A 48,093-nucleotide genomic window follows, 5' to 3' on the forward strand; every position below is an offset into this window, starting at 1 on the left:
TTCGCTCTTATGAAGTACATCTTAAGCCCCCTCCTCGCTTGCGGGGAGGGGGTTGGGGGTGGGGTTATTGTACCTCATAACATCGGGAAGTGCTGTAAATACTTGTTCCCTGTCTCTGACAGGGAATACAGTTAATGAGGCTCTGCCTCATATTAATGTTAGCATAAGGCAGATCCCTTTGATTGCATTCCCAGGTAGAACCTGGGAACGAGGAAAGATTGCAAGATGTTGTGACTTTGAATGCAGGTAAGGAAAAGACGGAAGTTTCTTAATTGCTTTTTTGATGGTGCGTTAGCGACAACGTAACGCACCATCAAACTGTATTCTCAGTTAGAAAATTGGAACTACGAAACTAGAAGCTAGTCTCTTCCCATGTTTGGATCAGAAAAATAGGCATACTTCCAGCTAAATTAACGGCTAGTTCAGCATGACGAGGAGCAGGTTTAGCATCATTCATACTCCTACCGTGAGCATCACTCAACCTATTTCTGAGTGTTCCTAACCCTTCTACAATTGTCTGACATCCTCCAAAAATTCGCTTTAATGTTTCTTCTGTATGTTGACTTGGAGCAAGAGTAAGTTCATTAGCAGTTAGACGATAGAGACTGGGTAAATCTGCGCCAGACTCGTATCTCACTCCATTCTTTTCTAGGATATATTTACAGACGCTTTCTAGCAAAGTTCTTGCCATAGTGATTGCACCATCTATATCCGTTGATTTTCGTTCTAATGCTTTCTGCCATGCTTCTTGAATATGTTCTGAGTCAACCATCGTTAATCTTTCTAATATACCGCTATTTGTGGATGCAATTACTTCAGTTTCTAGTAAGGTTAGAAGAGGATTAAATTCTCTCTGAAGATACATTCTTCGTTCTTGATAAGCTCCTGAATAACTTTTACCAAGATTGGAAGCAACAAAATCCCAAAACTCTTTTAAATCTCTACATTTTTTTACGCATTCAGGCATTTGATTATTGATACGTGGAATTTGCAACAAGTTTAACCGTAATTTTTTATATTCCTCATTGTCTCCTTCATCAAAATTGCCAGTAGCACGAGATACAAGAATTTGTTTGAATCGTTCGACTTGGTTGAAAAGTTCATTTACCGAGTTAGGCATTGTGGCTCTTTTTTAACTAATGTTTGTAGTAAATAAATAATAGTGTTAAGGTGCGTCAGATATCAAAAATCTATTTAGGGCTGGCAGGGAAGATTTGGAGAAATCTGTAAATGATATATAAGTATCATGGCAAAGACTATACTTCCCAATCTTCAAGTTGTAAATTTTCAACCCTTTGAAATTCTCTAGTGTTATGAGTTACTAAAATAAGATTATTAGCTAATGCAATGGCAGCAATTTGAAAATCATAAGCACCGATAGGAGTACCTAACTTTGATAATTGAGAACGAATTTCACCATAAATTCTAGCTGCTTTTCCATCAAAAGGTAAACTGATATATTGAGAGAAAAATAACTCATATAAAGCTAAATTTTGCTCCTTTTTTACGCTACGACAAGCCCCATAGTATAATTCTCCCTTGACAACATCACACAAACAAATATTTTCACGATGAGTAATTTTAAATTTATTAATTACATTTTCACTACGTCCTGTTAAATATTGAATGCAGGTGTTAGTATCTAATAAGTAAATCATCATTCAATATCCCAAATTCTTTGATCGCAATCAACTAAATTTTCTCTAACTAAAACCTCACCTTCCCACTTTCCAGCAGTTTTATCAAAAAAATCCGCAGGATATCCTAATTCTTGTGGTGTTGGTATGTTCTCTTCAAAAGCATCAGTAATAATAATAATTAATTCTTGATTAGCTAATTGTTGGGGAAGTTGTAACAATAATTTACCTTGTGCATCAACTTTTGATTTAAGTTTTATTTGCATATAATTAACTCCTTAGTATCTTGGATTATTATACTACTAATTGTTTGAAAAGTATTTTTTAATTATTCATGGCTTTTAATACTCTTTCAATTTGCTTGGGTACGTCAATTTGTTTGGGAGTCCAATATTCAATATATCCTGTTTTAACAGATGTTACTTTTGTTCTAAATCAATAATCAAAACTTTTCCTAAATTCGGTTTTCATTGTTCTTGGTTTAAAATTGCAAAAATTGTTTCTCTATCTGTTAATTCTGTTTGATACTCAACTATACCGGGAATAATTTGAGAAAAACTTCCACTGGGGAAAAATTCAATACCTTGTTCTAAAAAATATTGTCCTAACAGCAATCCCATTAAAGATGCAATTGCTTCATGGGTTTACTGATAGTCACGATTTCTAAAACTCCCTCACAATAAAATAAACGCACTCCTGGTACATTTGCAAAGGCTTTTTGAATTGCTTGAAAACTTTCCCAAGTTATTCCAGGACGGTAGAAATGTTGTTCTTCTTCTACTAAATTGAGAGAATTTTCTAAAGTTTGAGTCATGATATCTCTCACTTTCCTTAGTTATGAGGTTGATGTTATTAACAGATTATTAAAAGAGGTAAATTTTTCAGGTGCGTCAGAGATCAAAAGGCGATTTATGGCTGGCTGAGTTATCGAATCTGACGCGCCCTACTTTTGGTGTTGGTAATTTCACCGTTTAGCTAATTCTGGTGTTTTTCCCTTTAATCCTATCATCAATTTGAGAGCAAATATTCTGATCATCGGGACTTTTTGCATCATCCATAATCCCATTCTTCTTAATATGACTAATGGTAGGAAATTATTAGAAAAAACTCGATCTAATAAATCGGTGAAACCCAATATTGCGAGGTTTTCTTTTTTTCTCCAGCGTTCATATTGCTTGAGTATGGAAATATTACCAATATCTTGACGATTTTGCTGTGCTGTTTGGATGATTTCGGCTAATGCTGCTGCGTCACGAATACCTAAATTTAAACCTTGTCCTCCCACAGGATGACAATTATGGGCGGCATCGCCAATTAATGCTAATCTAGGGAGAACATAGCGATCGCTCTGCATTAATTGTACTTGAAAAATAAATCTGTCCCCCAATAATTCTAATTTACCCATTTGCTCACCATAGCGTTTAGTCAGTTCCGCTAAAAATTCCTGATCATTTAAAGCGCATAAGGCTTTTGCTTCTGCATGGGGCGCTGTCCAAACAATGCGACAACGGTTTTCTGGTAAGGGTAAAATTGCAAAGGGTCCACTAGACCAAAATTTCTCGTAAGCAGTGTTATTGTGGGGTTTTTCGGGCTTGACAAAAGCTACAATACATGATTGCCAATATTTCCAACCTTTAGTTTTAATTCCCGCAGCTTCACGAATGGGAGATCTTGCACCATCAGCAGCCACTAATAATTTACTACGAATCGTTTTGGTGGTCTCGTTAATTTTGATGTTAATCTTAATTGTATCTAACTGATTTTCTGTACTTACGACTTCTGCTGGACAAAGATAAGTTACATTTGCACAATTTCCCACAAATTCCTGTAATGGTGCTAATAGTGCGTAATGTTCTGCTACATAACCTAACTCTGGTGTACCTAAGTCCGTAGTTTGGAAGTTAACTACATGAGGATAATCAGCATCAGAAAGACGAACTTGGTTATATTTAGCGATATTGGGGAGAATTTTATCCCATAAACCAATGCCTTGGAAAATTTTTGCTGACAACATATGTACAGCATAGGCCTGTCCTTTCGCTACAGCGGCTGATGTCATTCTAGCTTCAATCAGCAGGATATTTAAACCAGAATCTTTTAAAGCGGAAGCCAGGGTTAAACCAACAATTCCGCCACCGACTATGACTAAATCATAATCATATCCCCAATGGTTTTCTGTGGGGGAGTGGGGAGAGGAAAGGGTAGGAGTCAGAAGGGTGGGAGACATTGTGAAGATAAATTACAATAGTTTTAATTATTATTGTGACGCGATTACGATTGATAATCAAGGCAACGGCACAAAATACGGTACAAAATACTAGGTCATACTTAAAACCATCAAATTATCAGCAATTTCCAAATTACTGGTAACGCTTTGCACGTCATCTAGTCCTTCTAAGGTATCAATTAATTTAAAAAGCGATCGCGCTTGTTCAATATTTGTTACTTCAACTTTATTACCAGGAATCTGGCGTATTTCTACATCAACTACTTTAAACCCTTTTGCTTTCAAGACTTGGCTGAGTTTCTCTAAATTTGTTACTTGAGTAAATACCTCAGATGTTTGGTCTGCAATCATTTCATAAGACTCAGCATTTCCCTCTAAGGAAGCTTCTAAAAGCTGTTCTTCATTAATTACATTCTCAAGCACACAAACACCCTTTTGGGAAAACATCCAACTGACACAACCGGTTTCTCCCAAATTTCCGCCATTTTTACTAAAGGACACCCGTAAATCAGCAGCAGTACGGTTGCGGTTATCTGTGAGGGCTTCAATCAAAATTGCGACACCACCTGGACCATAACCTTCATAACGAATTTCTTCTAAACGGTCGTGATAGCGAGGATCTCCGTAGGAATCACCAGCAAAAGTACCTGCACCTTTAGCGATCGCCCTATCAATGTTATCATTAGGAATACCCGCCGCCTTGGCTTTATCAATAGCGGTCCGTAGTTGAAAATTCCCCGCTGGGTCTGGTACACCATTTCTAGCTGCGACAATTATCGCGCGAGATAGCTGGGTAAAGATATGTCCCCTTTTTGCGTCTACTACTGCTTTTTGACGTTTAATATTAGCCCATTTACTATGTCCTGCCATAATTCCCAAAATTATGAGTACGCTATTTAAAAATAGGATGAAATTATATAATTATTGCTGAAATTGACTTAATAACCAAGCACAAACTTGACTATGATCCATTTGTCGAGTTTTTCTTAATGCTTCATTAAGTAAAGAAATCTGTAATCCTGGTAATACTTGAGATTCATTAATTCTTCTACTTTCGCCATTTTCGATGATAAAAGGGATAATCTGGAGATTTTGGACATCAAGTACCCAATATTCGGGTATACCCATATTTTCATACATGAGACGTTTTTCCCCTTGATCATCAGCTAAGGAACTATTAGCAACTTCAATGACTAAATCTGGTACAGGATAAACATCTAAGTTGATAATAGCAGTTCCATAGGGAATAGCATTTGCTTTTTCAGCAATATAATAAGAAACATCTGGTTGTACTTCTTGAAATCCTATTTTTCTGTATGTACAATTATCTTTGCTATTAAATTTAATTCCCTTAATTGTTGCAAATAGGTTAACAGCAAAAATAATTATACTATGGTAACAAGCATGATCATTTCCAATTGGTGATATTTCTATCCTCATTTTCCCATGATGATAATAACTTTTGGCTTTTTTATCAGCAAAATTTTCAATTACTTGAATATATTCATCCCAAGTTGCTGTTATCCAATTGTTAGTTAGTAATTGCGTTGGTATTTCAGTGATGATCATTTTTTGCTACTCCTGAATATTTCACTGATATTACATCATCATAGAAGTTGTAGATGCAGATTTTACTGTTATTGCTATTTATAACCTAGATGCAGACAAAGCAGCACCAATTAACCCGACTTGTTGGTTGAGTATTATAAATACGGGTATTTCACTCAAAATAGACCCCATTCTTCCTTTGTGGGTGAAATTGTTCAAGAAACTGCCATCCTGTATTAAAGGTAGGATTTTAGGGGCGATACCACCAGCAATGTATAATCCTCCATAAGGTAGTAGTTTCAGGGCTAGATTTCCCGCTTCAGCGCCGTAAGCCTCTATAAATAATTGCATAGTTTGTTCCGAAAGGCGATCGCTTTTTTCTAAAGCAGCATTCCCAATTAACGCACCAGGGTCAACAGTTTTTTCTGACTTTCCTGCTTCTTGTTCCCAAATTCTGACTGCGTTCCCAATTGTTGGAGACTCAGTAGCTATTTTTCTATCTCGTAAAAATTGATAAATAGAAATAATTCCCAAACCAGAAACAACCCTTTCTACCGACACTCGTTGAATATCATATTTAGTCAAAATATATTTCAACAATTCAAATTCTAACTGATTGCGGGGGGCGAAATCTGCGTGTCCACCTTCGGAAGGAAAGACTTGATAGCTATTTCCCTGTTTAATCAAAAATCCCTGTCCTAACCCCGTTCCTGCACCGATTATAGCCATTGGTGCTGCTGATTGGTATTTACCAACTTGTAAAGTTAGTAAATCCTGTTTAGTTAAACCAAAAATACCATAACCAACAGCCGCAAAATCATTAATTAGAGAAATTCTTTCAATACCCAGTTCTTTGCTTAAACGTTCTGTATCCAGAAACCATGATAAATTAGTCAACTGAGCAGTATTTTCTACCACAGGTCCAGCGATGGCAAAACAGGCTTTGTCTGGTGTGCTAGAGTTAGCTGTAGTTAAAAACTTTTGGACTATGGGGACTAAATCAGGAAAATCCCCACTGGGAAAACTCTCCTCATACAGAGTTTTTAGCCCTACCGCATCTGAGGATTGTACCAGACGCAAAATAGTTTTTGTTCCACCGATGTCTCCTGCCAGTAGCAAACTCATAAAAATTATCAGCTAATAAATTACCTGTGCTTAATTGTCCCTTGGGATTTGAGAAAAATCCCCTTATGATCAAAATATTCACACAAATCGCACCAATTCCTCAGTTTTAGTTAAATGGGAAGTATCCCCCTTTAGTTCTAGCAACCATTGGGAATCTTGACGCACCACCTTTACCAAGGAACAGAGAGAAGCCTTAACTTCAGTTTTAGCGATATCTCCCACTAACCCCATTGCTGCCCCCAATACAGAAGCACCATGGGCTACTAATAGAATATCATGGGGAAAAAATTCAGTAGATAGACATCTGGCAGTTTGGGCTGAACGTTCTCGCACCTTTTCATGGGTTTCGGGGTATTGTGCAGCTATGCGTGATGTATAACTGGGGTCAATTCTGGGAAATAATTTGACTAAGGTTGGAGTTGAGAGTTTTTCCGGTTCTTCGGTCATCCATGCTGGATTTAGCCATTCACTCAAACCTATTTCTAGTTTAATCGCCAAATCCAAAACTTCAGCGATCGCATGAGCAGTTTGTATGGTTCGCAAAAACGGAGAAGCGAAAATGTGAGCGATTTTTTTCCCTTTCAGTCGTTTTGCTAATTGCTGTGCTTGTATCATACCATCATCGGATAAAGGCGGATCATACCGTCTTTCGGCGGTTAAAAACCAATCTGGATTTACGAAATCAAGACGGTTAGCGTGTCTTGCTATCCAAACTATTTGACTCATGGGAGAAAATGATCTTAAGGAGTATGAATTTTCTGGCTGCGGTTATGATGATACAACAGTTTGCAGTCCCTTAACCAATCTTTCCACACCTGATTTTGCTGTATCTGCTGATAATGCACCATAAGCAACCCGCAAATAACAACCCTGTTCTATACCAAAAGTAGTTCCGGGAATCACGGCTATTTTATATTCTTGAATCAGTCTTTTCACCAATTCCAAATCATTCATTTTGGTATGCACTTTCAAGAAAAAGTAAAATGCGCCATTGGCTGGTGTAATTGTACATAAACTAGTTAAATTATGAAGTTCATTAATTACTATTTCTCTCACTTGGGCAATGGCGTTAATATTATCTTTTAAATAATTATCTTTAGCTTGTAACGCGCCTAATGCTGCATATTGAGAAACCACTGGTGGACAAATTAAAATAGTATCCTGAACCTTTTTTACAGCCATTAATAAATGTTGGGGAATAACCATATAACCAATTCTCCAACTAGCAAAACCATAAGCTTTTGATAAACTAAAAAGAGAAATTGTATATTGATTACTGTTTAAAAATGCCCCAGGAGAAAAATGTTTTACACCATTGTATGTAAAATATTCATAAGCCTCATCACTAATATGATAAATTCCTTTTTCTCGACAAATTTGATTAACTTGAAGTAAAGCCGTTTCTGAATAAACTACACCCGTTGGATTATTAGGAGAAACCGTCACCACAGCACGGGTTTTCTCTGTAATTGCAGCGGCTATAGCTGGGGGAATTAGGCGATAATCTGTATCAGTTGGGACTAATATCGGATGACAACCTGCCATTTTAATCGCCATTTCATGATTAAAATAGTAAGGAGTATTTAAAATAATTTCATCACCAGGAGAAGTAATTGCTAAAATAGCATTTATAAAACCCATATTACTACCGGCAGTCACCACAATAGCATTTTTTTCATTAATATCAATACCATTAAATATTGATAATTTTGCTGCTAACGCTGTTAATAATTCAGGAATACCAACCACAGCCTGATAAAGATGATTTTTCGGGTCAGCAAGGAACTTTGGTAATAGTTCCATAACCGTTGCTGGAGGTTGATAGTGAACCACACCTTGACCCAGGGAAATTGTTCCCGGAGAGTTTTTAATTAATTCTCCAATAACGGGAATAATTGGTGATTGAATTGCATTCATGCGCGATAATTCGTAATTCATAACTGGTAAAAAGACACAACAAATGATGATTGTAAATGATATATAAACCTGATGCAGACGATTTATTTTAATAGAAGATGAACGCAGATAAAAAAGGATGAATAAAGTTGGTGTCAGGGTTTAGCAATAAGCTGTACTGCATTTAATTTGTATTTGTATAATTATAGCGGGCAGGATGCCCGCACCACAAGATTTAGCTATATTAAGATTGTACAATTTCGCTGCGTAACAGCTTACTAAATCCCTATCTGTTTATAATGGAACAATCTCACTCATTTTTTCTAAATCTAATACAGTGGCTAATTGTTCCTCAGTCATTAAACCTTTTTCTAAAACTATTTGTCGTAGAGATTTACCAGTTTCTAAAGATTCTTTGGCTACAGCCGCAGCATTCAAATAACCAATATGGGGATTTAAAGACGTGACCAACGCTAAACTACCTTCAGCATAGACTAAACATCTTTCTTTGTTAGCAGTAATTCCTTGAATACAGTTGGTAGTTAAAGCAGAAATTGTATTACCTAAAATCTCAATACTGTGAATTAAATTATAGGCAATCAAAGGCATCATCACATTTAATTCTAATTGTCCCGCTTGAGCAGCAAAAGCGATCGCATTATCATATCCCATGACCTGAAAACATACCATTGATGTCATTTCTGCCATAACTGGATTATATTTTCCCGGCATAATCGAAGAACCGGGTTGTACTGGAGGAAGTTGGATTTCTTTAAATCCGGTTTTGGGTCCTGAATCCATTAACCGCAAATCGTGGGATATTTTAACTAAATCCTGGGCTAAATTCCGTAAAGCCCCAGAAACATTGACAAAAGCCCCCATACTTTGCATTGCAGCCATTAAATGTGGCGCTGGTTGTAGGGGAAATTCTAATAATTGACTCAAGACATCTACAACTTTTTGACGATATTCCGGGTGGGTATTCATTCCTGTTCCCGCAGCACTTCCTCCTAAACCCAATACCATTAAGTCAGAAGCAGCAATATAAAGCCGGTTTTGGTGTTCTGACAGGATATAAGCCCAAGCCCGGAAATTATCACCTAACCGCACTGGTACAGCGTCTTGCAGGTGGGTTCTCCCAGATTTGATGATATTTTCAAATTCTTCCGCTTTTGCTTCTAATGCCAAAACTGCCTGTTCTAAAGCTGGCTGTAATCTGCGAAAAAGCGCCAATAAACCACCAATACGAATCGCAGTAGGAATAACATCATTAGTGGACTGTCCATAGTTGACATGATCATTGGGGCTAACTAGTTTATAATTACCTTTTTGATCACCCAGAATTTCTAAAGACCGATTTGCGATAACTTCATTAATATTCATGTGGTGTGAAGTTCCCGCACCGGCTTGATAAACATCAACCACAAACTGATCTCGTAATTTCCCTGCTAAAATTTCATCAGTGGTTTGTATGATCGCTTTGCTGATGTTTGCGGGAATACAATTTAATTCTGAGTTGACAATAGCTGTAGCTTTTTTAATATATACGCAAGCATCTATATAAGTTGGTAAAGGTTTAATACCGCTAATGGGGAAATTTTCGATCGCTCTTTGGGTTTGAATACCATAATAAACGTTATTGGCAATTTGGCGATCGCCCATTGAGTCTCTTTCAACGCGAAAATCTGAATTGTTAATCATAAAGCAAGAGGGAATAGGGAATAGGTAACAGGGAACAGGGAACAGGGAACAGGGAACAGGGAATAGGGAATAGGGAATAGGTAACAGGGAATAGAGAACAGGGAACAGGGAATAGGGAATAGGGAATAGGGAACAGGGAATAGGTAACAGGGAATAGGGAATAGGGAACAGGGAATAGGTTACAGGGAATAGGTTACAGGTGCTACGCCACGGGGACAGGTAACAGGAAAGGAAAGGAGGTAGAGTTATTACTCATTACCGATTACCAATTACCAATTACCAATTACCAATTACCAATTACCAATTACCAATTACCCATTACCCATTACCCATTGCACATAATTTTTTATCCTCACATCAATTTTAGCAGCAGCAGTGCTGTATACTTTACTTCCAGTCAACATATCTTGATCCCATCTTGATTTTTTAGGTATTTACTCCCTAGCAATGGTTACTTTGGCTATTGTCAATAATGTTACTGATGGCTGAGGAGTATGTGAAATTGTAGTCAATCAGAAATAATCAATAGTTAACTTCTGTGATAGTACAAATTTCATTATTAATTGATGTCAAACATGACTTAAAGAGATTATTATAATTAATAATTCTTAATTATCCATTGTTAATCGTTCATCATCTATTGTTAATTGTTCATCATCCATTGTCAATTGTTCATCATCCATTGTCAATTGACTTTTGTACGGTACAATTATTTTTTCTAATGTTTCTCTGCCTTGTTCACCAATAAAACTTAGGATAAATACATCAAATACTGATTATGGCGCTCATAGTTCAAAAATACGGTGGTACATCTGTTGGTTCAGTCGAACGTATTCAAGCAGTTGCGACTAGAGTTGAAAAAACTGTCAAAGCTGGAAATTCTGTAGTAGTAGTGGTTTCAGCCATGGGGAAAACTACCGATGGATTAGTTAAACTAGCTAATGATATCTCTAAAACCCCTAATCGTCGGGAAATGGATATGCTACTCTCTACAGGAGAACAAGTTACTATTGCTTTATTGAGTATGGCATTACAGGAAATTGGACAACCAGCAATTTCCATGACTGGCGCTCAAGTAGGCATTGTTACTGAAGCTGAACATTCCCGCGCTCGCATTTTACATATTGAAACAGAACGCTTAATGCGGCAGATTAATGACGGTAAAGTTGTTGTGGTTGCTGGATTTCAAGGGATTAGCAACACAGAACAATTAGAAATTACTACTTTGGGACGTGGTGGTTCTGATACTTCCGCAGTTGCTTTAGCCGCAGCCATTGGCGCAGATTTTTGTGAAATTTATACAGATGTACCAGGTATTTTAACTACAGATCCCCGCATTGTCCCCCAAGCTCAATTATTGACAGAAATCAGCAGTGATGAAATGCTGGAATTGGCAAGTTTAGGGGCGAAAGTATTACATCCCAGGGCTGTGGAAATTGCCCGTAATTATGGCGTTCCTTTGGTGGTACGTTCAAGTTGGACAGATCAACCGGGAACGTGGGTAACAACCCCTCCAAGACGAAATCGGGCGTTAATTAACTTAGAATTAGCTCGCCCTGTAGACGCTATAGAATTTGATATGCAACAGGCTAAGGTGGCTTTATTGCGCGTTCCTGACCAACCTGGGGTAGCAGCCCGGTTATTTGGCGAAATTTCTCAGCAAAATGTGGATGTGGATTTGATTATTCAATCTATTCATGAAGGTAATAGTAATGACATTGCTTTTACAGTAAATACATCAATATTAAAACGAGCAGAAGCGGTATCATCGGCTATAGCTCCGGCATTGAGAAATAATCCCAGTTCCAATGAAGCAGAGGTTTTAGTAGAAAAAGATACTGCAAAAATTAGTATTGTCGGCGCGGGGATGATTGGTAGACCAGGGGTAGCAGCGCAAATGTTTAAAACTTTGGCGGCCGCTGGTGTGAATATTCAGATGATTTCTACCAGTGAGGTCAAGGTGAGTTGTGTAGTTGATGCTATAGATTGCGATCGCGCTATAGTTGCTTTGTGTGATACATTTGAGATCAATTCTTCCTGTACTTCCCTGGCCTATCCGAGTCCTCAAGCCCCCGCTGTGCGTGGTGTCGCTTTAGATAGGAATCAAGCCCGGATTGCTATTCGTCAATTACCAGACCGTCCGGGTATGGCCGCTAAATTATTCGGATTTTTGGCAGAATATAACATCAGTGTGGATATGATTATTCAATCCCAACGTTGTCGGGTGGTAGACGGTGTTCCCCGTCGGGATATCGCGTTTACTGTGGCTAAAATAGATGCAGAAATCGCTCAAGAAAAACTTACACAAGTCGCAGCGGAATATGATTGGGGTGAGGTAATATTAGATAGTGCGATCGCTAAAGTTAGTATAGTTGGTTCTGGTATGGTAGGACAACCAGGAATTGCAGCGAAAATGTTTACAGCTTTAGCACAAAATCAAATCAACATTCAAATGATTGCTACCTCAGAAATTAAAATTAGTTGTGTTGTAGGTATTGATGAAGGTGTGAAAGCTTTACAAGTTATTCACGCGGCTTTTGATTTAGCTGGGAGTGAAAATTTTGTAGTTCCCGCTTGAAGATAATCAGCTTGTTTATACTCCCAATTGTAGCATTCAGACAAATATTTTATTTTGAATTAATTAAAATCAAAACCCGGATGCTACATTTTTTGGCTTTAATGATCTTGAAGTTACAGTTAAAGACTTATTTGATAATTAAATAGAAACTGGATAAAATATAAAATGATAAATGAGAATGACTTGCTTGATATAGCTATCACAAATATTAGAAAGGTTTTAGATTTTAATCCTTACAAGAGCTATACTGGTGTAAACAATAGAGAAGAATTTCAGCAATTTATAGCTAATGATCCTGCTTTTGGCTCTTTAGGTTTAGATGATGAAAGATATATTATTGCTAGAGTGGGAGGGAATCTTGTAACTTCTTTACACCGTAAACTCGGTGATATGTATGAGAATTTATTTACCTATTTATTAAAAGAAAGTTTCGGCTTAAATGATAATGAGCTACACTTTAGTGTAAATGTTAAAATTGGTGAGCGTGATCAGGTTCGATCTACCGATGGATTAATAAAAAAAGAGAAGTTTAATCATAACATTCCTCAAGATTGGATTCAATATGAAGGAATAGGATTTGAGGTTCGTTCATGCTATCAAATTGGTGACTCTAAGAGAATTCAAGCTGATTATGATATGTCCCTAGCTTTGAAGTCATATCAAATTCTACCTGTGATGTTAATTTTCTGCAACACATCCTTGAAAAGTCCTGTAAGTAGATTATCAAAGAGTTGGGAACTGTATGAAGGAATAGACAGTTTTAATTTGGTTCACACTATTACTGGTTTCGATCTTTATAATTTCCTTCAGATAAATTCAAAGTCTTTTAAAAAAGAGATTGATAATATTTTCTCTAACTTCTAATACATACTGCTGTTTCATACAAACGTTTTTTACCGCCCCTTTTTCTGAAGGAAATTATTTTCTCAACTACAAAACCCTCACGTTGAAAAAGTTTACTCAAAATCACCTCTGTAAATATTTCCACATTTGAGAGTCGAGAATTACCGACAACATAAACACCTTGAAAATTTCTCGATACAATCTGTTTTAAACTTCTTATATGTTTCCACAAATCAATAAAGTATTTAGTCGCATAATTACACATTAAAATGTTTTGATTTTTAAGTTCATCATAGTAAGAAAGATATGATCTAATCTCATCAGGAACTATGATTAAATCCTTTTGCAAAATTGAAGTTGCTCTACCCCATGTTCCACCTATTGCTCGTAAGTCTATTTCCGTGGCTTCACGAATATCTTCTAAGAGTTCTAAGAAGTGTAATTGAGGTCTAGTTTGATGAACATAACTATAGCGGTTTGGATAAGGAGGTGAAGTAATTACGAAATCTATAGAGCGATTAATTGTATTTTGCAGGTTATTTGTGGAATCACCTAGTACAATTGAGTTCAAATTAGAAAATAATATTTCTCCTTGGTTAAGCTTAATCAAATCTTCCCTGATGTCTTTGAGATTATTACTTATTTCTAAATAAACATCTATCTCTCTTTGATGATGATCATCAAATGTAATAGTTGGATGATTTCTGTGAATATTGGCACAATCCAAACACGATTTATTCAAAGATAACCAAATATATTCATGAATGGGATCATATTTTTCTTGTCTCATTATCTCACGACAAATAATCAGATTTTTTAAAACATTAATTTTCCACCAACGAAAGACATTATGAATAATTGGAACTCTAGTATTGAATATCTCAACTACATCTTCCAGTGAAAATGTCTCATATTTTTTAATTTCACTAAATACTTCTTCAAGATAATTATTAATTAAAGAAATGTTACTAAGATTCCACAATAGAGACTTATTTCCTGCTTGCTGAAGTAAAGGGTTAATCTCAACTCCTAGAGCCTTAATTCCATGCTTCTGACATTCGATAATTGTTGTACCTCTACCACTAAATGGATCAACTACAAAATCATTTTTAGTAATTTTAAATAAATCAATAAAAAAGCGGACTAAATTTGGTGAATAACTGGGAGTTAGTCGATACCATCTATGCACTGACTCAGTTTGTCCCGCTTTAAATGTGATATCACCTATATCAATTTCTTGATAGTTAAAGCCAGACTCCTCAATGCTTTTATAAAAACACTTGGTAATATCATTATTTTTATCTTCAAATAGTGATAGTTGTTGAAACATAATTACTCCAATAATGAATGCCACTCAAAAGTAGCATAAAATAGTTGTGTTGGCGGCACTATTAACCATTTAAACCGGATACCTACGGACTGCTTCGCTACACAACAGGTAGTCTAACTATTTTAACCAAGAATCCCCGTGTCCTGAGACCGGGGAGTATTAACCTGATAGCGAATCCTAGTCTAATAAAGTACAAAATTATCTGCGTTTATCCGCGTTTATCTGCGTTTAATTCTGAGTTCTTGTACCTAACTTGCATGGGAATTGCTATATTACCTAATTACAAAATTGATTTTTCCACACCTTTATGAACAGTTTTTACCCATTTTAAACGTTTTGGTCGGAAGGACATTCGCGCTGTGGTGCTACTCATGACTACTAACCAATGCAACATATATAAACTGCCGCGAAGGGTTTGTAAAAGTAACACTAAATAGGTAGATGGTTTAAGCTGTTCCGATAGCCTTGGAGTAGCCTTATGGACGTGCTTTAAACCCGCAAACATACCTATAACTGACATCCCTAGAGATAACCCAGTTACAGAACTTAACATAGGTGGACGATGACGAGCGATCGCCATTAATATATCTGGTATTGCGGCCGTTGGTAAGATATACATTGTCACCATAAAGATCAACAAATCCCAGGTTTTCTTTGTCCCCATGCGGTTTTTGAGGATCAGATCCCAGTAGTCTAAATAACGTTGATAACCACCTTCCGCCCAGCGGTTACGTTGATGCCAAAGGGCTGTAGCATTGGTAACACCTTCTTCCTCCACTGGGGGATGAAAAACACATTCAATATCCCACTTATCTAAATGTAAGCGGATAGTTAAATCCAGATCATCGGTGATAGTTTCCTCATTCCAACCACCGCAACTTGCTAGGGCTTGACGGCGGACAAATTGACCATTACCTCGGAGTTCACCAATACCACCAATAGCAGTCCGCTGTTCTTGAAACCAGATATCCAACAACATTTCCGCCATTTGTCCCTTAGTCCAGAAATTTTCTGGAGCATTGGCGATCGCTTTACGTATTTGTACAGCCCCTACTCTGTCTTTTTCAAACAAAGGAACTACCTGAAATAGCAAATCTGGTGTAACTTGGGCATCGGCATCAAATACAGCAATAATGTCTCCCTTTATCAGTGGCAATACCTGATTTAATGCTCCAGATTTTCCGCCACTAGCTTGGGGAGAACGCCTAAATACATTCAGTTGTTGATATTCTTGCTGGAGTTCTGCTAATAATTGGGGTGTATTATCTGTACTATTATCATCAATAATCCAGACTTCATATTCACCATTACCGTATTCCAAATTACAGAGATTCTTAACTAATCTGCCAATTACTGCTTCTTCATTTTTAGCAGCCACTAACACAGACACAAAAGGCAAATCTGCCTCTATCTTTGGGGAATGGTCGCGGGGTTTGGTAAAAATAATCCCCAAGGCATGAATTCCCAGTATTGTTGTCAGTCCCAGGATAAATATCGAACCCCAAGAAACTAAATGTAGGGTAATAGTCCCACTCCAGACTATAGTTAAAACTAGAGCGGCTTTGCCACGACGGCCTTTAAATCGTTTTGGTTGTAGGTATTCTGATTCTTTATTTTCTGAGAGGTCAGGTAAGATCAGGTCAAGGGGATCAGAGTGTCCGTGATCAGTATTGTTTTCAGGCCAGGAATTTGCTGGCATAGGTTATATAATTAAAAACGGCTATTTTATGTATGTAGCTTTAAATTACAGACCGATTCTGTAACAGATTACTAGCTACCTAATTAATATAGTTCTAAAGAGTCCCAAAGGGAATAGATAGAGCATAATTCCTCTTCTCGTCTCCCCCTCTTCTCGTCTCCCCCTCATCGAGTGAAAGCGGCTATTAAATTAATTCCACATAATTATACATATCCCGGACTTCTTCAATAAGTTCGGGATACATAGCGATTCTAACTAAGACGACAATACCTCCCTTTTCTCTACCTCTGCGTCCTCTGTGTCCTCTGTGGTTCGTTCCAAAAAAATCCGTTCACAACCCACCGAGGACTGCTACAGCACTACAAGAGTGTTATGAGGTACATATCTAGCGGGCAAGATGCCCGCACCACAAGAGTTTCATGATTCAACTTTATACCTCATCAGAGCGGAAAACGCTGTAAGTAGGCGAACGGAAAAACCGACACAAGTAACGAAAAGTAAAGTTGCCCAAAACCTGTAACCTGTAACCTGTAACCTGTAACCTGTAACCTGTAACCTGTAACCTGTTCCCTGTTCCCTGTTCCCTGTTCCCTATTCCCTTGTCATAACGACAATTTTTAACGCCAACCTACTTATATTTACCCATTTATGGCTCAACTTTCAAGCCTAGTTTTCTGCTTGGAAATGTAATAATAAACCATATTCCAAACCTTCAACCACTGCTTGATAAGAGGCGGCCAAGATATTCTTAGAAACGGCAACAGTTGTCCAGCGTTGTTGAATATTGCGAGATTCAACTAAGACACGAGTTTTTGCCGCAGTTCCGGTATTTCCATTCAAAATTCTAACCTTATAATCTGTTAACTCAAAGGTAGCAATTTGCGGATAAAAGTTGACCAAAGCCTTACGCAAAGCGGCATCCAAAGCCGCTACAGGTCCAGTACCTTCCGCAGCTTCCAGAATATTTTCACCATTGACAGTTACTTTAATAGTTGCTAAAGAATGAGTTGTTTCTTTCCCCTGAATTAAATCACAATGGACTTGAAAACCATTGATTTCAAAAAACTGTTGACGCAGACCTAAAACATCATACATCAACAGGGCAAAACTCGCCTCCGCCGCCTCAAATTGATAGCCGACACTTTCCAATTCTTTCATCCTCTGGAGAATTTGTCTAGCTTGGGGATGATCCTTGTCTAACTCAATACCAAAAGTCCGGGCTTTAGCCAAAACATTACTTATTCCAGACTGTTCGGAAATGACAATGCGGCGCGTATTTCCGACTTGTTCTGGTTGAATATGTTCATAGGTTAAAGGGTTGCGTTCTACTGCTGATACATGAATACCGCCTTTATGGGCAAAAGCGGAACGTCCTACAAAAGGTGCGTGTTCATCAGGAGCGAGATTGACAACTTCACTGACAAAACGACTGGCCGCTGTCAGTTGATGTAGCTGGTGTTGGGCGATACAACTATAACCCAGCTTTAGCTGTAAATTAGGAATCAGAGAACACAGATTAGCATTACCGCAGCGTTCTCCATACCCGTTGATTGTCCCTTGTACCATTGTTGCACCCGCCATAACTGCTGCTAGAGCATTAGCTACCGCCATTTCTGAATCATTATGAGTATGTATTCCTATTTGCGGAGTTGTTGACCATTGACCATTGGCCATTGATAAATGACAATTAACATCCTGAACAATTTGTGTAACTTCATGAGGTAAAGTCCCACCATTGGTATCGCATAAAACTAACCATTCCGCACCAGCGGTCATGGCCGTTGTCAAGGTTTGTAAAGCATAATCAGGATTTTGCTTATAACCATCAAACCAATGTTCAGCATCGTAAATTACCCGTCGTCCTTGAGAACACAGATACTCAATCGTGTCACCAATCATGGCTAAATTTTCTTCTAGACTGGTCTTGAGTCCGGCTGTAACGTGCAAATCCCAGGATTTACCGAAAATAGTCACCCAGCGAGTACCTGCCGCCAAAATCGCTTGCAGCATGGGTTCATCTGGGGGTTTGGTATGAGGACGACGGGTAGAGCAAAAGGGGACAACTTCTGCTTGTTTGAGGGGATTTTCCTGAAGTTGCCAGAAAAACTCAACATCTTTAGGATTTGCGCCAGGCCAACCACCTTCAATAAAAGGAATCCCTAATTGATCCAGTCGGTGAGCAATGCGTAACTTATCTTCTATGGACACTGAAAGTCCTTCCCGTTGGGTCCCGTCCCGAAGAGTAGTGTCATAGAGCCAAAGTTGATTTGAGGGAGTTTTGGTCATAAAAATTGTTGAACCTTTGATTCAACACTGACACCTGAGAGATAACTTGGCTGCACGCCAATAAACAACAAAAAGCTATTTTGGTAGTTTCATCAGGCCACACAAAAATGCTAACAATTGCTCTGAGGAAGTGTAGCGAAGCTTCATATTTTCTTCCTACTTCCAGTCTCAAAGCTTCGCCAATATCCCCTTGGGGATTTAACTCATGTTACCCATGCAGGAAACCCTAAAACCATTCGGTACTTATTTTTCCTCTGCCAAACCTTTAGCAAAAAGCATGAACCGGTTCTGTCTGCTGTATCGAAGGTTGTTAATAATTCAATTCTAGGCTGTTTTCATTCCCAAGACAAGCAAAGGAAATGATCCCCAAAATCCTGTTAAATATGAGGAAAGGAATTGGCACTTATGGTACTTGTGCGGTTAAGGTAGAAGGCGAAGCGTCCGCAGTAAATTGACCTGAGCATTCTTCTGCGTTCCCTTCTTCCCCATTCTCCTACAAGTAATTTGGGTTTGATTGCTCAAACTCAAGTTTTAGCTACTGTTAAAGTGACTAAATTTCACGGTTTTTGGGGTCAAGGTTCTCAAATAGTTTAGACACCAAAAGGTTAAAAAGGAGACAAACAAGATGGGTAGATGGACACCCTTGATTTTGATGGCTGGCGGCGTAGCAATTTTGCTAGGTACGCTACTGGGAATTAATTTCCCTATGGGCGGACAACAAAGTGCTAACGTGCCAACAGGACGCAGAGCATCCAGTGTTCTCCCAGCTAATATTAATGTTAATAGTGCCGCTGGTGGTAATGATACGGAAAATAATTCTAGTAATGAGTCAGAAACGATTAAAAGCAATGATTCTAACAGTGAAAACCGCCGCACTAATGTAGCTCAAGGTAATGTTTCTACTGAAAATTCAGGTAATTCTTCTAACACTACACAAGAAACAAGCACTAGTGACCAAAGTTCTGATTCTACCAAAGAAACGGCGACTACAGATAGTGACATGGCTACGCCACGCAGGCTATCAAATTCCAGTAGTAATGTTAATCAGGACAAACAACCAATTCGGGCTTTGTGGTAACTAGAGATAAATTAAGTTAAAAATCAATGGTCAACGGTCAACGGTCAAAATTAAATAACTAATGACCAATGACCTAAATTCTACTCCCTTTGTTAGCCTTTATGAGTTATTAGTTATTTACTAGACTAATGACTAATGACTAATGACTAATGATGTTTTAATTATTGGTGGTGGTATTATCGGGTTGGCTTGCGGTCTGGAACTGAAATTACGGGGTGCTAATGTAACTGTACTTTCACGTGATTTTACTGCTGCCGCCAGCCACGCCGCCGCCGGAATGTTAGCCCCTGAAGCCGAAAATATTACTCATGAGCCGATGTTGTCTTTATGTCGGCGATCGCGCAATTTATACTTAAATTGGACGGAAAAATTAGCAGAATTAACTGGAGAAAAGGATGTAAATAATACAGGTTATTGGCCTTGTGGTATCCTCGCACCAGTTTATCAACAACCACAAAATACAGGGGATAGAAAGGCCCACTGGTTGAATAAAGATACTATTAATCAATATCAACCAGGTTTGGGTCAGGATGTGGTCGGTGGTTGGTGGTATCCTGAAGATGGACAAGTTGATAACCGGGCTTTAATTAAGGTTCTACGGACTGCGGCGGAGTCTGAGGGTATTATATTCCAAGAAGGAGTTACCGTAGAAGCTATTTCTCAACAACAGGGAAAAGTGATCGGTGTTCAGACTAATATAGGTTTATTTCGGGCTGACCATTATCTTTTAACCGCTGGTGCTTGGGTAAATCAATTATTACCTTTAGCAGTGCGTCCCCGTAAAGGACAAATGTTGAGTTTACGAGTCCCAGATTGTCTCAATGAATTACCCTTAACTAGGGTATTATTTGGAGAAGGTATTTATATTGTCCCCCGACGCAATCGTTCTATCATTATTGGTGCAACTAATGAAGATGTGGGATTTACTGCCTATAATACCCCAGTCGGGATTCAAAGTTTACTACAATCAGCTATTCGCTTGTATCCCCAATTAGAAAATTATCCTCTTCAAGAACTTTGGTGGGGATTTCGTCCAGCTACCTCCGATGAATTACCTATTTTGGGTGCTAGTCATTGTCCTAATTTAACTTTGGCTACTGGTCATTACCGCAATGGAATTTTACTCGCACCAGTGACAGCGACATTAATTGCTGATTTGATTTGCGAACAAAAAACAGATCCTCTTTTACCTAATTTCCACTATTCCCGTTTTTCTGCTGTGTCATCTACTACTACATCAATGGACATTAATTCTACTGTCACTAATACTAATATTAATAGTGTAAACAAGCTAGAAAATAAATCATTTTGTGACATATATACGCCTCCCAGACTATCAGATCTAAATATTCAAGATTCACCATTAATTATTGCCGGTAAAAGCTTTAGTTCTCGGTTAATGACGGGAACTGGTAAATATCGCAGTATCCGGGAAATGCAGCAAAGTGTCGAGAACAGTGGTTGTCAAATTGTAACGGTGGCCGTGCGACGGGTACAAACTAATGCACCAGGACATGAAGGTTTAGGAGAGGCGCTAGATTGGAGTAAGATTTGGATGTTACCTAATACTGCTGGCTGTCAAACTGCGGAGGAGGCCATTCGGGTGGCACGCTTGGGACGAGAAATGGCGAAATTATTGGGACAAGAGGATAATAATTTTGTCAAGTTAGAAGTTATACCTGATCCTAAATATTTACTTCCAGATCCTATAGGTACTTTACAAGCGGCAGAACAATTGGTAAAAGAAGGTTTCGCTGTATTACCTTATATTAATGCTGACCCTATGTTAGCAAAGCGGTTAGAAGAGGTTGGCTGTGCCACTGTGATGCCTTTAGCTGCGCCCATTGGTTCTGGACAAGGGCTGAAAACTACCGCCAATATTCGGATTATTATTGAAAATGCTAAAATACCAGTGGTGGTAGATGCGGGTATTGGTGCGCCTTCACAAGCCGCTGAGGCGATGGAATTGGGGGCAGATGCGTTATTAATTAATAGTGCGATCGCTTTGGCTGAAAATGCTCCAGCCATGGCTTATGCGATGAATTTAGCAACTGTGGCGGGTCGCATAGCTTATTTGTCCGGTAGAATGCCCATTAAAGAGTATGCTAGTGCGAGTTCACCTGTAACGGGAACGATTACAGGTTAGTTTTGTTGTACTTAGATCCCCGGCTTCTTCCAGAAGTCGGAATCCCTGTCTAATTTCAATGGCAAATATTGTCTCCTTCTATCATACAGCAAGTAGCTTTGAGTGAGGTACACCTTGTGCGGGCAAGACTTGTACTGAGCAGTTCGACAAGCTCACTGTAACACTTGCCGTTCGCGTAGCGTGGCGTTAGCCATAGTATGCCCGCACCACAAGAGTTTTATTATTAATATCTGTACTTCATAATATCGGAAACTGCTGTAATTTACCTCAATCTAATCAACTGTAATAAACCAATTCTCAATTATCAGATCCTCAAAATCCTGAAAATCTGCCATATTGTTTGTTACTAAAATCAAGTCATTACAGAACGCAATACTCGCAATTTGTCCATCAATAAAAGCAGGTGTTTTACCAATTTTTGATAATCTAGCTCTTTCCTGTGCGTGCCATTTTGCAGCTTTGAGATCATAATCAAACACAGGCAAATCTAACACAGAATCTTTAATGTATTTCCATAAAGAATCCTTGCGTTTAGATGCTGGTAAACGCCAACAGCCATAAAGGATTTCATGAACAACAAGACTTGCTACTGCTACTTCTGAACGATAGCGATTTAATTGATCTAAAACCTGAGTATTGGGAATTGGCCGACTCGGTTCTGAGATAATATTAGAGTCTAGTAAAAAGCGAACTGTCATAAATCAATCTCGCGTCCTGGACTACGATCTCTTAAATTAGCAAAATCTTCATCTGTAAATTCAATTCCTTCTCTTTCAATTGTTTCTCGAAACCTTAAAACCCCTTCCCAAAAGCTATCTCCTTTATTCTGTAATGGTTTTTCCTGTACTTGTTCTTTTATTTGTGACAGTTTATGTTTAAGAAATTGAATAAAATCTAAAACTTCCTGTTGTTTATCGGTTGGTAACTCTCGCAGGTTTTCTAAAACTGCTTGTTCAATGGTCATTGTTTCACCTCTACTACTAGGCTATAATTCTATTATAAATGACATCAGCATTAATTTTTATTTTCTTCTCCATTTTTGAGATCAATTTAGGAATGGTTTTTAACTTAGTTTCTTCTTCTTGATAAAATGGTTTTTTTTGGCATAATGGAATCTAATATTTCTGGAAGTGTAAAATAAATATAGTAAAGAATTGGAGTACCAACAATATCTATAGTTCCATATTTACGAGGTAAATCAGAGTTCGGTATTGTCAGATTAGGAACTTTAATAGGAGTAGAGTTAATATCAAAAGTAATACACCATTTGGTTTTCATTTTTAACTTTCCATTTTGATCTCTATCTTCTTCTTTTTCACCTAAATCATAAAATAAATTATCATAAAAATAATCTATTTTTACTGTCTTAAATTCTTCATAAATTGTGTTAAATTCTTGATGAATAATACTTTCTGAATAGGGAAAGTAAGATTCTACAAGATTAGGAATATTTACTTCTATTTCTTTTTTTATTTCTTCAAAGAATTTTTCAACTTGTTCAATAATATAACGTGTAGCACTTTTCCTTTGCTTCTCATTTTGAAAGGAAATTAAAGGAACATAATCACTTTTTAAGGTTTGATTTTCTAGCAAAACAATTTCTGTCTGTTTTCTCGAAGGGTTACTATGACGAATTTGCTGAGAATAATTTTCCGAACGGACTAAAACATCTGATGCTTCAATAATTCCTAAATATACCTTTTGTATTACCTCAAAATCTCCTTTAAATATTTTAATACCTCTAATATTAAATCTAGATTCTATATTTCCCAAAGAATTTTGATCATATTCCGTTTTGTCAGTAAAATAAAAAGGAATAAAAAATTGGTTTTGTATCAGAATATTAGGAAACTTTCGCTGTAAAGCTAATTGTAATGCTAATTCGTAACCAAGTTGTTTTTCTAAAGCTACTTTATAGCTATGACCTGAATCCGTCTTTTCTAATTCTTCTAAAGATTTATTTCTATAATATTCATACTTGTTGAAATCAATATTTTTGAAGTCAATAATTTTGAAGTATTCAGAACCGTTGCTTTTTTCTCTTAAAATTAGATCAGGTGTTGGATAACGGCGTAAGAATTCACTACTATCAGATTTATTTCTTTGATATTGTAAGTTAGGAAAGGTTCTAATTTTTAAATGCCATTCAATACAGAATACCTCTCTCCAAGATAATCCCTCACCAGTATTGAGATGGTTGACTTCTGGATATCCTTTTTGATATAACCACTGATTACCAGATTTGTCCAATTCTGTATCTTTACCCCAACCCCACCAACCAACTCTATTTTCTTCTGTTGCTGCTCTATAAAATTGAGGGTTTTTACTTCTATCATTTTTATAACCGTCTATTGGAATATCAGTATCTGCAAAACAGATATTATCAAAATCATTCTTATCTCGCTTAAAGTTTTTCTTAAAGAAATAAGTTTGACACATATCTTCCCAAACTTTATCAAAACCTTGTTCTCCTTGTATTCCCCAAAAATCACCATCATCTAAATCTGGGTTTAATCCTCCATATAAAAAAATCTCAATCGCTTCATAAAGTCCCCAGTAATCAGCATCTTTATAATGAGTATTTCTATCTATATTATCAAGAGCTTCTTTACAAAATGTAATAGTTTCCTCAAAAGTATCTTGAGCAAAAAGAGAGTGATTAATAGTTAAATAATTATCTCTAAATCGTTGGGAAAGAAATTGAATATCTTGACTTCTACCATAAACATGATCAGGTACATCTTCCTGTAATTGTTGAATAATTTCATTCAGGATAAAACAATAAAGATTAACTATATCGGTACTTTCATAACTTATCATCGGACGTGGTAAGTCCATGACATCAATATAAATTGCTCCATTATCTAGATAAATAGCTCGATCTAAATATTTATATATTTTAGAATGGTCTATTTCTTCACTACGTCTAACTTTCTTTTCAATAGAATTAATAGCTAAATCATCATAAGCTTCTAATATGCGTTCAATCATAGAAAGTTTACTGTATAAAATACACTCACTTTCTTCTTCATATTCTAAGCTAATACCACCTGTACTCAAAGTTGGTTGATCTTGATTTTTCTCATTTTTAGCATCTTTTCTGGTAACTCTGGAATTATTTTCATTATCACGATCAAATTTTCTTAATGTTCGATACATTAAAAAGAAAAAATCACGCACTTTGTTAAATTTACTACTATCCTCAGAATTAGTTTCATTTTGATATTTAGCAATAAAATCATCAAGACCTTTTGGTAAATAAAAAGCATATCCTTCAGGTTCAGATTTAATACCTACAAAGTCTGAAGTTATTTTAAGATTGAGTTTTGAAAAGTCCCACATAATACATCAACAACATTATTGAATAGAGAGGAAATTATGATGATTATCAATTAGATCATTTTGGTTTATAGTCTAAAAGTTTTTCAACAAATTCTTTATGAGATTTAATAAAATCTCCAAAAGTTACCAATTGTTTATCATTCTTGTCAAATCCTAACAGTTCTCGAAGTGGATTTTTGTCTCGATTAAAAACACTATCCCAAATAAAAAACATCAGTTTATTTTTTATCTGATCTTCTGTAACTTTACCTGTGTTTATAAAACGATAACCTATCTGCATATCTTCTATTCTTCCACTTCTGACAGAATTATGGTTATCTTTAATAAAGTCGTTGAATTGTTTAACTAAATCTTTCCATTTTAAATTACCATTTCCATAGCCTTCTAAAATGACAGTATCTAATTTTTTATCATCATCTTGACTCCAATCTACATATTCCCATTCCCAACGTCTTTTAAAAGCGTTATCCATAAAGTAGATAGAATTATCAGAAGTATTCATTGTTCCAAATATGGAAAGATTGGGAGGAATACGAATTGAACTACCAACTGCTTTACTTTTGTGGACTTTAATATGGATTTTATTAAAAATATCAGGAAATTGGACTAGTTCTTGAAGACTTCCTTTATCTTGATATTTATACACAATATCTTTATTGGAATCAACTGTTTCATTTGTAAACCCCATTAGTTCTACAAGTTTTCTAAATTCTAAATCAGAAATATTAATTCCATAAGCTGACCAACCTTTCTCAATACCATTTTTAGGTTGATCTAATCGATCTAAAAGTTGAAAAACTGTACCAAAAATTGCTGAAGAATTACCTCGATTAATTTCATCAATTACCAAGGCAACATTTTGAGGTAGTTCTCCTTCCTTTGCATCTATAATGTTTTTGTATGCTTGTCCTAGTGCTTTTAGAAAATGACCTTCATAAAATTGATAATAAACATTTCCATCTTTATTAGTCTGTGGCATTAATTTTCCCATAAAATCGCCATAGGTGTATTCGGGATGAAAAACTGTTTTAATAAGATTCTCAGCATGAACATCTTTATCAATTCCTAACTCTTCTTTAACAACTCCACCAAGATCATCATTAGAAATTTGGTAGCTTTTACCAGTACCAGGACAACCGAAAAATATTTTTTGAATTGGACTTGTCATAGTTTTATCATTACCTTGCTTTTGTAAAGATTGAGGATTCTGATCAGGTTGCTTTCCATTAGCAAGCTTGGGTCGAGTAAATTGACTCATTTGATTGATCTATAAAAGTTTAGCTAAATTTTGATTATACTAAGTATTTTGAAAAATTACTAACTTCTTTACATATCTTTATACATCAAAAATAACTACACCAAGACATTAATCAGGATAACACTGGGTATCGAATTTGTCTGTAAAGAGGTATGTTTTTAAATTACTGATATTTTTTCGATCTAAACAAATATTATTAAATATTATTTAAAATTCATTTATTTAACTCTAAACTTACCCTATCTTCACCATAATTAGCAACTAAAACAAACAACTTCAACCATCGAGAACCCAGTAAAATTTCCTGAATTTCATCTCCAGCAAATACAGGAATTTCCCACTCTTGACCATCTATTATTACCCTACCCAAATAAACATCAAAATCAGTTTCTCCTTGAGCAGTTCTTAATTTATTTTGTCTTAAAAAAGGCCAATCAAGACTTTGTACATCTTGTTTATTCATGGCTAAATATTCAGTAAATCCTGTGTCTAACATTGTTTCTACAGGAAAACTGAAATTATCTCCATCAATTAAATCAATTTCCAAATAAATTTGACCTTTATCTCCAAATCTACCCTCAATCATATTCTGCCACTAACTCCCGTTTCATTAATGCCATAAATATGATGAATAACATGAGGATACTTTTCTCTCGCCATTTTACTAGCTACCTCTTGATCCTGATCAATAAAATAATCCCCGCTATCAGGTTCAATAGCAATATACCAACCATAGTATTTATCAAGTATTTCCGGTTTTAACCGCTCAAAAATTACCCAACAACGATCAGAAAAAGCCTGTCTTCTGGCTTTTTCCTGAGCTTTTTGTTCTTGGGTCCACTGAATTTCGGGAAATACTCGACCACGACGGACAACCCTTTGCGGTGTAGATTTTGTCATGATTAATCACCTGATTAAAGTGTATTGTCTATTTTAACCTAAAAAACGACTATATTAATAGTGCGATTTGCATCAGTACGGTATAATAACAAAAAATCTAGATGATAATTTTTTGTTTTGTGTCATTTGGCTAGTGTAATTTAAGTAGGTCAACACAATCAAATCAAACTGTGTCAAGAAAAGTAAAACCACTGAAAACTTCTTCACCCTTACCTCTTACCTAGTGCTATAACGACAATTTTTAACGTTAACCTACTTAACTTTTAATTGCAATTATGTGGACCGAATTAACAAAAGCGATCGCTAATTTGAATATACCAGCCGATTGGGTAGGAATTAGAGCCGTTAAAACAACTTCTGCACACCATTATGTGCGTGATGGTTTACCTCAAAGCAATGGTAAATCATTGAATATGGGAGCAATGATAGAAGTGATGGTTGATGGCTGTTTAGGTTATGCTGCTACTAATTCCTTAAATATTTCTAGTTTACAAAATGCTGCCAAAATCGCCTATAAACAAGCATTAGCAGCTAGAAAATGGTGGATATATCCAATTAGTGAAAATATCCGTCCTCAAGTAGTTGGTGAATATCAATCACCATATTTAGAACCATTTAATACTATTAGTCCTGGAGAAATAAATAATTTACTAATTAGGATTTGTCAGGGACTAAAAATTAACGATAAAATCGTGCAAACAACAGCCAGAACCAGTACACATCAAAAAGAAACCTGGTTTGTCAGTAGCAACGGTTCAGAAATATATCAAAAAATTCTCACGTTGGGAAATCATTTTAGCGCCATAGCCCAAGATGGAGAAATCGTCCAACAACGCACTAACAATGGACAAGAAGCCAACTATTATCAAGGAGGTTGGGAACTCTTCCAAGAAGATAACTTATGGACTCAAGTGCAAAAAGTTGGAGAAGAAGCCTTAGAATTATTAACAGCAGCAGAATGTCCAAATACCCGGACTAACTTAGTTTTAGCACCAGACCAAATGATGCTACAAATTCATGAAAGTATCGGACATCCTTTAGAAATTGATCGCATTTTAGGAGATGAACGCAACTATGCTGGGGGTAGCTTTGTTACCAAAGATGATTTTGGTAAATTAGAATATGGTTCACCTTTGCTGAATATTACCTTTGATCCTACAGTAACAGGTGAATTTGCCAGTTATGGTTTTGATGATACTGGTGCAATAGCCACCAAAGAATATATCATTAAAAATGGGATTTTGCAAAGAGGTTTAGGCAGTTTAGAAAGTCAAACCAGAGCTAATTTACCAGGTGTTGCTTGTGCGCGGGCTTGTTCCTGGAATCGTCCTCCTATAGATAGAATGGCTAACCTGAATTTAGAACCAGGAAACGCCACCTTTGAGGAAATTATCGCCGGCATAGAACATGGTATTTACATGGAATCTAACCGTTCTTGGTCAATAGATGATCAACGTTATAAATTTCAATTTGGTTGCGAATATGCAAAATTAATTGAAAACGGTAAATTGACAAAAACCCTGCGAAATCCTAACTATCGTGCCACTACTCCAGAATTTTGGCATAGTTTAATTCAAGTTGGAGATAATAGCAATTGGCAAATTTATGGAGCGCCTCATTGCGGTAAAGGAGAACCAAATCAAATGATTTTTGTAGGCCATGGTTCACCAGTTTGTGCATTTGCAAATGTGGAGGTTTTTGGTGGTGGTTAATGAATTATATTTTGTCCTATCTCTCTTAAATATTCCCTGGAGTATTGGCAAAAGTTTAATTAATTGCTACAATAAAAAAGTAACTACTTGATGCTATATCAATATGATCATTGCTCAAGAATTAGAATCACAACAAGACATCTCCGCAGATGTAATATTTCCCCCAAGTGATTTATATAGTGATGAACCGACCGTGGAAACAGAACTACATCTAGAGCAAATTATGCTCTTAATCAAATGTCTCAAATGGTTATGGAAAGATAGATATGATTTCTATGCTGCGGGAAATTTGACTATTTACTATAGTCCTAACCAAAAAAAATCAGAATATTTCCGCGGTCCTGATTTCTTTGTTGTCCTAGAAACTGAACGCAAAACCCGTAAAAGTTGGGTAGTTTGGGAAGAAGATGGTAAATATCCTAATTTCATTTTAGAAATTCTTTCACCCAGTACAGCCAATACTGATAAAGAATATAAAAAAGAAATTTATCAAAATACTTTCCGCACCCCAGATTATTTTTGGTTTGACCCTTATACATTAGAATTTGCAGGTTTTTATTTAACAAATGGAAAATATCAACCTTTAGAACCCAATGAAAAAGGACATTTATGGAGTGAGCAGTTAGGTTTATACTTAGGAATTAACCAAGGTCTGTTAAGGTATTTTACCCCAGCAGGAGAGTTAGTCCCTACACCAGAAGAAACCGCCCAAGAAGAAACTAGAAAAACAGCAATACAAGCCCAAAGAGCCGAAAAAGAATCCCAAAGAGCAGAATGGGAAGCTAGAAGAGCCGAACGTTTAGCAGCAAAATTGCGAGAATTAAATATTGATCCAGATACAATTTAAACCATGAAACTTGAAGAATTATCAACTTTAGAAAAAACCTTTAATCAACTTCTGGAAACTCTACTGATTAAAAAAGCCGAGCATGAACATTTTACCATCAGACTTAGCAGCGAAAGCAGTCAATTTACCCGGTTTAATTCTGCTAAAGTTAGACAGACAGGCTATGTTGATGATGGTTCGATTCAATTGACATTAATGGCTAATCAACGTAGTAGTTTTCGTCAGTTTCCCTGGACAAATAATTGGGAAATAGATTGGGAATTAGCTGATACAGCTTTACAAGAATTACGTGATGAATTACCATTATTACCAATTGATCCTTATTTGGTCTTACCATCAGGAAATAATACCAGTCGAGAGGTTAATGTTGGTAAATTATTAACTCCAGAAATATTAGTTCCCAGGATTTTGGAAACTGTGAATAATTTAGATTTTACTGGTATGTATGCGGGAGGAATTGTCATCAGAGGTTATGGTGATTCTACTCGACAAAAACACTGGTTTACAACTGATTCATTTAATTTAAATTATTCCTTATTTATGGCATCAAGACAAGCTGTAAAGGGAACTTTTGCTAGTAGTGAATGGAATCAATCTGCTTATTTGGCTAAAATAAATGATGGGAAACAGCAATTAGAAATCCTATCTCGTCCAGTTAAAGAATTACCAAAAGGACAATACAAAACCTATTTTGCTCCCGCTGCGGTGGCCGATTTATTAGGTATGCTTTCCTGGGGTGCTATCAGTGAAGCTGATATTCAACAAGGTAATAGTGCTTTAGCTGCTTTATCCCGTCAAGAAAAACAACTTTCCCCAAAATTCACTTTAAAAGAAAATTTTCAAAGTGGTTTAGTTCCTCGCTTTAATAATTTGGGAGAAATGGCTGCACCAGAATTAACTTTAATTGAAAAAGGTATTTTAATTAATAGTTTAGTTAATTCTCGCACAGCAAAGGAATACAATAAACCAGCTAATGGTGCGAATAGTTCAGAAACTTTACGTTCTCCAGAAATCAGCCCCGGTAATTTGAGTTTTGAGCAGATTTTACCCAGTTTAGATACAGGATTATATGTTTCTAATTTACATTATTTGAATTGGAGCGATCGCCCATCTGGCAGAATTACAGGTATGACTCGTTATGCTTGCTTTTGGGTAGAAAATGGCGAAATAATTGCCCCCATTGCTAATCTCCGCTTTGATGAAAGTCTCTATCGTTTTTGGGGAGCAGAAAATTTAGTTGATTTCACCAACTTCCAAGAATTTATTCCCGAAGTCGGAACTTACGAAAATCGGCAATTAGGAGGTAGTTTAGTTCCTGGTATGTTAGTGGAAAATTTCACATATACCTTATAGTTTATGATAAGGGTTCTAAACCCACTCAGGTGGGTTTTGTATGTGTAGATGCGGTTTCTAACCGCCAGTTTAATTGTATTGATCCTCTTAGGGAAAATTCTCCCATGCTTGGGCAACCAACTTACTTAACCAGCGTCTTTGTTGTTGATCTAACATCGGGTCATCTTCCAACACCTGAGCGGTTAATTGGTCTAAAGACTGACCCTGAGAACGAACAACTTTAACTACACCAGCGATTACCGCAGCTACTAATTCTTCATCAACTGGCTGTTTTCTCAGTGCAGAAATTTCTTGGGGACTGTCTGGGATAGGATAATTCATGGCTTATGTTTACAAAATTTACAATATGAACAATAAACTTGATTAATCATTAAAATTCTTCATGGAATCTTTATGAAACTAATTAGGGCAGAGTTTAACCTAGTTTCTGCCTTTTTTAACTCTGTCTAGGTGAGTAGATTTACGAGGAATACGAGGACAAAATGCAAGAACTTCTTTATTTAGAAATTCCTACCCCTGATACAATATCCGTACTTCAGTGGCTACAAAGAGATTTTATTCTAGAACATGGGGAAAAATACATCACCCCAAACGGCTTTCGTGTAAAAATAGCGATTCAAAATACCGCTTCTAGAGACGTAGAACTGTCTGTATTTGTTTGGTCGGTACAGCGGACGACTTATTTGAAAGTATTCCGTTGGGGAGAACAACCCTTTCCCCGTGAGAGACTCATTCTCAAACATCTCACCCAGGAAATTAGAAACCGCTTTCCCAACTGCTATCCAGAACCACCTGTGATTGATGCCCAAAAGTCAATTTTTTCACAGCTAGAACCATATTATCCCCTAACTGTCAAATATTTCCAAAAAATGACTAATGGGGAATATCACCTCCAGCGGGTTTACTGGTGGGAGCAACAGTGGAGAGAAGGGGTGAAAAATCCTCAAAAGCCCCGTCAAGTCGTATTTTATCAAGGAAACAGCCAGGAAAAAGAGAAAACTAGTCCTGAATATGACATCATTTACATTGGTGGGGCTTTGGGGTCAATTCATGCAGCAGTCATGGCTAAATTGGGCTATAAGGTGCTGTTAGTGGAACGATTACCCTTTGGGAGAATGAACCGAGAATGGAATATTTCCCGTGATGAAATCCAAAGTTTAATCAATTTGGGTTTGTTAACAAATGCTGAACTAGAAACAATTATTTCTAGAGAGTATAAAGACGGGTTTAATAAGTTTTTTGATGCTAATAACCCCTCTAAGTTAAAAGCACCTGTCCTCCACACGCCCACCGTTCTAAATATAGCTTTAGATTCAGAAAAGTTATTGGCATTATGTGGAGAAAAACTTAAAGCTGCTGGTGGCGATATTTCCGACGAAACCGAGTTTTTGCGAGTTGATATTAGTGTTACACAAGTAAGTATTAATGTCAAGCATTTGCCCACCGGCAATCAAAACCAAGTCACTGGACGTTTATTGATAGATGCCATGGGAACCGCTTCACCCATTGCTTGGCAATTAAATGGTGGTAGAGCCTTTGATAGTGTGTGTCCTACCGTGGGAGCAGTAATTGAAAACGGCTTTGAACCTGGAGTATGGGATTCTGAATATGGGGATGTTCTTTATAGTCATGGGGACATTTCTCGCGGAAGACAATTAATTTGGGAGTTGTTTCCTGGATCTGAGAAAGAACTCACAATTTATCTATTTCACTATCATGAAGTAAATGCCAAAAATCCGGGTTCTTTGTTGGAAATGTATGAGGACTTTTTCACAATTTTGCCAGAATATCGGCGTTGTGATTTAGATAAATTGGTTTGGAAAAAACCGACTTTTGGCTATATACCAGGACATTTTAGTACAAGTAGTAGCGATCGCAAAATTGCTGTAGATAGATTAATTGCTATTGGTGATGCTGCTTCTCTTCAATCTCCTCTAGTGTTTACTGGTTTTGGTTCTTTAGTTCGTAATTTAGAACGATTGACCACCCTATTAAATACCGCTCTCAAGCATGATTTATTGAGTTCTGATTACTTAAATAAAATTCGTGCTTATCAAAGTAATGTGGCTGTAATGTGGTTATTTTCTAAGGGAATGATGGTTCCCACTGGGAAATTTATCCCTCCCCAACTGATAAATTCCATGTTGAATACTTTCTTTGGATTATTAGTAGATGAAACCCCAGAAGTGGCAGATAATTTCATTAAAGATCGCTGTGATTGGTTTACCTTTAACCGTCTAGCATTGAAAGCAGCGAGCAAAAATCCACCATTGCTATTGTGGATTTGGCAACTAGCAGGTTGGCAGGATTTATTGCGTTGGCTTGGCAATTATTTCAACTTTGCCCGTCATGCTTTAATTAGTGTTATTTTGGGAGCATGGTTACCACAGTTTTTAAAATGGAGTCAATCTTGGTTAGAAACTCGTTTTCCTGGATTATGGTTGCAACTGTTAGTCATTAACTATGCAATTTCCACAGGTAGACCACGATTACCACCAGCATTGCGCTAGTTTTAGCTATTATCAAATAATTGGGGATTTTGGAGTCCTCACACTCCTAAAATCCTTAGTTCCATGATACTTATCTTCTATATAAGTAGGGCCTGCTGAATAAGTTGTCTGTGAGGGAACAGGGAACAGGGAACAGGGAACAGTTTTAACTGTCTGGATATCCTCAATTTTCCAAATCCGACAAAGAAAAATGCAATTCATTTTGAGACACCATTAGCCAATATCTTGCACTTTTTTGTGGTAAAAATCCGCGAAACCGTTTGTTAATAAATGGTTTTAGGTTTATATGGCTAACGCCACGCTACGCTATCAGCAAGACCTAAGTAAAAAAATATATCAAAAATAAGTCAAAAATCAAAATTATGTCTGGTTCTAGAAATGATTGGTTTCCCACATCTATTTGGCACTTTCCAGTAGAAAATCATCAACAATTAAATCCTGTCTTATTACAAACTATCTATACAGAACAACAGCAAGATAGTAAAGGTGAGCAATGGTCAAATATGCTAGGATGGCATAGTGTAGATGATTTACACCAACGAGAATCCTTTCACAACTTCACACAAATTATCAATAAAAATGTTTTAGAAGTTGCCACATTTCTACAATGGGATTTAGAAAAATTTAGCCTCAAAATTACAACTTGTTGGGGAATTATTAATCGTAAATTTGCTGCTAATTCTGTACATAATCACCCTAATTCCATTTTAAGTGGGGTTTACTATTTGCAAGCTCCTGAAAATTGTGGCGGCATATTTTTTTGCGATCCTCGACCAGGATCACAGATGATTATACCACCATCTCTAGAGCTTAACTTATGGACTCTACCGAGAATAACCTACAAAGCCTGTGTAGGGACAATGTTAATATTTCCCAGTTGGCTTTTACATGGTGTAGAAATGAATATGAGCAACGAAGATCGAGTTTGTATTAGTTTTAATATTGGCATTGTACCTATCAGAAAATAAAACGCTCAATTCAGGTCTTCTAAAATTTAGCCCAATTATGGGCTGATTACAGATTTACAAATTCATTTTTACAAATTCATTTCAATTGTCAAAGCTAGTTGATAGAGATAGCGACGAGGTAAACCTGTATCCTTGGCTATCTCTCGACTAGCTTGAGAACGAGAAATACCTTGTTTGAGCATTGATAATAACTCATTTTTTAATTCGGCTTCTGTGAGTTGAGGTTTATTAGATGGAGTTCCTGCTACTAAAAGAGTATATTCCCCTTGGGGTTCTTTTTCTTGATAATTAGCAATTCCTTCTCCAATAGTCCCTCGCCAAAATTCTTCATATAATTTAGTCAGTTCTCGTGCTATAACTGCATAGCGATCGCTGCCTAAAATCTCTGCCAAATCTGCTAAAGTCTCTCGTAATCTGTGGGGTGATTCATAAAAAACTAAAGTTCGAGATTCCCCTTGTAAAGATGTTAAATATTCCTTTCTTTTTTGACTTTTAGCCGGCAAAAACCCATCAAAAATAAATCTATCAGTTGGTAATCCAGCCGCACTTAAAGCCGTAATTACAGCACTTGCACCAGGAATAGGGACAACAGTAATATTATTATCAATACAAGCCTTAATTAACTCATATCCGGGGTCAGAAATTCCTGGCATTCCCGCATCACTTACTAATGCGATCGCTTTCCCATATTGCAAATACTCTAGTAATTCAGGAATGCGACTATTACTATTATGTTCATAATAACTGATTTGGGGAGTTCTCACTTGAAAATGTTGCAATAATTTTCCTGTATGTCTTGTATCTTCTGCTGCAATCATATCTACTGCTTGTAAAATTCGCACTGCCCTAAAAGTCATATCTTCTAGATTGCCAATGGGTGTAGCCACAATATAAAGTGTTCCTGGTTTTGGTTCAGTTTGCATATCAATTTCACACTAATTCAATAGATTAAAAAATTTCTAGGTTGATTAATTTTATTTACCTTACCAAATGATAAAACCTCAATAGAGAATTAACCGCAGATAAAAGCAGGTAAACGCAGACCAGGCTGTAATTTGGTAGAGTGGTAAATGGTATAATACATCTTTAACTATACATGATATCGTCAGGTAAAAATTCAGATGTAAAAATTTCTGTTAAACTATAAGGACAACTTTCGGGAAACGAAGATAGTCCAGTTTCTCGTTCTGCACTAATCATAGCCAGTTGGTAGATTTTTTCTAAAGAATCAGCTAAAAAAGATTTAAGACTAGGATTTTCTGCCAAAAGTTTTTCTAAACGTAAACGTTGTTCCTTAATAGTTAATTGCCAACTGCGAGAACGCAAGTTAGATTGAAACTGCCATTTAAGTAAGTGCATAAGTAGTAGTTCTAATCTACTTTCTAATTCTCGTTTTTCCGAACGTCCCATATCTTCAATTTCTTCAGCAATATTACGAAAATCAATTTGATTAAATTGTCCCTTTCTTAATAGTTGTGCTTGTTCTTGAGTCCAAGCATAAAAATCATGATCATGGCTAGTTAAATTCATAAATTCTCCTATAATCTACTTATAATTTACTTAATAGTTCAGAAATTGACCAATGATTAAATCTGCCTTATTTGTCGGTTTAATTACCTTAGATCTAATTTATCTCGCGGACTCTCCTCTCCAAAATAATCAAAAGTTAGTCGCTACTGATTATACTGTAGCAGCAGGAGGACCTGCAACAAACGCCGCTGTCACTTTCAGTCATTTAGGCAACCAAGCTACAGTATTAGGTGTATTGGGTTCTCACCAGATCACACAGCTAATTTCTAGGGATTTAGAAAATTGCCAAGTTGCCATTATTGACTTAGAATCTCACAAGGACACACCACCACCCGTATCTTCTATTATTGTCACCCAAGGTACAGGTGAAAGAGCGGTAATTTCTATTAATGCCATGAAAACTCAGGCAAATATTAACTCTATCCCAGCCAGCATTTTAGAAAATTTAGAAAATATTGATATTGTTCTAATTGACGGGCATCAAATGGACATTAGTAAAATTATCGCCCAAAATGCTAAAATTCAGAATATTCCCATTGTCATTGATGGTGGTAGTTGGAAACCAGGATTTGCAGAAATATTACCTTTTGTAGACTATGCTATTTGTTCTGCTAATTTTTATCCTCCTCACTGTCAAAATCAACAAGATGTTTTTAACTATTTACAAAAATTTAACATTCCTCATATTGCCATTACTCAAGGAGAAAACCCCATACAATACCTAACTAATGGTGTCCGTGATTCAGTCAATGTACCAAAAATTCAGCCAGTAGATACACTAGGGGCAGGAGATATTTTTCATGGTGCTTTCTGTCACTACATCCTAGAAAATAGTTTTGTCCAAGCATTAGAACTAGCTGCTAATACTGCTGCTAAAGCTTGTCAATATTTTGGTACAAGGAATTGGCTAAATGCAAATATTTAATGCTGAATTAAAAACCTTATTTGTGTCTTTTTGCTGTTTAATTGTGTAATCACACCCAAATTTATCTACAAATGAAAGATCTATCAGAAATATTAACAATTACCCGACAAGTAGGCTGGGGTGCTGCCAGTTTACTTAGTAGTTATTATCATGGTACTGGTGAAAAAGCCAATTTAGATGTCAAGTATAAGGACAATGAACCCGTTACAGTTGCAGACCTGGCTGTAAGTGAATATATCTTGTCACAATTACAAGCCGCTTTAGGTCATGAGGACTTTGGTTATATCAGCGAAGAAACTTATAAATCACAACAGGGAAAAAATCCCTCTGAGTGGGTATGGATTATTGACCCTTTAGATGGGACAAAGGACTTTATTAACAAAACTGGAGAATATGCAATTCATATTGCCCTAGTCCAAGGAACACAGACAATGTTAGCTGTGGTAGCAGTTCCAGAAACACAAAAGTTGTATTATGCCACTAGAGGCGGTGGGACTTTTATAGAAACTGCCAGCGGTTCTGTACCCGTGCGGCTGGACGCAACCAAAAATATTCAAGATCTAATTTTAGTTGTTAGTCGTTCCCATCGCAACAATAGGTTAGAATATCTGTTACAGCATCTGCCCTGTCAAAACCAAAAAGCAATTGGTAGCGTCGGTTGCAAAATTGCAGCAATAGTTGAACAGCAAGCAGATGTTTACATTTCCCTTTCCGGTAAGTCCGCACCCAAAGACTGGGATATGGCTGCCCCCGAACTAATTCTCACGGAAGCAGGTGGCAAGTTCACCCATTTTGACTGCACGCCATTAAAATATAATACCGGCGACATTCATCAATGGGGAGAGTTACTGGCGAGTAATTATCAAAATCACGAGGTACTGTGTCAAGAAGCACAAAACATTCTCGCACAGTTTACTTCAACCTAAGGCAGTGTTGATTAACAATGCTATAAATTCTCTCGGGAAATTTTGCCCATTCTGGGTTAATATTCTCATGTAGTGCTATACTTGGGGAAATAAGGATTATTTTCGGTTGAGTAAGTCGGTTTAAGATTTTTTAAATACGTCTCTCCGAATCTAACTCTCTACACTCTCTGATTTGGGAGACTCTATTCTATGACGATTTACGTTGGTAATTTGTCCTATCAGGTGACAGAGGATGACCTGAGACGGGCTTTTGCGGATTACGGAACAGTTGGCCGTGTGCAAGTACCTACAGACCGGGAAACTGGTCGTCCACGGGGTTTCGCCTTTGTGGAGATGGCAAAAGAAGCAGAAGAAACGGCAGCCATTGAAGCACTTGATGGTGCTGAATGGATGGGTCGTGATTTAAAAGTCAACAAAGCTAAACCCAAGGAAGACAGAGGCTCTCGTAACGGTGGCGGCGGAAGTTGGAGTAATCGCAGTGGCGGTGGAGATCGTGATCGTAGCGGTAGCGGTAATCGTCAGCGGTAATCGTCGCTAGTAAATCTGTTTAAAAAAAAATTAACATCTAGAGTATCCAGCAGATACAGCCCCAGGCTCAATGCTGCTGGAATGTTTTATTTTAGTTTGATTAATTAAAGAACTGTGGAACACACAGTCCTAAGGCTCAGTTAACATCTTCAAAAAAGAGTAGCTGAGAAGCCCACATTCTTTTTGATGAATGTGGAGTATGTCAATTCTGGCTGTCAAGCATTTAATTTAGAATTAGGAGGAATGGGAATGACACAAGTAGTTTTAGGTGAAAATGAAGGTATTGAGTCAGCATTGCGAAGATTTAAACGGGAAGTTTCCAAGGCAGGAATTTTCCAAGATATGCGGAAAAAGCGTCACTTTGAAACACCTTTAGAAAAAGAAAAGCGTAAAGCTATAGCTAGACACAAGCAACGTCGTCAACAACGTTCTCGCTTCAAACGGTAAATTTTTAGTCCCATTGAGATCATCCCAAACCCTTGCTAGGATTGAGGATGATCCCACTAAGTTATTTTTTTGTGCAATTAACTGCTAGATTTCCGCTACTGCTCGTTCAATTAAACGGCGAGCTAAGGTTTGTGTTCCTGTGTGTTCATAGTAATTTGTAGCCACATCTAAAAACGCTGCTACATAGTCTAATTTATCATCAGCAAAGTCTATAAAACCTTGGCAATGGTGTAATACACTTTGGGCTGTTAAAGCATTAGCAGTAACAATACCATTCATCCAGCCCTTAACCGAATCTACACTATTACCAATAAAGTCTATTTTCTCACCAATACCATTACCAGGAATTTTATCTTGGATGGTGCTAAAAGTTGAATTTTGTTGTAACTCTTGGGGGTTCATTCGACTGAGCATTGATAATGATTTGTCAATGAAATCAGGTCCTAAGGGTATTAAACCATCAACACAAATCAATGCCACCATGCGAATCAGGGACTCTCCACCATACTCACCTAAAGAAGCAACAAAATCGCTAATACTATCTCCAGGAATGCCATTAATTTGACAAAAAGCCACTAATTCAGCAACTATTTTTAAGGTCAGATCAATAGTTTGGGCTTTGTCTGCTTTGGGAGTAATAGAATTTAAAAAACCGAAAAGAGGAATTTTTTCCCCGATTTTATTAGCTAGAGCGGCTGCACCTAAAACCTTATCTGTACCGTCAACAGTTTGATACAGCCAGAGCGCGGTTTGATATCCTTGGGATTTGTCGTTAAATAGATAAATTGCTCTTTCACCAATTTGTTGAATTAAAGCCTCGTCTGTTTCACCGGTAACAGTTTTAATGGTATTCACAAAACCAACCGTATTTTGCCATTCACCAGGAGCAACGAAATCCAAAGCATTTAATAGAGAAACTGTCAAATTATTGGTAGGAAGTTCATCAACTAATTGGAAAATTGGTTTACTCACAAAAATCTCCTTATTTTGTATTCATGGTTTTGTATTCACGTCAATTGCTAGTTGGGAAATAGCCAAAAATTTTCTTAATTACCAATTACTAATCACTAAGCTAAACTAGATAACCGGGAATATTAGTTAGCTACCTATTTCAAATTAGCTAAACCATCAAGATTAAACTTCTCTATCCATATTGCGCGATCATTAGCTGTGAATAATGGATCTTTAGAAATAACCTTGACTTGGTACTTATTCACCAAAACCGAAGTTTGAGTTTTTCCCAGTTGTATAGAGGGATAACCGCCTATTTTCTCAGTGCTGTTAGCAAATTTTGCTGCTGCTCCCGGTATACTGCTGGTATCAGAAATAGCGAGTTGAGCAACTACTTTACCATCTTTTTTCAGGTTGGCCTCCGAAAAGCCTTTTTTCTCCTGGGTATAAACTCGATCATAACCATCACTACTACCAGGGAAAAACTGATTTAATTTGCTACCTTGAGTCGCATTTTTAACTACAGCCTGTCCGCTTTTTTGTCGGGTACTTTCTTGTTGTACCTGATCAAAACGACTAGGTGCTTTTGGGGAACAAGCTGTAGTCAGCAAGACAAATGATAGTAATATAGCAGCTAAAACTCTCCGTCCACGATTTGTTACCATTTTTGGCTTCTCCTTGATAGTTAGGCTTGTGTTATCAACCATTAAACCAGAAAATTTACTTTTAAATAATTATTGAATGTATTGGGAATCACAACAATTTTGATACTTTTGAATGATACACTAGATTAAACGATGAGCTATCACCGCATAAAAAGGATCTCCTCCGGGTACTCCCAACCACTGTAAAAAATTTGGCGTTGTTGACTTTGAGCAAATTACTTCTGGGGTTGAGAATCCTGGTACTGACCTAAAGTAACCCTTGACCAATTCTACCCTAAAAGCTTCCGAACCGTCTCGCCAAACTTGAATAGCTTTTTGAAAAAACATCCGGTTAGAAAAACTAATAATTGCTATCCCACCAGGTTTAAGAATCCGGTGTATTTCGGAACATACAGCCTCTGGGTATTGAAGATACTGCACAGAAACACAGTTAATAACAGCATCGAACTCTTGATCCAAGCAAGGTAACTGAGGATTTATGTTGAGATTTTGGACAAAATAATGATTTAATTGAGGATTTCGGGCTAATTCCTCAGCATTGAGTCCATGGCCTTCTACATGAGCAAAATCTCTATCTGTGGGTAAATGGGATACCCAACTACTCATCATATCAAGAATCCGCGTATTAGCTGGGATTCGCTGACGATATAAATCCGTTAATTGCTGAATAAAACCCTCATCTACATGAGTGACAAAGCGGGGGTAACTATAGAATAACTGATCATCTGAGTCATCTAATTTAATTCGTTGATTTGGTTGCAGTAGCATAAATTTCTTATTTGATAGATTGGATAATTTTGACTAGTGTCTTAATTGACATATAAAAATTTTAGATCAATATCAAAGCAAAGCATAATTAGGAGTATGTTAAAATACATAAATATTCTCAAATAGTGCAATTTCACAATGAAAAAATCAATTTCCCCAATTGCTGTAATTCTTAGCTGTGTATCTTTGATAGCTTGCGCTAGTGGACTAAAGGATACATTTAAAGAAGAGGCTGCTGCCACTGTAACACAAAATCAAACGAAAATTACTCTATTAGTAGCAACTCAACGACAGAATAAACAAGCATATTCTCTACAATCAGAAACAGAACAGAAGAAAGAACCTGTAGGTAAAAACCTAGACAAAAATAAGAATACTAAAAAAGGTGCAAATCAACAACCAAAGGAGGGAAGAGTAAAAGAAATAGTCAATGGTGATTTAATGTGTTATGTCACCTTAGTAGATAATAAAGGAATACAACACAATGTTGGCGCGAGTTTTGAAATTTGTGACGAGAAGAAGTTTTTGAATAAAAAAGTCCGCGTTACTTACAAAGTAGAATCAGTTAATGATTGTCAGAGTGCAGAACCCTGTGGAAAAACTCGTAAACAATCAATCATTACTAAAATGGAAGTTGTGAATAAAGTTTCCCAAAAAGATTCATACACCTTGAGTAATGGGAAATGGAAAATTGCTATTAGTAATAGCAACTCTTGGAATGGGGTGAATGGTACAGGAAATGTAAGTTATCAAGGATGTAATGCTAATGGTAAATGTGTGAGTTTAACAGGAGGTAAAGTTGTTTGTCGAGACGGTGTATGTCGTACAGTTTGGAAAGGTGGAAATTACACTTACATTTTAGAACAACCCATTACTGAAAATGGTAATGCTGATTCTACTTTGACAGTCAGAAAAGGTAAAACTGAGGTTTTGAAAGTTACAGGTTTGAAAGCTATACCTGATAGATAATCAAAAAAAACACCCCAGTTTATTTTTACTGAATTATTCAATGTTAATTGATTATTAGTTGTTGCATAATAGCGGTATGAATTGTGTTTTTCTCCTGAAATCAGCAACGCCAATTATTACTCTTCTGGGGTAAAATTTTGGTCAAGAAAATTAAGAGCGTGGTTGCGGAGTTCAAAATATTCCGTTGAGTTCCGCATGGCCATTCTATCTCTAGGATGTGCAAAAGGAACTGTTAAAATTTCTCCAATGTTTGCAGATGGTCCATTAGTCATTAAAATGATCCTATCTGACATATAAATTGCTTCGTCCACATCATGGGTAATCATCATAACTGCTTGACGATGATGTTCCCAAATATCTAATACTTGACGTTGTAATTTACCACGAGTTAAAGCATCTAAAGCACCAAAAGGTTCATCCATTAATAACATTTTGGGACGAATTGCTAAAGCTCTAGCAATACCTACTCTTTGTTTCATACCTCCAGAAATTTCATCAGGATATTTATCGGCTGCTGCTGTCAAGTTTACCATAGCCAAGTGTTCATTGACAATGCTAATTTTTTCGGCGCGATTGGCATTTTTTAATACTTCATCTACAGCTAAACGGATATTTTCGCGGACAGTTAACCAGGGTAATAATGAGTAATTTTGAAATACCATCATTCTCTCTGCTCCTGGTTTACGAATCTCTTTTCCTTCTAAACGCACAGAACCAGAAGTAGCTTTTTCAAAACCGCCAATTATTTTTAATAATGTCGATTTACCGCAGCCAGAATGACCAATTACAGAAATATATTCATCTTCACCAATAGTTAAATTAATATTATTTAAGACGACAAATTTGCCTTTATCTGGGGTGGGATAAGATTTAACCAAGTTCTCAATTTCTAAAAATCCGTTTCGTTGTCTTTCTGTGGTATTATTATCTGTTAAAATTGGATACGCCATGATTAATCACCCTTGATATAATTAACTTTTTTTAAGACATAAAAAATCGAGCGGGAGCATTAGCGCGGATATCAAAACTATGAAGATATCCTACAGGATCACTAGGATCAAATCCTTTTTTATCTATAAATGCTTCTGGAGGTTCAACCTTATAATCATTTGCGGGACATTGAATACCCATTTCTGTGGCTATTTCCCGATATAAATCTGTTCTCCAACCTTTTGCGGCTACTTGTTCGGCGTTTTTAGGAATTGCTTTAATTTGTCCCCAACGGGCTGCTTGAGTCATTAACCAAAGACTGCGAGAACGCCATAAAAATGTTGAATGTTCTCCTATTTCGTGGGGAATAGTGTTAGGAAGATCATAAAAGATTGTGGTATCATCTGCTTTGATAGTGCGGTCTTGACCATCAAAACCACCATAATTGTAATTGCCAATAATTCCCGGTGCGGTAAACTTAGTAATAGGAACACCTGATTTTTTGGGTTTTGCACCAGTAAAAGCACGTTCTGTGAGTAATTCAGCTATTTGTTGACGATTTTCAGGTCGGCTACAATATTGACAAGCTTCTATCATGGCTTTTACTAAAGAACGGTAAGTTTTAGGGTAATTAATAATAAAAGATTCCATTACTCCTAATAGTCTGTCTGGGTGTCCGTGCCATATTTCCTTACCTTGGGCAAAAGTAAAACCAATACCTTCATTATCCGTAATTGCTCTAGTATTCCAAGGTTCAGCCACCATATAGGCTTGCATGGCGCCAATTCTCATATTTGTCACCATTTGTGGTGGAGGAACAATGATCACCCGAAATTCTTTAAGAGGATCAACACCCGCAGCAGCGGAAAGATAACGAGCGAAATATTCATAAATAGCAGAACTAAGGACTACAGCCCAGATTTTCTTTTCTGGGGGTTGTTGATCAAAATAGCCGCGAAAGTCCCTTCCAAAGGCTTCTAAAGCCCCCTCAGCGTATTTTTGTTGATATTCGTACCAAGGACGGATACCATAGTCCCACATTTCCTTATTCATGGTCATAGCGTTACCATGTCGGTGGATAGTCATTGCAGCACATAGAGGAGCATGACGGGCACCTTCCGCACCAATTCTAGCATTAGTGACAGCACCGGAGACAACAGGGGAAGCGTCAAGACGACCAAAAATCAAACCGTCGCGGGAGGTAGCCCAACTAGCTTCCCGGTTGAGTGTGACATTTAAGCCATATTTACGGAAAAATCCTTTTTTCCAAGCGATCGCAAATGGCGCACAATCATTAACAGGGACATAACCAACCGTAATATTAGGTTTCTCTAAATCTTGGGGTCTAACTACTGGTGTCACCGCTAAAGCTTCCTCTGTTAGTCCGTTAGCAGACCTATCTCCAGAAACAGCACAGGAAGATAATATAATTCCCGCAGTTGTCGCACCCATTCCTTTAATAAACTCTCGACGATTTAAATGACTTTCACTCATAATATTAATTATTAATAGTTAAAAAATTCTCTTAAACCTCTCTGCGCCTGGAGCGCCTCTGCGTGATCAAAAATCATTAACCTCCTGGACGGTGAGTAACTAACTCTTGAATTTTGCCCACAGCATAATCCAAAATCAACCCAGTTAAACCAATTATAAACACTGCTAAAAACACAGAACTCAGATTTAAACGACTCCATTCGTCCCAAACAAAAAATCCAATTCCTATACCTCCGGTGAGCATTTCTACAGCTACAATTACTAGCCAAGCAATGCCTAAACTAATTCGCAAACCAGTAAAAATATAAGGTAAACTAGCAGGTAAAATGATCTTAGTAATTTGTCGCCAGCGGTGCATTTCTAGGACTTGGGCTACATCTAAATAATCTTTGGGGACGCTAGAAACTCCCAAAGCAGTATTAATAATTGTTGGCCATAGCGACGTAATGAAAATGACAAAAATAGCGGAAGGATCTGCTAAATTAAAAAGAGATAAAGAAATGGGCAACCAAGCCAATGGAGATACTGGTTTAAAAATCTGAATAATGGGATTAAAAGCCAGCATTGCCGGTCTAGACATTCCGATTAAAAAACCCAAAGGAATGGCCACTAATGCCCCCAAACCAAATCCTAATATTACCCGGCGTAAACTGGCTAATAATAACCAACCAACTCCTAAATCACCTGGACCTCTTTCATAAAATGGATGTAAAATATAGTCCCAATTAGCAATTAAAGCTTCTGGTGGTGTAGGCATTAATTCATGATTAGCTAATGCTACCACCCACCACAACAAAATAATTCCCAAACAGCCTAAGGCTGGGAATAATAAAGTGTCTTGAAAAATTATCGGTTTGGCCTTTCTCCACACAGTTTGACTAGCAACTGCTATAATGGCTGCTAAATTTAGTTGCAATATCATTTATTTTACCTCAGCAGAGTTAAGCGTGGGTACAAGGAAATTAAATTAGATAGTACCAACCTTGGACACTGATGAGATCAGAACAACATTATAATTAATTTAATTATAATTAATGATTATGATTCTGTCTCTTCAGTCTTTTCTCAATGCCTACGAAGTTAGCTGACGAGCTAGGGTTGAGAGATACCCTTTTCTACTTGATTTTAGAATGATTTTGAACTAGAAAGCGCAAATTAATCAACTCATCAAGACAAAAATACGCCCCACAATCTGGTTCCTCCGTTCCAGTGCTACTGTTGTCATTTACTGGACTAGGCTGACTTACTTGAAATTAATATCACGACTATAACATTGATATCTAGTGATAACATCAGTATTAATCATAAATATTAGTTACTTAACCACTGAATTTATCACTTGCGGGGAGGGTTTGGGGGTGGGGTTCTTGTACCTCATAACATTGGGACGTGCTGTAGGTGTGTACTTCATTAGACCGGTAAACGATATATCATATATAATGAGATGTTTTTTGTGATAATTCGATGTCATCAAAATTCAAATAAGATCATAAGAATTTGATTTATAATAAAAAAATATAAACTCTAATTAAGAGGTAAAATACCATGCTAAAAATACAACCTCCAACTGTAATTGATTTTCAACCAGCAATTACTGCTAAAGATAAGGATGATAAATCTATTTTAATGATAGATGTGAGATTTTCCGCCATGTATTCTTCCCCGGATCTTAATATCTTAAAAATGGAACAATACCAGCATATTCCTTTTTTAATGTTTGTTAATTCTAATGTCGTGAGAATCTTTAAGAGTCCGACTTTTACAGAAGTAGCAAGATTGGACACGAAAAAGGTTTTAGAACATTATAATCCAAAAAGCATCGAAGGAATCATCTATCAATCTACTTTAATAACTTTAACTCAATCATGGTTAAGAGATTTAGCTTATCATTGGAAAAGTGAAACCCCTCCTTACATTGAGGAAATCAAGGAAATTGGCTTATTTACTCTTTTGTTTGATGGTATGACAGAGGAGTTAGAATTATTATGATTATTTATTTAGAAACTAATTCAATTATGGCAATTGCCAAAGGAAGAAACAAAGAATTAGAAGATTTTGTTTATGATTCTTCAAATAATTTACAATTTGTCATTCCTAGTATTTGTTTAATGGAAACATTAGTAGCAATAAAAAGAGAAGAAAAACGTAATCTGTACCAAATAAAGAAGGACTATGATAAAATGTAATAGAAATATTTTCTTCATCAAAATTAGTTAAACAAAAAGCAGCTAGAAACTATGAAAGCCTTAGAAGTTACTGGAAAAATTCAACAGGGACAATTAACCTTAGATTATCCTTTAGAAGTTGATAATTTTAATACTGTTAAGGTAATTATTCTCCTACCAGAAGCAGATGATATTGATGTTGATGATACTCCAATTCAGGAAATCAAAGAGAGTTTAACTAGAGCTTTTGAAGAAGTAAAATCTGGAAAAACTAGGCCTATTTCTGAATTATGGGAGAGAATTGAGAATGAATAACATAAATCCTATCTCAATTCAATTTTCTCCTGAATTTGAAAAACAACTGCATAAATTATCAAAACGATATCGAAAAATTCGTGATGATATTGAACCCGTTATTTTACAGTTACAGAAAGGTGAAATTATTGGTGATCGTTTTATAGGTTTAGGAGAAAAATATCAGGTTTATAAGGTTAGGGTTAAAAATAGTAATATTCAAAAGGGTAAAAGTGGTGGATATAGACTTATTTATTACCTAAAAAGTGCCACGAATATTATTTTATTAACAGTTTATTCTAAATCTGATCAAGAGGATATTGCTGTTGCAGTTATTCAAGAGATTATAGAACAGGTTATGGAATGATTTTGATGATAAACACAAGAGAAATATAATAAATGTTGGGTTTCGTTACCTCAACCCAAGCTACTCAAAACTTCAGGGGGCGACAAGCGAAGTGAAACCAAGATAGGGAAAGGGTTTGAGGTGATAGACCCTGTGAAAAAATTTGGTGCT

General features: G+C 36.7%; 47 protein-coding genes, 3 pseudogenes and 1 riboswitch. Of the genes and pseudogenes, 20 read left to right on the forward strand and 30 right to left on the reverse strand.

Annotated elements, in window-relative coordinates; all coding sequences use genetic code 11:
- Positions 1–352: 352 nt before the first annotated feature.
- From ACIR310F_RS0117540 to ACIR310F_RS0117595, 12 genes are all read right to left on the reverse strand, one after another.
- Positions 353–1,120: an abortive infection family protein gene (locus ACIR310F_RS0117540; RefSeq protein ID WP_028084949.1), complete on the reverse strand. Its 768-nt coding sequence runs from the start codon at positions 1,118–1,120 to the stop codon at positions 353–355.
- A 136-nt stretch (positions 1,121–1,256) separates the two neighbouring features.
- On the reverse strand, positions 1,257–1,661 hold the full coding sequence (gene vapC, locus ACIR310F_RS0117545) for a type II toxin-antitoxin system tRNA(fMet)-specific endonuclease VapC (protein WP_331271321.1): 405 nt from the start codon (positions 1,659–1,661) through the stop codon (positions 1,257–1,259).
- Positions 1,658–1,903 carry a hypothetical protein gene (locus tag ACIR310F_RS0117550; protein ID WP_028084951.1) on the reverse strand — a complete coding sequence of 82 codons (246 nt, stop codon included), beginning with the start codon at positions 1,901–1,903 and terminating at the stop codon, positions 1,658–1,660. Before ACIR310F_RS0117550 ends, vapC begins: the two co-directional genes overlap by 4 nt.
- A gap of 201 nt (positions 1,904–2,104) precedes the next feature.
- Positions 2,105–2,257, reverse strand: coding sequence for a hypothetical protein (locus ACIR310F_RS25810; protein WP_155963892.1), 153 nt, complete (start codon positions 2,255–2,257; stop codon positions 2,105–2,107).
- Entirely contained in the window at positions 2,257–2,451 is a 195-nt protein-coding gene (locus ACIR310F_RS23790) for a hypothetical protein (RefSeq protein WP_028084952.1), read from the reverse strand. The genes ACIR310F_RS25810 and ACIR310F_RS23790 overlap by 1 nt, the downstream gene beginning before the upstream one ends.
- A 150-nt stretch (positions 2,452–2,601) precedes the next feature.
- Complete coding sequence (locus tag ACIR310F_RS0117565) at positions 2,602–3,864, reverse strand: FAD-dependent hydroxylase (RefSeq protein ID WP_028084953.1); 1,263 nt, start codon at positions 3,862–3,864, stop codon at positions 2,602–2,604.
- A gap of 90 nt (positions 3,865–3,954) precedes the next feature.
- Positions 3,955–4,734 carry a YebC/PmpR family DNA-binding transcriptional regulator gene (locus tag ACIR310F_RS0117570; RefSeq protein WP_028084954.1) on the reverse strand — a complete coding sequence of 260 codons (780 nt, stop codon included), beginning with the start codon at positions 4,732–4,734 and terminating at the stop codon, positions 3,955–3,957.
- Positions 4,735–4,785: 51 nt separating this feature from the next.
- On the reverse strand, positions 4,786–5,433 hold the full coding sequence (locus ACIR310F_RS0117575; RefSeq protein ID WP_035368328.1) for a Uma2 family endonuclease: 648 nt from the start codon (positions 5,431–5,433) through the stop codon (positions 4,786–4,788).
- Positions 5,434–5,511: 78 nt separating this feature from the next.
- On the reverse strand, positions 5,512–6,537 hold the full coding sequence (locus ACIR310F_RS0117580) for a glucokinase (RefSeq protein WP_028084956.1): 1,026 nt from the start codon (positions 6,535–6,537) through the stop codon (positions 5,512–5,514).
- A 78-nt stretch (positions 6,538–6,615) separates the two neighbouring features.
- Entirely contained in the window at positions 6,616–7,263 is a 648-nt protein-coding gene (locus ACIR310F_RS0117585) for a histidine phosphatase family protein (protein WP_028084957.1), read from the reverse strand.
- A gap of 42 nt (positions 7,264–7,305) precedes the next feature.
- Positions 7,306–8,475: a pyridoxal phosphate-dependent aminotransferase gene (locus tag ACIR310F_RS0117590; RefSeq protein WP_028084958.1), complete on the reverse strand. Its 1,170-nt coding sequence runs from the start codon at positions 8,473–8,475 to the stop codon at positions 7,306–7,308.
- A 252-nt stretch (positions 8,476–8,727) separates the two neighbouring features.
- Positions 8,728–10,134, reverse strand: a complete 1,407-nt coding sequence (locus tag ACIR310F_RS0117595) for an aspartate ammonia-lyase (RefSeq protein ID WP_028084959.1) — start codon at positions 10,132–10,134, stop codon at positions 8,728–8,730.
- A 778-nt stretch (positions 10,135–10,912) separates the two neighbouring features.
- Here ACIR310F_RS0117595 and ACIR310F_RS0117600 point away from each other — a divergent pair.
- Both ACIR310F_RS0117600 and ACIR310F_RS0117605 read left to right on the forward strand, forming a co-directional pair.
- The gene (locus tag ACIR310F_RS0117600; RefSeq protein WP_028084960.1) at positions 10,913–12,712 is read left to right on the forward strand and encodes an aspartate kinase; all 1,800 of its coding nucleotides are present in this window, start codon (positions 10,913–10,915) and stop codon (positions 12,710–12,712) included.
- 165 nt (positions 12,713–12,877) lie between these two features.
- Positions 12,878–13,576, forward strand: a complete 699-nt coding sequence (locus ACIR310F_RS0117605; RefSeq protein WP_028084961.1) for a hypothetical protein — start codon at positions 12,878–12,880, stop codon at positions 13,574–13,576.
- Here the strand turns inward: ACIR310F_RS0117605 and ACIR310F_RS0117610 are convergent.
- From ACIR310F_RS0117610 to cimA, 3 genes are all read right to left on the reverse strand, one after another.
- Positions 13,566–14,885: a DNA methyltransferase gene (locus tag ACIR310F_RS0117610; RefSeq protein ID WP_028084962.1), complete on the reverse strand. Its 1,320-nt coding sequence runs from the start codon at positions 14,883–14,885 to the stop codon at positions 13,566–13,568. The two genes, ACIR310F_RS0117605 and ACIR310F_RS0117610, sit on opposite strands and share 11 nt — an antisense overlap.
- Before the next feature lie 280 nt (positions 14,886–15,165).
- Positions 15,166–16,584: a glycosyltransferase family 2 protein gene (locus ACIR310F_RS0117615; protein WP_028084963.1), complete on the reverse strand. Its 1,419-nt coding sequence runs from the start codon at positions 16,582–16,584 to the stop codon at positions 15,166–15,168.
- A gap of 666 nt (positions 16,585–17,250) precedes the next feature.
- Positions 17,251–18,870, reverse strand: coding sequence for a citramalate synthase (gene cimA / locus ACIR310F_RS0117620; RefSeq protein ID WP_028084964.1), 1,620 nt, complete (start codon positions 18,868–18,870; stop codon positions 17,251–17,253).
- 389 nt (positions 18,871–19,259) lie between these two features.
- Here cimA and ACIR310F_RS27060 point away from each other — a divergent pair.
- The 4 genes and pseudogenes from ACIR310F_RS27060 to ACIR310F_RS27630 form a co-directional block, all read left to right on the forward strand.
- Positions 19,260–19,464, forward strand: a pseudogene (locus ACIR310F_RS27060) (2Fe-2S iron-sulfur cluster-binding protein); the annotation flags it as partial.
- A 31-nt stretch (positions 19,465–19,495) separates the two neighbouring features.
- Positions 19,496–19,948 carry a hypothetical protein gene (locus ACIR310F_RS0117630; protein ID WP_028084965.1) on the forward strand — a complete coding sequence of 151 codons (453 nt, stop codon included), beginning with the start codon at positions 19,496–19,498 and terminating at the stop codon, positions 19,946–19,948.
- A 142-nt stretch (positions 19,949–20,090) separates the two neighbouring features.
- Positions 20,091–21,162 (forward strand): annotated as a pseudogene (thiO, locus tag ACIR310F_RS27625) (glycine oxidase ThiO); the annotation flags it as partial.
- A 134-nt stretch (positions 21,163–21,296) separates the two neighbouring features.
- Positions 21,297–22,094, forward strand: a pseudogene (locus ACIR310F_RS27630) (glycine oxidase ThiO); the annotation flags it as partial.
- Between the two features lie 272 nt (positions 22,095–22,366).
- On the opposite strand, the gene ACIR310F_RS0117640 reads toward ACIR310F_RS27630, so the two are convergent.
- The 6 genes from ACIR310F_RS0117640 to ACIR310F_RS0117665 form a co-directional block, all read right to left on the reverse strand.
- Positions 22,367–22,792 (reverse strand): type II toxin-antitoxin system VapC family toxin, encoded by a 426-nt coding sequence (locus ACIR310F_RS0117640; RefSeq protein ID WP_028084967.1) that lies wholly within the window; start codon positions 22,790–22,792, stop codon positions 22,367–22,369.
- Entirely contained in the window at positions 22,789–23,058 is a 270-nt protein-coding gene (locus ACIR310F_RS0117645; RefSeq protein ID WP_028084968.1) for a DUF2281 domain-containing protein, read from the reverse strand. The genes ACIR310F_RS0117640 and ACIR310F_RS0117645 overlap by 4 nt, the downstream gene beginning before the upstream one ends.
- A 104-nt stretch (positions 23,059–23,162) precedes the next feature.
- Complete coding sequence (locus tag ACIR310F_RS22995; RefSeq protein ID WP_051289728.1) at positions 23,163–25,436, reverse strand: hypothetical protein; 2,274 nt, start codon at positions 25,434–25,436, stop codon at positions 23,163–23,165.
- A 55-nt stretch (positions 25,437–25,491) separates the two neighbouring features.
- Positions 25,492–26,694, reverse strand: a complete 1,203-nt coding sequence (locus tag ACIR310F_RS0117655) for a restriction endonuclease (RefSeq protein ID WP_231387595.1) — start codon at positions 26,692–26,694, stop codon at positions 25,492–25,494.
- A 214-nt stretch (positions 26,695–26,908) separates the two neighbouring features.
- Entirely contained in the window at positions 26,909–27,280 is a 372-nt protein-coding gene (locus ACIR310F_RS0117660; protein ID WP_028084970.1) for a hypothetical protein, read from the reverse strand.
- The gene (locus tag ACIR310F_RS0117665) at positions 27,277–27,594 is read right to left on the reverse strand and encodes a hypothetical protein (RefSeq protein ID WP_028084971.1); all 318 of its coding nucleotides are present in this window, start codon (positions 27,592–27,594) and stop codon (positions 27,277–27,279) included. Before ACIR310F_RS0117665 ends, ACIR310F_RS0117660 begins: the two co-directional genes overlap by 4 nt.
- Before the next feature lie 275 nt (positions 27,595–27,869).
- Here ACIR310F_RS0117665 and ACIR310F_RS0117670 point away from each other — a divergent pair, with 275 nt between their 5' ends.
- The 3 genes from ACIR310F_RS0117670 (at position 27,870) to ACIR310F_RS0117680 (ending at position 31,506) form a co-directional block, all read left to right on the forward strand.
- Positions 27,870–29,306, forward strand: coding sequence for a TldD/PmbA family protein (locus ACIR310F_RS0117670; protein WP_028084972.1), 1,437 nt, complete (start codon positions 27,870–27,872; stop codon positions 29,304–29,306).
- A 103-nt stretch (positions 29,307–29,409) separates the two neighbouring features.
- Positions 29,410–30,153 (forward strand): Uma2 family endonuclease, encoded by a 744-nt coding sequence (locus tag ACIR310F_RS0117675; protein WP_028084973.1) that lies wholly within the window; start codon positions 29,410–29,412, stop codon positions 30,151–30,153.
- A gap of 3 nt (positions 30,154–30,156) precedes the next feature.
- Complete coding sequence (locus ACIR310F_RS0117680; RefSeq protein ID WP_028084974.1) at positions 30,157–31,506, forward strand: TldD/PmbA family protein; 1,350 nt, start codon at positions 30,157–30,159, stop codon at positions 31,504–31,506.
- 87 nt (positions 31,507–31,593) lie between these two features.
- Here ACIR310F_RS0117680 and ACIR310F_RS0117685 read toward each other — a convergent pair whose 3' ends face one another.
- Positions 31,594–31,827, reverse strand: coding sequence for a hypothetical protein (locus tag ACIR310F_RS0117685; protein WP_028084975.1), 234 nt, complete (start codon positions 31,825–31,827; stop codon positions 31,594–31,596).
- 161 nt (positions 31,828–31,988) lie between these two features.
- On the opposite strand from ACIR310F_RS0117685, the gene ACIR310F_RS0117690 reads away from it, so the two are divergent.
- A complete protein-coding gene (locus ACIR310F_RS0117690) occupies positions 31,989–34,016 on the forward strand; it encodes an NAD(P)/FAD-dependent oxidoreductase (protein WP_028084976.1) in 2,028 nt (675 codons plus the stop codon).
- A 362-nt stretch (positions 34,017–34,378) separates the two neighbouring features.
- Positions 34,379–34,984, forward strand: a complete 606-nt coding sequence (locus tag ACIR310F_RS0117695) for a TIGR02466 family protein (RefSeq protein WP_028084977.1) — start codon at positions 34,379–34,381, stop codon at positions 34,982–34,984.
- A 68-nt stretch (positions 34,985–35,052) separates the two neighbouring features.
- On the opposite strand, the gene rsmI is transcribed toward ACIR310F_RS0117695, so the two are convergent.
- Together rsmI and ACIR310F_RS0117705 are read right to left on the reverse strand one after the other, a co-directional pair.
- On the reverse strand, positions 35,053–35,907 hold the full coding sequence (rsmI, locus tag ACIR310F_RS0117700; protein WP_028084978.1) for a 16S rRNA (cytidine(1402)-2'-O)-methyltransferase: 855 nt from the start codon (positions 35,905–35,907) through the stop codon (positions 35,053–35,055).
- 163 nt (positions 35,908–36,070) lie between these two features.
- A complete protein-coding gene (locus ACIR310F_RS0117705) occupies positions 36,071–36,514 on the reverse strand; it encodes a DUF29 domain-containing protein (RefSeq protein WP_028084979.1) in 444 nt (147 codons plus the stop codon).
- A 52-nt stretch (positions 36,515–36,566) separates the two neighbouring features.
- Between ACIR310F_RS0117705 and ACIR310F_RS0117710 the strand changes: the two genes are divergently transcribed.
- The 4 genes from ACIR310F_RS0117710 (at position 36,567) to rpsU (ending at position 39,340) form a co-directional block, all read left to right on the forward strand.
- Entirely contained in the window at positions 36,567–37,439 is an 873-nt protein-coding gene (locus ACIR310F_RS0117710) for a sugar kinase (protein ID WP_028084980.1), read from the forward strand.
- A gap of 71 nt (positions 37,440–37,510) precedes the next feature.
- Complete coding sequence (locus ACIR310F_RS0117715; RefSeq protein ID WP_028084981.1) at positions 37,511–38,365, forward strand: 3'(2'),5'-bisphosphate nucleotidase CysQ family protein; 855 nt, start codon at positions 37,511–37,513, stop codon at positions 38,363–38,365.
- Between the two features lie 189 nt (positions 38,366–38,554).
- Positions 38,555–38,893, forward strand: a complete 339-nt coding sequence (locus tag ACIR310F_RS0117720) for an RNA recognition motif domain-containing protein (RefSeq protein ID WP_028084982.1) — start codon at positions 38,555–38,557, stop codon at positions 38,891–38,893.
- 249 nt (positions 38,894–39,142) lie between these two features.
- On the forward strand, positions 39,143–39,340 hold the full coding sequence (gene rpsU, locus ACIR310F_RS0117725; RefSeq protein WP_015078697.1) for a 30S ribosomal protein S21: 198 nt from the start codon (positions 39,143–39,145) through the stop codon (positions 39,338–39,340).
- Positions 39,341–39,424: 84 nt separating this feature from the next.
- Here the strand turns inward: rpsU and ACIR310F_RS0117730 are convergent, their stop codons facing one another.
- The 3 genes from ACIR310F_RS0117730 to ACIR310F_RS0117740 form a co-directional block, all read right to left on the reverse strand.
- Positions 39,425–40,312: a hypothetical protein gene (locus ACIR310F_RS0117730; protein ID WP_028084983.1), complete on the reverse strand. Its 888-nt coding sequence runs from the start codon at positions 40,310–40,312 to the stop codon at positions 39,425–39,427.
- Between the two features lie 134 nt (positions 40,313–40,446).
- The gene (locus tag ACIR310F_RS0117735; RefSeq protein ID WP_028084984.1) at positions 40,447–40,956 is read right to left on the reverse strand and encodes a hypothetical protein; all 510 of its coding nucleotides are present in this window, start codon (positions 40,954–40,956) and stop codon (positions 40,447–40,449) included.
- A gap of 120 nt (positions 40,957–41,076) precedes the next feature.
- Positions 41,077–41,724 carry a class I SAM-dependent methyltransferase gene (locus ACIR310F_RS0117740; RefSeq protein WP_028084985.1) on the reverse strand — a complete coding sequence of 216 codons (648 nt, stop codon included), beginning with the start codon at positions 41,722–41,724 and terminating at the stop codon, positions 41,077–41,079.
- 138 nt (positions 41,725–41,862) lie between these two features.
- On the opposite strand from ACIR310F_RS0117740, the gene ACIR310F_RS0117745 reads away from it, so the two are divergent.
- Positions 41,863–42,693 carry a hypothetical protein gene (locus ACIR310F_RS0117745; protein ID WP_028084986.1) on the forward strand — a complete coding sequence of 277 codons (831 nt, stop codon included), beginning with the start codon at positions 41,863–41,865 and terminating at the stop codon, positions 42,691–42,693.
- 116 nt (positions 42,694–42,809) lie between these two features.
- On the opposite strand, the gene ACIR310F_RS0117750 is transcribed toward ACIR310F_RS0117745, so the two are convergent.
- The 3 genes from ACIR310F_RS0117750 to ntrB all read right to left on the reverse strand — a co-directional run bounded on the left by ACIR310F_RS0117750 (position 42,810) and on the right by ntrB (position 46,039).
- Positions 42,810–43,643: an ABC transporter ATP-binding protein gene (locus ACIR310F_RS0117750; RefSeq protein WP_028084987.1), complete on the reverse strand. Its 834-nt coding sequence runs from the start codon at positions 43,641–43,643 to the stop codon at positions 42,810–42,812.
- Between the two features lie 31 nt (positions 43,644–43,674).
- A complete protein-coding gene (locus ACIR310F_RS0117755) occupies positions 43,675–45,117 on the reverse strand; it encodes an ABC transporter substrate-binding protein (RefSeq protein ID WP_028084988.1) in 1,443 nt (480 codons plus the stop codon).
- A gap of 76 nt (positions 45,118–45,193) precedes the next feature.
- A complete protein-coding gene (gene ntrB, locus ACIR310F_RS0117760; RefSeq protein WP_028084989.1) occupies positions 45,194–46,039 on the reverse strand; it encodes a nitrate ABC transporter permease in 846 nt (281 codons plus the stop codon).
- A gap of 132 nt (positions 46,040–46,171) precedes the next feature.
- A riboswitch (cyclic di-AMP (ydaO/yuaA leader) is annotated at positions 46,172–46,367 on the reverse strand.
- A gap of 295 nt (positions 46,368–46,662) precedes the next feature.
- Here ntrB and ACIR310F_RS23000 point away from each other — a divergent pair.
- From ACIR310F_RS23000 to ACIR310F_RS0117780, 4 genes are read left to right on the forward strand one after another with little or no spacing between them, the layout of a single operon-like run.
- Entirely contained in the window at positions 46,663–47,106 is a 444-nt protein-coding gene (locus tag ACIR310F_RS23000; protein ID WP_028084990.1) for a hypothetical protein, read from the forward strand.
- Entirely contained in the window at positions 47,103–47,303 is a 201-nt protein-coding gene (locus tag ACIR310F_RS0117770) for a hypothetical protein (RefSeq protein ID WP_028084991.1), read from the forward strand. The genes ACIR310F_RS23000 and ACIR310F_RS0117770 overlap by 4 nt, the downstream gene beginning before the upstream one ends.
- A gap of 51 nt (positions 47,304–47,354) precedes the next feature.
- Positions 47,355–47,597, forward strand: a complete 243-nt coding sequence (locus ACIR310F_RS0117775; protein WP_028084992.1) for a type II toxin-antitoxin system RelN family antitoxin — start codon at positions 47,355–47,357, stop codon at positions 47,595–47,597.
- A complete protein-coding gene (locus tag ACIR310F_RS0117780; protein ID WP_035368332.1) occupies positions 47,590–47,943 on the forward strand; it encodes a type II toxin-antitoxin system RelE/ParE family toxin in 354 nt (117 codons plus the stop codon). The genes ACIR310F_RS0117775 and ACIR310F_RS0117780 overlap by 8 nt, the downstream gene beginning before the upstream one ends.
- The last annotated feature ends 150 nt before the right edge of the window (positions 47,944–48,093 follow it).

Origin of the sequence: Dolichospermum circinale AWQC310F, assembly GCF_000426925.1 — a bacterium.
GTDB lineage: Bacteria > Cyanobacteriota > Cyanobacteriia > Cyanobacteriales > Nostocaceae > Dolichospermum > Dolichospermum circinale.

Bases quoted from the DNA above. Each gene is read 5' to 3' on its own strand.
- ACIR310F_RS0117540 (WP_028084949.1), bottom strand. From the start codon at position 1,120: ATGCCTAACTCGGTAAATGAACTTTTCAACCAAGTCGAACGATTCAAA.
- vapC (WP_331271321.1), bottom strand. From the start codon at position 1,661: ATGATGATTTACTTATTAGATACTAACACCTGCATTCAATATTTAACA.
- ACIR310F_RS0117550 (WP_028084951.1), bottom strand. From the start codon at position 1,903: ATGCAAATAAAACTTAAATCAAAAGTTGATGCACAAGGTAAATTATTG.
- ACIR310F_RS25810 (WP_155963892.1), bottom strand. From the start codon at position 2,257: ATGGGATTGCTGTTAGGACAATATTTTTTAGAACAAGGTATTGAATTT.
- ACIR310F_RS23790 (WP_028084952.1), bottom strand. From the start codon at position 2,451: ATGACTCAAACTTTAGAAAATTCTCTCAATTTAGTAGAAGAAGAACAA.
- ACIR310F_RS0117565 (WP_028084953.1), bottom strand. From the start codon at position 3,864: ATGTCTCCCACCCTTCTGACTCCTACCCTTTCCTCTCCCCACTCCCCC.
- ACIR310F_RS0117570 (WP_028084954.1), bottom strand. From the start codon at position 4,734: ATGGCAGGACATAGTAAATGGGCTAATATTAAACGTCAAAAAGCAGTA.
- ACIR310F_RS0117575 (WP_035368328.1), bottom strand. From the start codon at position 5,433: ATGATCATCACTGAAATACCAACGCAATTACTAACTAACAATTGGATA.
- ACIR310F_RS0117580 (WP_028084956.1), bottom strand. From the start codon at position 6,537: ATGAGTTTGCTACTGGCAGGAGACATCGGTGGAACAAAAACTATTTTG.
- ACIR310F_RS0117585 (WP_028084957.1), bottom strand. From the start codon at position 7,263: ATGAGTCAAATAGTTTGGATAGCAAGACACGCTAACCGTCTTGATTTC.
- ACIR310F_RS0117590 (WP_028084958.1), bottom strand. From the start codon at position 8,475: ATGAATTACGAATTATCGCGCATGAATGCAATTCAATCACCAATTATT.
- ACIR310F_RS0117595 (WP_028084959.1), bottom strand. From the start codon at position 10,134: ATGATTAACAATTCAGATTTTCGCGTTGAAAGAGACTCAATGGGCGAT.
- ACIR310F_RS0117600 (WP_028084960.1), top strand. From the start codon at position 10,913: ATGGCGCTCATAGTTCAAAAATACGGTGGTACATCTGTTGGTTCAGTC.
- ACIR310F_RS0117605 (WP_028084961.1), top strand. From the start codon at position 12,878: ATGATAAATGAGAATGACTTGCTTGATATAGCTATCACAAATATTAGA.
- ACIR310F_RS0117610 (WP_028084962.1), bottom strand. From the start codon at position 14,885: ATGTTTCAACAACTATCACTATTTGAAGATAAAAATAATGATATTACC.
- ACIR310F_RS0117615 (WP_028084963.1), bottom strand. From the start codon at position 16,584: ATGCCAGCAAATTCCTGGCCTGAAAACAATACTGATCACGGACACTCT.
- cimA (WP_028084964.1), bottom strand. From the start codon at position 18,870: ATGACCAAAACTCCCTCAAATCAACTTTGGCTCTATGACACTACTCTT.
- ACIR310F_RS0117630 (WP_028084965.1), top strand. From the start codon at position 19,496: ATGGGTAGATGGACACCCTTGATTTTGATGGCTGGCGGCGTAGCAATT.
- ACIR310F_RS0117640 (WP_028084967.1), bottom strand. From the start codon at position 22,792: ATGACAGTTCGCTTTTTACTAGACTCTAATATTATCTCAGAACCGAGT.
- ACIR310F_RS0117645 (WP_028084968.1), bottom strand. From the start codon at position 23,058: ATGACCATTGAACAAGCAGTTTTAGAAAACCTGCGAGAGTTACCAACC.
- ACIR310F_RS22995 (WP_051289728.1), bottom strand. From the start codon at position 25,436: ATGTGGGACTTTTCAAAACTCAATCTTAAAATAACTTCAGACTTTGTA.
- ACIR310F_RS0117655 (WP_231387595.1), bottom strand. From the start codon at position 26,694: ATGAGTCAATTTACTCGACCCAAGCTTGCTAATGGAAAGCAACCTGAT.
- ACIR310F_RS0117660 (WP_028084970.1), bottom strand. From the start codon at position 27,280: ATGATTGAGGGTAGATTTGGAGATAAAGGTCAAATTTATTTGGAAATT.
- ACIR310F_RS0117665 (WP_028084971.1), bottom strand. From the start codon at position 27,594: ATGACAAAATCTACACCGCAAAGGGTTGTCCGTCGTGGTCGAGTATTT.
- ACIR310F_RS0117670 (WP_028084972.1), top strand. From the start codon at position 27,870: ATGTGGACCGAATTAACAAAAGCGATCGCTAATTTGAATATACCAGCC.
- ACIR310F_RS0117675 (WP_028084973.1), top strand. From the start codon at position 29,410: ATGATCATTGCTCAAGAATTAGAATCACAACAAGACATCTCCGCAGAT.
- ACIR310F_RS0117680 (WP_028084974.1), top strand. From the start codon at position 30,157: ATGAAACTTGAAGAATTATCAACTTTAGAAAAAACCTTTAATCAACTT.
- ACIR310F_RS0117685 (WP_028084975.1), bottom strand. From the start codon at position 31,827: ATGAATTATCCTATCCCAGACAGTCCCCAAGAAATTTCTGCACTGAGA.
- ACIR310F_RS0117690 (WP_028084976.1), top strand. From the start codon at position 31,989: ATGCAAGAACTTCTTTATTTAGAAATTCCTACCCCTGATACAATATCC.
- ACIR310F_RS0117695 (WP_028084977.1), top strand. From the start codon at position 34,379: ATGTCTGGTTCTAGAAATGATTGGTTTCCCACATCTATTTGGCACTTT.
- rsmI (WP_028084978.1), bottom strand. From the start codon at position 35,907: ATGCAAACTGAACCAAAACCAGGAACACTTTATATTGTGGCTACACCC.
- ACIR310F_RS0117705 (WP_028084979.1), bottom strand. From the start codon at position 36,514: ATGAATTTAACTAGCCATGATCATGATTTTTATGCTTGGACTCAAGAA.
- ACIR310F_RS0117710 (WP_028084980.1), top strand. From the start codon at position 36,567: ATGATTAAATCTGCCTTATTTGTCGGTTTAATTACCTTAGATCTAATT.
- ACIR310F_RS0117715 (WP_028084981.1), top strand. From the start codon at position 37,511: ATGAAAGATCTATCAGAAATATTAACAATTACCCGACAAGTAGGCTGG.
- ACIR310F_RS0117720 (WP_028084982.1), top strand. From the start codon at position 38,555: ATGACGATTTACGTTGGTAATTTGTCCTATCAGGTGACAGAGGATGAC.
- rpsU (WP_015078697.1), top strand. From the start codon at position 39,143: ATGACACAAGTAGTTTTAGGTGAAAATGAAGGTATTGAGTCAGCATTG.
- ACIR310F_RS0117735 (WP_028084984.1), bottom strand. From the start codon at position 40,956: ATGGTAACAAATCGTGGACGGAGAGTTTTAGCTGCTATATTACTATCA.
- ACIR310F_RS0117740 (WP_028084985.1), bottom strand. From the start codon at position 41,724: ATGCTACTGCAACCAAATCAACGAATTAAATTAGATGACTCAGATGAT.
- ACIR310F_RS0117745 (WP_028084986.1), top strand. From the start codon at position 41,863: ATGAAAAAATCAATTTCCCCAATTGCTGTAATTCTTAGCTGTGTATCT.
- ACIR310F_RS0117750 (WP_028084987.1), bottom strand. From the start codon at position 43,643: ATGGCGTATCCAATTTTAACAGATAATAATACCACAGAAAGACAACGA.
- ACIR310F_RS0117755 (WP_028084988.1), bottom strand. From the start codon at position 45,117: ATGAGTGAAAGTCATTTAAATCGTCGAGAGTTTATTAAAGGAATGGGT.
- ntrB (WP_028084989.1), bottom strand. From the start codon at position 46,039: ATGATATTGCAACTAAATTTAGCAGCCATTATAGCAGTTGCTAGTCAA.
- ACIR310F_RS23000 (WP_028084990.1), top strand. From the start codon at position 46,663: ATGCTAAAAATACAACCTCCAACTGTAATTGATTTTCAACCAGCAATT.
- ACIR310F_RS0117770 (WP_028084991.1), top strand. From the start codon at position 47,103: ATGATTATTTATTTAGAAACTAATTCAATTATGGCAATTGCCAAAGGA.
- ACIR310F_RS0117775 (WP_028084992.1), top strand. From the start codon at position 47,355: ATGAAAGCCTTAGAAGTTACTGGAAAAATTCAACAGGGACAATTAACC.
- ACIR310F_RS0117780 (WP_035368332.1), top strand. From the start codon at position 47,590: ATGAATAACATAAATCCTATCTCAATTCAATTTTCTCCTGAATTTGAA.